General features: G+C 57.5%; 47 protein-coding genes, 1 pseudogene and 2 CRISPR repeat arrays (1 of these 50 only partly in view). Of the genes and pseudogenes, 33 read left to right on the top strand and 15 right to left on the bottom strand.

The genetic code is table 11. From position 1 onward, the window contains the following. Positions 1–57: 57 nt before the first annotated feature. Positions 58–385: a CRISPR direct-repeat array (repeat unit 28 nt; unit sequence TTTCTAAGCTGCCTACTCGGCAGTGAAC). A gap of 431 nt (positions 386–816) precedes the next feature. The 6 genes from cas1f (at position 817) to cas6f (ending at position 9,354) form a co-directional block, all read left to right on the top strand. After that, complete coding sequence (gene cas1f / locus DDA898_RS17625; protein WP_038911900.1) at positions 817–1,818, top strand: type I-F CRISPR-associated endonuclease Cas1f; 1,002 nt, start codon at positions 817–819, stop codon at positions 1,816–1,818. Further along, positions 1,815–5,090 (top strand): type I-F CRISPR-associated helicase Cas3f, encoded by a 3,276-nt coding sequence (gene cas3f / locus DDA898_RS17620; protein ID WP_038911899.1) that lies wholly within the window; start codon positions 1,815–1,817, stop codon positions 5,088–5,090. The genes cas1f and cas3f overlap by 4 nt, the downstream gene beginning before the upstream one ends. Positions 5,091–5,496: 406 nt before the next feature. Next, positions 5,497–6,834: a type I-F CRISPR-associated protein Csy1 gene (gene csy1, locus DDA898_RS17615; RefSeq protein WP_038911898.1), complete on the top strand. Its 1,338-nt coding sequence runs from the start codon at positions 5,497–5,499 to the stop codon at positions 6,832–6,834. Next, entirely contained in the window at positions 6,831–7,769 is a 939-nt protein-coding gene (gene csy2, locus DDA898_RS17610) for a type I-F CRISPR-associated protein Csy2 (RefSeq protein WP_038911896.1), read from the top strand. The genes csy1 and csy2 overlap by 4 nt, the downstream gene beginning before the upstream one ends. Positions 7,770–7,785: 16 nt before the next feature. Beyond that, entirely contained in the window at positions 7,786–8,793 is a 1,008-nt protein-coding gene (csy3, locus tag DDA898_RS17605) for a type I-F CRISPR-associated protein Csy3 (protein WP_038911895.1), read from the top strand. Positions 8,794–8,799: 6 nt separating this feature from the next. Next, positions 8,800–9,354 carry a type I-F CRISPR-associated endoribonuclease Cas6/Csy4 gene (gene cas6f / locus DDA898_RS17600; protein ID WP_038911894.1) on the top strand — a complete coding sequence of 185 codons (555 nt, stop codon included), beginning with the start codon at positions 8,800–8,802 and terminating at the stop codon, positions 9,352–9,354. A 130-nt stretch (positions 9,355–9,484) separates the two neighbouring features. Beyond that, a CRISPR array of direct repeats spans positions 9,485–9,871; the repeat unit is 28 nt; unit sequence GTTCACTGCCGCGTAGGCAGCTTAGAAA. A gap of 549 nt (positions 9,872–10,420) precedes the next feature. On the opposite strand, the gene DDA898_RS17595 is transcribed toward cas6f, so the two are convergent. The 3 genes from DDA898_RS17595 to DDA898_RS17585 all read right to left on the bottom strand — a co-directional run bounded on the left by DDA898_RS17595 (position 10,421) and on the right by DDA898_RS17585 (position 13,004). After that, positions 10,421–11,614 carry an amino acid aminotransferase gene (locus DDA898_RS17595; RefSeq protein WP_038911893.1) on the bottom strand — a complete coding sequence of 398 codons (1,194 nt, stop codon included), beginning with the start codon at positions 11,612–11,614 and terminating at the stop codon, positions 10,421–10,423. 48 nt (positions 11,615–11,662) lie between these two features. Then, positions 11,663–12,277: a YitT family protein gene (locus tag DDA898_RS17590; RefSeq protein WP_013319361.1), complete on the bottom strand. Its 615-nt coding sequence runs from the start codon at positions 12,275–12,277 to the stop codon at positions 11,663–11,665. Positions 12,278–12,527: 250 nt separating this feature from the next. Beyond that, complete coding sequence (locus tag DDA898_RS17585; protein WP_038902012.1) at positions 12,528–13,004, bottom strand: Lrp/AsnC family transcriptional regulator; 477 nt, start codon at positions 13,002–13,004, stop codon at positions 12,528–12,530. A gap of 370 nt (positions 13,005–13,374) precedes the next feature. Here DDA898_RS17585 and DDA898_RS17580 point away from each other — a divergent pair, with 370 nt between their 5' ends. From DDA898_RS17580 to bhsA, 3 genes are all read left to right on the top strand, one after another. Beyond that, positions 13,375–14,748, top strand: a complete 1,374-nt coding sequence (locus DDA898_RS17580; RefSeq protein WP_038911892.1) for an amino acid permease — start codon at positions 13,375–13,377, stop codon at positions 14,746–14,748. A gap of 872 nt (positions 14,749–15,620) precedes the next feature. Then, entirely contained in the window at positions 15,621–16,388 is a 768-nt protein-coding gene (locus DDA898_RS17575; RefSeq protein ID WP_038911891.1) for a transporter substrate-binding domain-containing protein, read from the top strand. Positions 16,389–16,631: 243 nt separating this feature from the next. Next, positions 16,632–16,880, top strand: coding sequence for a multiple stress resistance protein BhsA (gene bhsA, locus DDA898_RS17570; protein WP_038902009.1), 249 nt, complete (start codon positions 16,632–16,634; stop codon positions 16,878–16,880). A gap of 163 nt (positions 16,881–17,043) precedes the next feature. Here bhsA and alr read toward each other — a convergent pair whose 3' ends face one another. Then, positions 17,044–18,120, bottom strand: a complete 1,077-nt coding sequence (gene alr / locus DDA898_RS17565) for an alanine racemase (RefSeq protein WP_013319355.1) — start codon at positions 18,118–18,120, stop codon at positions 17,044–17,046. A 35-nt stretch (positions 18,121–18,155) separates the two neighbouring features. Continuing rightward, on the bottom strand, positions 18,156–19,559 hold the full coding sequence (dnaB, locus tag DDA898_RS17560) for a replicative DNA helicase (RefSeq protein WP_013319354.1): 1,404 nt from the start codon (positions 19,557–19,559) through the stop codon (positions 18,156–18,158). 122 nt (positions 19,560–19,681) lie between these two features. On the opposite strand from dnaB, the gene DDA898_RS17555 reads away from it, so the two are divergent. Beyond that, positions 19,682–20,671 carry a quinone oxidoreductase gene (locus DDA898_RS17555; protein ID WP_013319353.1) on the top strand — a complete coding sequence of 330 codons (990 nt, stop codon included), beginning with the start codon at positions 19,682–19,684 and terminating at the stop codon, positions 20,669–20,671. A 90-nt stretch (positions 20,672–20,761) separates the two neighbouring features. Here the strand turns inward: DDA898_RS17555 and DDA898_RS23270 are convergent, their stop codons facing one another. Continuing rightward, positions 20,762–20,941, bottom strand: a complete 180-nt coding sequence (locus DDA898_RS23270; protein WP_152490693.1) for a hypothetical protein — start codon at positions 20,939–20,941, stop codon at positions 20,762–20,764. Between the two features lie 85 nt (positions 20,942–21,026). Between DDA898_RS23270 and DDA898_RS17550 the strand changes: the two genes are divergently transcribed. Further along, positions 21,027–22,433, top strand: coding sequence for a cytochrome P450 (locus DDA898_RS17550; protein ID WP_038902007.1), 1,407 nt, complete (start codon positions 21,027–21,029; stop codon positions 22,431–22,433). Positions 22,434–22,842: 409 nt separating this feature from the next. Here the strand turns inward: DDA898_RS17550 and pspG are convergent, their stop codons facing one another. The 3 genes from pspG to DDA898_RS21810 all read right to left on the bottom strand — a co-directional run bounded on the left by pspG (position 22,843) and on the right by DDA898_RS21810 (position 26,481). Then, positions 22,843–23,118 (bottom strand): envelope stress response protein PspG, encoded by a 276-nt coding sequence (pspG, locus tag DDA898_RS17545; RefSeq protein WP_038911890.1) that lies wholly within the window; start codon positions 23,116–23,118, stop codon positions 22,843–22,845. A gap of 190 nt (positions 23,119–23,308) precedes the next feature. Next, positions 23,309–24,313, bottom strand: a complete 1,005-nt coding sequence (gene dusA / locus DDA898_RS17540; RefSeq protein ID WP_038911889.1) for a tRNA dihydrouridine(20/20a) synthase DusA — start codon at positions 24,311–24,313, stop codon at positions 23,309–23,311. A gap of 239 nt (positions 24,314–24,552) precedes the next feature. After that, a complete protein-coding gene (locus DDA898_RS21810) occupies positions 24,553–26,481 on the bottom strand; it encodes a tetratricopeptide repeat protein (protein WP_050570282.1) in 1,929 nt (642 codons plus the stop codon). 359 nt (positions 26,482–26,840) lie between these two features. On the opposite strand from DDA898_RS21810, the gene DDA898_RS17530 reads away from it, so the two are divergent. Together DDA898_RS17530 and DDA898_RS17525 are read left to right on the top strand one after the other, a co-directional pair. After that, a complete protein-coding gene (locus DDA898_RS17530; RefSeq protein WP_013319346.1) occupies positions 26,841–27,293 on the top strand; it encodes an Xre family toxin-antitoxin system antitoxin in 453 nt (150 codons plus the stop codon). Beyond that, positions 27,293–27,751, top strand: coding sequence for an RES family NAD+ phosphorylase (locus DDA898_RS17525; RefSeq protein ID WP_033112053.1), 459 nt, complete (start codon positions 27,293–27,295; stop codon positions 27,749–27,751). The genes DDA898_RS17530 and DDA898_RS17525 overlap by 1 nt, the downstream gene beginning before the upstream one ends. A 63-nt stretch (positions 27,752–27,814) precedes the next feature. Here the strand turns inward: DDA898_RS17525 and DDA898_RS17520 are convergent, their stop codons facing one another. Further along, a complete protein-coding gene (locus tag DDA898_RS17520) occupies positions 27,815–28,522 on the bottom strand; it encodes a UTRA domain-containing protein (protein WP_013319344.1) in 708 nt (235 codons plus the stop codon). A 267-nt stretch (positions 28,523–28,789) separates the two neighbouring features. Here DDA898_RS17520 and DDA898_RS17515 point away from each other — a divergent pair, with 267 nt between their 5' ends. From DDA898_RS17515 to DDA898_RS17495, 5 genes are read left to right on the top strand one after another with little or no spacing between them, the layout of a single operon-like run. After that, positions 28,790–29,842, top strand: a complete 1,053-nt coding sequence (locus DDA898_RS17515; RefSeq protein ID WP_038911888.1) for an ABC transporter substrate-binding protein — start codon at positions 28,790–28,792, stop codon at positions 29,840–29,842. A gap of 21 nt (positions 29,843–29,863) precedes the next feature. Then, positions 29,864–30,688, top strand: coding sequence for an alkaline phosphatase family protein (locus DDA898_RS17510; RefSeq protein WP_038911886.1), 825 nt, complete (start codon positions 29,864–29,866; stop codon positions 30,686–30,688). Next, the gene (locus DDA898_RS17505) at positions 30,685–31,527 is read left to right on the top strand and encodes an ABC transporter permease (protein ID WP_038911885.1); all 843 of its coding nucleotides are present in this window, start codon (positions 30,685–30,687) and stop codon (positions 31,525–31,527) included. The genes DDA898_RS17510 and DDA898_RS17505 overlap by 4 nt, the downstream gene beginning before the upstream one ends. A gap of 20 nt (positions 31,528–31,547) precedes the next feature. Continuing rightward, positions 31,548–32,330 carry an ABC transporter permease gene (locus DDA898_RS17500; protein WP_022634768.1) on the top strand — a complete coding sequence of 261 codons (783 nt, stop codon included), beginning with the start codon at positions 31,548–31,550 and terminating at the stop codon, positions 32,328–32,330. A gap of 33 nt (positions 32,331–32,363) precedes the next feature. Continuing rightward, a complete protein-coding gene (locus DDA898_RS17495) occupies positions 32,364–33,356 on the top strand; it encodes an ABC transporter ATP-binding protein (protein WP_038911884.1) in 993 nt (330 codons plus the stop codon). A gap of 8 nt (positions 33,357–33,364) precedes the next feature. Here the strand turns inward: DDA898_RS17495 and DDA898_RS17490 are convergent, their stop codons facing one another. Further along, entirely contained in the window at positions 33,365–34,300 is a 936-nt protein-coding gene (locus DDA898_RS17490; RefSeq protein WP_038911882.1) for a LysR family transcriptional regulator, read from the bottom strand. Between the two features lie 124 nt (positions 34,301–34,424). Here DDA898_RS17490 and lysA point away from each other — a divergent pair, with 124 nt between their 5' ends. Then, positions 34,425–35,687, top strand: coding sequence for a diaminopimelate decarboxylase (gene lysA, locus DDA898_RS17485; RefSeq protein WP_038911881.1), 1,263 nt, complete (start codon positions 34,425–34,427; stop codon positions 35,685–35,687). Positions 35,688–35,702: 15 nt separating this feature from the next. Here the strand turns inward: lysA and DDA898_RS17480 are convergent, their stop codons facing one another. Together DDA898_RS17480 and DDA898_RS17475 are read right to left on the bottom strand one after the other, a co-directional pair. Next, entirely contained in the window at positions 35,703–36,713 is a 1,011-nt protein-coding gene (locus tag DDA898_RS17480; RefSeq protein ID WP_038911880.1) for a LacI family DNA-binding transcriptional regulator, read from the bottom strand. 127 nt (positions 36,714–36,840) lie between these two features. Continuing rightward, complete coding sequence (locus tag DDA898_RS17475) at positions 36,841–37,167, bottom strand: PTS lactose/cellobiose transporter subunit IIA (RefSeq protein WP_013319335.1); 327 nt, start codon at positions 37,165–37,167, stop codon at positions 36,841–36,843. Positions 37,168–37,402: 235 nt separating this feature from the next. Here DDA898_RS17475 and DDA898_RS17470 point away from each other — a divergent pair, with 235 nt between their 5' ends. From DDA898_RS17470 to DDA898_RS17450, 5 genes are all read left to right on the top strand, one after another. After that, complete coding sequence (locus DDA898_RS17470) at positions 37,403–38,743, top strand: PTS sugar transporter subunit IIC (protein WP_038911879.1); 1,341 nt, start codon at positions 37,403–37,405, stop codon at positions 38,741–38,743. A gap of 80 nt (positions 38,744–38,823) precedes the next feature. Next, a complete protein-coding gene (locus DDA898_RS17465) occupies positions 38,824–40,260 on the top strand; it encodes a glycoside hydrolase family 1 protein (protein ID WP_038911878.1) in 1,437 nt (478 codons plus the stop codon). A gap of 8 nt (positions 40,261–40,268) precedes the next feature. Continuing rightward, the gene (locus tag DDA898_RS17460; RefSeq protein WP_013319332.1) at positions 40,269–40,586 is read left to right on the top strand and encodes a PTS sugar transporter subunit IIB; all 318 of its coding nucleotides are present in this window, start codon (positions 40,269–40,271) and stop codon (positions 40,584–40,586) included. 185 nt (positions 40,587–40,771) lie between these two features. Further along, complete coding sequence (locus DDA898_RS17455; RefSeq protein WP_022634759.1) at positions 40,772–41,539, top strand: FCD domain-containing protein; 768 nt, start codon at positions 40,772–40,774, stop codon at positions 41,537–41,539. A gap of 2 nt (positions 41,540–41,541) precedes the next feature. Next, complete coding sequence (locus DDA898_RS17450) at positions 41,542–42,045, top strand: GNAT family N-acetyltransferase (protein WP_038911877.1); 504 nt, start codon at positions 41,542–41,544, stop codon at positions 42,043–42,045. A gap of 188 nt (positions 42,046–42,233) precedes the next feature. On the opposite strand, the pseudogene DDA898_RS23735 reads toward DDA898_RS17450, so the two are convergent. Beyond that, positions 42,234–42,360: pseudogene (locus DDA898_RS23735) on the bottom strand (IS5 family transposase); the annotation flags it as partial. 329 nt (positions 42,361–42,689) lie between these two features. On the opposite strand from DDA898_RS23735, the gene DDA898_RS17440 reads away from it, so the two are divergent. Together DDA898_RS17440 and DDA898_RS17435 are read left to right on the top strand one after the other, a co-directional pair. Next, positions 42,690–43,358, top strand: coding sequence for a hypothetical protein (locus tag DDA898_RS17440; RefSeq protein ID WP_033112408.1), 669 nt, complete (start codon positions 42,690–42,692; stop codon positions 43,356–43,358). Continuing rightward, positions 43,351–44,067: a Fic/DOC family protein gene (locus DDA898_RS17435; RefSeq protein ID WP_038911875.1), complete on the top strand. Its 717-nt coding sequence runs from the start codon at positions 43,351–43,353 to the stop codon at positions 44,065–44,067. Before DDA898_RS17440 ends, DDA898_RS17435 begins: the two co-directional genes overlap by 8 nt. 254 nt (positions 44,068–44,321) lie before the next feature. On the opposite strand, the gene galR is transcribed toward DDA898_RS17435, so the two are convergent. Beyond that, the gene (gene galR / locus DDA898_RS17430) at positions 44,322–45,332 is read right to left on the bottom strand and encodes an HTH-type transcriptional regulator GalR (RefSeq protein WP_038911873.1); all 1,011 of its coding nucleotides are present in this window, start codon (positions 45,330–45,332) and stop codon (positions 44,322–44,324) included. Between the two features lie 460 nt (positions 45,333–45,792). On the opposite strand from galR, the gene lpxO reads away from it, so the two are divergent. The 7 genes from lpxO to lplT all read left to right on the top strand — a co-directional run. After that, positions 45,793–46,695, top strand: coding sequence for a lipid A hydroxylase LpxO (gene lpxO / locus DDA898_RS17425; protein ID WP_038911872.1), 903 nt, complete (start codon positions 45,793–45,795; stop codon positions 46,693–46,695). 525 nt (positions 46,696–47,220) lie between these two features. After that, on the top strand, positions 47,221–48,099 hold the full coding sequence (gene licT, locus DDA898_RS17420; RefSeq protein ID WP_038911871.1) for a BglG family transcription antiterminator LicT: 879 nt from the start codon (positions 47,221–47,223) through the stop codon (positions 48,097–48,099). Between the two features lie 199 nt (positions 48,100–48,298). Further along, positions 48,299–50,197 (top strand): beta-glucoside-specific PTS transporter subunit IIABC, encoded by a 1,899-nt coding sequence (locus DDA898_RS17415; protein ID WP_038911870.1) that lies wholly within the window; start codon positions 48,299–48,301, stop codon positions 50,195–50,197. 15 nt (positions 50,198–50,212) lie between these two features. Then, positions 50,213–51,703, top strand: coding sequence for a glycoside hydrolase family 1 protein (locus DDA898_RS17410; RefSeq protein WP_038911869.1), 1,491 nt, complete (start codon positions 50,213–50,215; stop codon positions 51,701–51,703). A gap of 54 nt (positions 51,704–51,757) precedes the next feature. Beyond that, the gene (locus DDA898_RS17405; protein WP_038911868.1) at positions 51,758–53,155 is read left to right on the top strand and encodes a glycoside hydrolase family 1 protein; all 1,398 of its coding nucleotides are present in this window, start codon (positions 51,758–51,760) and stop codon (positions 53,153–53,155) included. A gap of 301 nt (positions 53,156–53,456) precedes the next feature. Continuing rightward, the gene (gene aas / locus DDA898_RS17400; RefSeq protein WP_038911867.1) at positions 53,457–55,655 is read left to right on the top strand and encodes a bifunctional acyl-ACP--phospholipid O-acyltransferase/long-chain-fatty-acid--ACP ligase; all 2,199 of its coding nucleotides are present in this window, start codon (positions 53,457–53,459) and stop codon (positions 55,653–55,655) included. Then, a protein-coding gene (gene lplT, locus DDA898_RS17395) for a lysophospholipid transporter LplT (RefSeq protein WP_013319320.1) crosses the window boundary here: on the top strand, positions 55,652–56,668 show its 5' portion. It continues 231 nt past the right edge of the window; 1,017 of the gene's 1,248 nt are visible here — the first part of the coding sequence; it begins with the start codon at positions 55,652–55,654; its stop codon lies off the right edge, out of view. The genes aas and lplT overlap by 4 nt, the downstream gene beginning before the upstream one ends.

Below are 56,668 nucleotides of genomic sequence, written 5' to 3'. Positions count from 1 at the left end.
CTAAGCTGCCTACTCGGCAGTGAACCATCTGAGAGGATGTTAACTGTTTGCCCCTCCTTTCTAAGCTGCCTACTCGGCAGTGAACCAGCACTGAATCACGGCACGCTTCATAATGCATTTCTAAGCTGCCTACTCGGCAGTGAACCACATGCCAATGCCACAGTAGGCACCGCCGCGTTTCTAAGCTGCCTACTCGGCAGTGAACATCTCAACAACCAACTGGCAGATGGCCCGCCATTTCTAAGCTGCCTACTCGGCAGTGAACGTTGTATTACCTAAAGACCCCGGTGGTGGTGCTTTCTAAGCTGCCTACTCGGCAGTGAACCACCCGGCGCTGATCCGCTGCTGCATTGCCACTTTCTAAGCTGCCTACTCGGCAGTGAACCGTAACGAATTGACTCTAACCCTTTGTATTCTGACCCGCAATTGGCGATTTTCACCGTTAGACCCTTTTTTCTCGGCTACCTGTAACTTATTGATTTTTAAATGCCGAAAAAGACGGTTGAAAAAAAGGGTATGGCGGCGGGAAAAGTATTTCGGGCGTCATTCACTTTCCTGTTTGGGCTGTGATAGGCTGATTTTCGTTACTTTCCAGTTGATTATACCCGTCATACTTCAAGTTCTTCAAGTTGCAGGTGCGTTGGCTTTCCTCGCTCACCCCGGTCACTTACTTGAGTAAGCTCCCGAGGATTCGCTGCGTCGCCGCCTTGCTGCAACTCGAATTATTTAGGGTATCCGTATTTTTCAATTAATTATTAGCCTGCGTTTTATTGCGCGGGTGGTGTTTGTCTATCGCTACGGCAGGGAGTCTGTTTTATGGATAACGTATTCAGCCCGTCGGATTTAAAAACCATTCTGCATTCCAAACGCGCCAATATTTATTACCTCCAGCATTGCCGTATTTTGGTGAATGGCGGACGGGTGGAATATGTCACCGAAGAAGGGAATCAGTCGCTGTACTGGAATATCCCGATTGCTAATACCAGCGTGGTGATGCTCGGCACCGGCACCTCGGTAACGCAGGCGGCGATGCGGGAATTTGCCCGCGCCGGGGTGATGGTCGGGTTTTGCGGCGGTGGCGGTACGCCATTGTTCGCCGCTAATGAGGCCGAAGTGGCGGTGTCGTGGCTGTCGCCGCAGAGCGAATACCGCCCCACCGAATATTTGCAGGATTGGGTCAGCTTCTGGTTTGACGAAGAACAGCGGCTGGCGGCGGCGATTGCCTTTCAGCAGGTGCGCATCGGGCAGATTCGTCAGCACTGGCTGGAAGGGCGGCTGGCGCGCGAATCGCGTTTCGCCATCAAACCGGAACAGGTGGAAGCGTTGCTTAACCGCTATCAGCAAGGGCTGAGCGGTTGCCGCACCAGCAACGATGTGCTGGTGCAGGAAGCGATGATGACCAAAGCGCTATACCGGCTGGCGGCCAACGCGGTGAGTTACGGCGAGTTTACCCGCGCCAAACGCGGCGGCGGCACCGATCTGGCGAACCGTTTTCTCGATCACGGCAACTATCTGGCCTACGGGGTGGCGGCGGTGGCGCTGTGGGTGTTGGGGCTGCCGCATGGGCTGGCGGTGCTGCACGGCAAAACCCGGCGCGGCGGGTTGGTGTTCGATGTGGCCGACCTGATTAAAGACGCGCTGATTCTGCCACAGGCGTTTATCGCCGCGATGGAAGGCGAAGAGGAGCAGGATTTCCGTCAGCGCTGCCTGACGGCGTTTCGTCAGGCTGAGGCGCTGGATGTGATGATCGACAGCCTGCAACAGGTGGCGCAGCAGCGCAGCCAGGTGGCGAAAACCGGCAGCCAGGTGGCGCGATGAACATCCTGCTGATTTCCGAATGCAACAAGCGGGCGCTGGTAGAAACCCGCCGGGTGCTGGATCAGTTCGCCGAACGCAAGGGGGAACGCACCTGGCAGACCGCCATCACCGAAGAAGGGCTGAAAACGCTACGCCAGTTGCTGCGTAAAACCGCGCGACGCAACACCGCCGTCGCCTGTCACTGGATTCGCAGCGCCAACCACACCGAACTGCTGTGGATTGTCGGCAATCTGCGGCGTTTCAACCGGCAGGGCAGCGTCCCGACCAATCGTACCGAACGCGATATTCTGCGCAGCAACGATGAAAACCCGTGGCATAGCGCCGAAGCTTTCAGCCTGCTGGCGGCGATTGCCGGCCTGTTTCATGACATCGGCAAGGCCAATGGATTATTTCAGGCCGGTTTGCAGGGCGACGGGCCGCGCAGTCAGCCTTATCGCCATGAGTGGGTGTCGCTGCGGCTGTTTCAGGAGTTTGTCGGCGAGCGAGATGACACCAGCTGGCTGACGGCGCTCGGCGGCATCAGCCCGGATGACGACACCGCGCTGCTGGCGCGGTTGCAGCAGGATGATCCGGAGTCCTGGGCGTCGCCGTTTCGCGATTTGCCGCCGCTGGCGCAGGTGGTGGGCTGGCTGATTGTGTCGCATCACCGTTTGCCGCTGTTTCAGACGTGGGAAAAGCCAGATGGCGACAGCGTTTCGCCCGATCTGGCGTGCGCCGAACGCTGGCTTACCGGGCAGCTTTCACCGCGCTGGAATGCCGTCAACCACCTGAATTTTGATGGCGACGACACGCAGTGGGAACAGGTGTGGCAGTTCCCGCACGGTACGCCGCTGCAAAGCCGCGTCTGGTGCGAAAAGGCGCGCAAGTTCGCTGCCCGTGCGCTGAAATTGCCGTCGCTGCCGACCTTCGGTCACTTGGATCAACGCCTGACGGCGCATCTGGCGCGGCTGGTGCTGATGCTGGCGGACCACCACTATTCATCCTCCCCGGCGACCAGCGGCTGGCAAGACCCGCGTTATCCGGTATGGGCCAATACCGACCGTCAGACCGGCACGCTCAAGCAGCAACTGGACGAACACTGCGTCGGCGTCGGGCAGAATGCATTGCTGCTGGGGCGCAGCTTGCCGCACCTGCGCGATACGCTGCCCGCCATCACCCGGCACAAAGGCTTTCGTCAACGCAGCGCCGATGCGCGTTTCCGCTGGCAGGACAAGGCGTTTGATCAGGTGTGCGCCATTCGTGAGCAGACGGCTCGCCACGGCTTCTTTGGCGTCAACATGGCGTCCACCGGGCGCGGCAAGACGCTGGCCAACGCCCGTATCATGTACGGGCTGGCGGATGAATCACGCGGGTGCCGCTTCTCCGTGGCGCTCGGCCTGCGCACCCTGACGCTGCAAACCGGTGACGCGCTGCGTCAGCGCCTGACGCTGGATGAGGACGATCTGGCGGTGTTGATCGGCTCGCAGGCGGTGCAGGAACTGCATGAACGACGCCAGCAGGCGGAACGCGCCGCGCAGACCGGCAGCGAATCCGCCGAGGCGCTGTTTGCCGAACATCAGTACGTCAGCTACCAGGGCTCGCTGGATGACGGTCGGCTGAAAACCTGGCTGGAGAAATCGCCGACGCTGCATCAACTGCTGAGCGCGCCGGTGCTGGTCACCACCATTGATCACCTGATGCCGGCCACCGAAAGCCTGCGCGGCGGCCACCAGATTGCGCCGATGCTGCGGCTGCTGACCGCTGATCTGGTGCTGGACGAGCCGGACGATTTCGGGCTGGAAGACCTGCCCGCGCTGTGTCGGCTGGTGAACTGGGCGGGGATGCTCGGCTCGCGGGTGCTGCTGTCATCCGCCACGCTGCCGCCGGCGCTGATCCGCGCCTTGTTCGACGCTTACCTGGATGGCCGCGCCGCCTGGCAGCAGGCGTACGGCGAGCCGGATACGCCGCTGAATGTTTGCTGCGGCTGGTTTGATGAATTCGACAGCCAGTGTCAGCCATTCGCCGATGCACAAGCGTTTTCCGAACGTCATCAGGCGTTTGTCGCCGGGCGTATCGACAAGCTGCAACAGCAGGAACTGACGTTACGCTGGGCGGAGATTGAGCCGGTGGTAAGCCCGGCGCCGGATGCCGACGCGGTGTGCCGCGCGGTGGCGCAGACGCTGCATCAACGGCTGTTTAGCCTGCATGAGCAGCATCACCAGACTCACCCATCGGGAAAAACCGTGTCGCTGGGGCTGATTCGCATGGCGAACATCAACCCGCTGGCGGCGGTGGCGCGTGCGCTGATGGCGATGCCGTCGCCGCCGGATTGCTGCGTGCACTACTGCGTCTATCACAGCCAGCACCCGCTGGTGATGCGTTCCCATATCGAAGCGCGGCTGGATACGGCGCTGATGCGCAAACACCCGGACGCGCTGTGGCAGGTGACGGAAATCCGCGAGGCCATCGAGCAGCAACCGCAACGGCATCATCTGTTTGTGGTGCTGGCGACGTCGGTGGCTGAGGTCGGCAGGGACCATGACTATGACTGGGCCATCGCCGAACCCAGCTCGATGCGTTCATTAATCCAACTGGCCGGGCGCATTTTGCGCCACCGTCAGCGTGACGAGTTTGTGCCGACGTCGCCCAATTTTTATCTGCTGAGCCATAACGTGCGGGCGCTTAAAGGGGAACCGGTGGCGTTTTGCCGTCCCGGTTTTGAATCCAACGATCGGCTGTTGACCAGCCACGATCTGCACCAACTGCTTAAACCGGAAGACTACCGCGCGATCAGCGCCGCGCCGCGTATTCAGCCGCCGGTATTCAAAAAACCGTTAACGCTGGTAACGCTGGAACATGCGGCGCTGGCAGGGAAACTGTTTGGGCCGAAAGGCACGTCGCCTTCGCAGGCGACGGCGGTGCTGTGGTGGCGCAAACCGCTGCACTGGAACGGCGAACTGCAACGGCGCACGCCGTTTCGCCAGTCGGAGCCACAGCAACGTTACTGTCTGTGGCTGGACGACGAAAGCGATGCGCCGCGTTTTATGGTGCCGGACGACGGCCCAAGCGGCTGGAAAGCCAGCGAGGCGATCCGGCCTGTGACGTTGACGCTGGCCGAGGGCGTCAGCGGTTGGGTGGAGATGGACTGTACCGCACGCTATTCGCAACTGGCGGAGGAAAAACAGTGGGAGCTGGCGTGGGTCAGTGACCGCTTCGGTGAAATCAGCCTGAGTAAAAGAGATAACGAATGGTTCTGGCACCCGCTGTTGGGGGTGTTTGGCGCACTCAAATGAGTGCGTCGCTGCCTATGCGGCAGTTAACAACAGAAAGGCTATGGCTGATACATATATTTCTAAGCTGCCAGTCGGCAGTACGAAAAATTGTATCGGGTTATTGGATTAAAGGCAAAAGGTGATAAATATAGGTGATATATATAGGTGTTGATCAACGAGTGTTCAATGTTCTATGATGGCCTTCGTTCGGATAATGATGAGAGATTCTAATGAAACGAGGCCAGCTAACTTAAGGTTATTCTGTATCGCTGTACTTTGTATGGCTGCTGGATTGCTGATGAAGCCAGTATCTCTGACTGTTAACAATCCACCCGATTCGTCAGTAACAACGCAGTGGTTCACAATTTTCTTCCTTAACATTAACCGTAATTAATCAGTAACTGATAACACGCTCAAGGAATCGACAATGAGTAGTGAAGGTTTGCAAGCGTTCATCCTCTCGTATATCAGTAACCGGCTTCAGACCAAGCTCGACGCCTTCGATAAAGCCGCCGATAAGCAGCGGGCGGCGTTAAGCGGTGAGGCGCTGGCCGAAGCGGAATTGACGCTGGCGCAAGCGCGGCGTGAGATAGAACAAGCCTACGAGGTGCGCAACTGGCTGACCGACGCCGCCAGCCGGGCCGGGCAGATTAGCCTGGTGACCCACGCGCTGAAATTCACCCACAGCGACGCTAAAGGCAGCAGCGTGTTCAGCACTAAACCCGCTGCTGACAGTGCGGTGTTGTCTACCGCGACGCTGGCGCAACCGGCGATTGATGCCGTCGGCAACGCGGCGGCGTTGGACGTGGCCAAACTGCTGCAAACCGAACATCACGGCGATTCACTGCTGGCGGCGCTGCAACGGGGCGACCACCGCGCGCTGGAAGCGTTGGCGGAAAGCCCGCAGCAGCTCACCCAGTGGCTGGCCGGGTTCGGGCTGGTGCTGACCGATAAACAGCCCAGTTCCCATAAACTCGCCAAGCAGATCTACTTTCCGCTGGGGGACGGGGAATACCACTTACTCAGCCCGCTTTATTCGTCCTCACTGTCGCAGGCGCTGGACCAACGCCTGACGGCGGTGCGCTTCGGCGAGCAGGCCAAAGCCATCCGTGAGGCCCGGCGGGAAAAACGCTGGCACGGTGAGGTGCTGGTCAGCTACCCCGGTGTCGCGGTGCAAAACATGGGCGGCACCAAGCCGCAAAATATCTCTGCGCTGAACAGCGCCCGCAGCGGCCGTTCTTATCTGCTGAGTAGTGCGCCGCCGCAGTGGCGCAGCCACATCAAACCGCCCGTCGAGCATGACACCATCTTTCGTGAACGGGGCGAGGTGGACGCACTGACCTATGCCGACCGTCGGGAGATGCGGCAATTCCTGCTCAGCGTAAAAGAGGTGGAAAACAACCGCGAGATTCGTAACCAGCGCCGGCGTTACCTCGACCAGTTAATCGACACCTTATTTGGCTATGTCGCTACGGTACAAAACCTGCGTCCGGCGGGCTGGAGCGTGGATTCCCGTCTGAAACGCCATCTGCAATTGTGGCTTGATCCGTGGCGCGGCTTGCAGGACAAGGATTTTCTGCGTGAACGCGACGCCGGTGACTGGAAGGAGCAGGTAGCCCATGAATTTGGCCGCTGGCTGAATGCGCGGTTACAGCATGAGAAACTGATTTTCGGCGAGGTGGAACGCCGCGAATGGTCAACCGCCGCGCTGTTCAAACAGCGCCTGCGTGAAACCGAGCGTGCATTGAAGGGAGAATTGGCATGAGCAGCCTGATTATTCTGCGGCGTATTCAGGTGGAAAACGCCAACGCCATCGCCGGGCACACCTACGGCTTTCCGGCCATCAGCCATTTTCTCGGCTTTACTCACGCGCTGTCGCGTCAGTTGCAGGCATCGCATGGCCTGACGCTGGAAGGCTGCGGCGTGGTGTGCCATCAGCACCAGTTGCATGCTTACGGCAGCGGCTGGAACCGCAGCTTCGCCCTCACGCGCAACCCGCTGACCAAAGAGGAAAAAACCGCCGCCTTTAACGAGGAAGGGCGGATGCATCTCACCGTGTCGCTGCTTATCGAGTGTCACGGTATGTTGCCCGGTGAAGACGGCCTCGACACGCTGAAACAGCAGTTGCGACAGCTGTCGCTGCGCCAGCGGCTGGCGGGCGGGCTGATTGTAGACATCGAACGGGTAAGCATCGATGACATGCCCGCCGACGACGGCAGCACGCGCGGCCTGATGCGCCGTTTGCTGCCGGGGTTTGTGCTGCTGGATCGCACCCCGCTGTTGCAGTCGCATTTTCAGGACTTGCAGCAGGCCAATCCGCAGGCGGAGATGCTGGATGCCTGGCTGGATTTCGCCGCCCTTAAACATCAGGCGGTGCGCTCACCTGACGATGAGGTGAACTGGCAGGCGTTGCCCAAACCTGAAGGCGGCTATCTGGTGCCGCTGATGACCGGCTACCGCGCCATTTCGCCGTTGTATACCCCCGGCGAGGTGGAGAAAACCCGCGACTTGTCCACCCCGTTCTGTTTCGCCGAGGCCATTTACGGCGTCGGCGAGTGGCGCGGCGCGCACCGGATTAATGATATCAACCGCATCCTCTGGCGTTACCACTATCAACACGGCACCTACCGCTGCCTGCAAACCGCAGACGATCTGAACCGCGCGGCGGATGACTACGACGAACTCGAATTCAATTACTGAGACAAGGATTAAGAACATGGCAAAAGCAGCAACCACGTTGAAAACCGCATCGGTACTGGCGTTTGAGCGCAAGCTGGCGAATTCCGATGCGCTGATGTTCGCGGGCAACTGGCAGCAGGATCAGTGGGCGCCGGTGATAATTCAGGAAAAATCGGTACGCGGCACCATCTCCAACCGGTTAAAAAACGCCATCAGCAGCGACCCGGCCAAACTGGATGCCGAAATTCAGAAAGCCAACCTGCAAACGGTGGATGTGGCGGCGCTGCCGTTTGACGCCGATACGCTGAAAGTGGCCTTCACGCTGCGGGTACTGGGCAATCTGGCGCAGCCGTCGGTGTGCAACGATCAGGATTATCAGCAGGCGCTGACCGAGGTGATTAACGGTTACGCCCGCGATCAGGGCTTTGGCGTGCTGGCGGCGCGTTACGCCGAGAATATCGCCAGCGGCCGCTTCCTGTGGCGTAACCGTATCGGCGCGGAAGCGGTGCTGGTAGTGGTGACGCATAACGATAAGCGCTGGGAATTCAACGGCGAAGACCATTCGCTGCGCCAGTTTAGCCAGCCCAACGGCGCGCTGGCCGAGCTGACGCACGCCATTGAGCTGGCGCTGGCGGGCAACGACTCTGCGTTTTTCCGCGTGGACGCGCAGGTGAAGTTGGGCAACGGCCAGGAGGTGTTTCCGTCGCAGGAACTGGTGCTGGATGAGCGGGCGCGCAGCGGCAAGAGCAAAATCCTGTATCAGGTCAACGACGTGGCGGCGATCCATTCACAGAAAATCGGCAACGCGCTGCGCACCGTGGACGACTGGCACCCGGAAGCGGCGGAAACCGGGCCGATCGCGGTCGAACCCTACGGTTCGGTGACCAGCCGTGGCCGAGCCTACCGTCAGCCGAAAGACAAGATGGATTTTTACACCCTGCTGGATAACTGGGTGATCAAGGGCAGTGCGCCGGCGGTGGAGCAGCAGCACTACGTTATCGCCACGCTGATTCGCGGCGGGGTGTTCGGCGAAAAAGGCGAGTAACGCGCTATGGACCACTATATCGAGATTCGGGTGCTGCCCGACCCGGAATTCAGCGGGGTGCAGTTGCTGAGCGCGCTGTTCGCCAAGCTGCACCGGGCGCTGGGGCAACGGGCGACGGGCGCCATCGGGGTGAGCTTTCCTGATGCGGGCAAAACGCTGGGGGAGCGCCTGCGGCTGCACGGCAGCGTGCAGGAGCTGGCGGCGCTGGAGCAGACCGGCTGGCTGAAAGGACTGCGCGATTATACCGTCATCACCGAAGCGCTGCCGGTGCCGGCGGGCGTGAAGTACCGCACGGTACGTCGGGTGCAGGTGAAAAGCAGCGCCGAGCGGCTGCGCCGTCGCGCGGTGAACAAAGGCCGGATGACCGTAGATGAGGCAGACGCGCGCATTCCCTATACGGTGGAAAAACGCACCTCGCTGCCGTATCTGCCGCTGCGAAGCCTTTCCAACGGACAAACGTTTCTGCTGTTCGTCGAACACTGTCCGTTGCAGGATAAACCGGTCGCCGGGGCGTTCTCCAGCTACGGGTTAAGCGCGGTCGCCACCATCCCCTGGTTTTAACCCTTTTTTTGCGGCCAGCGTTAACGTATTGATTTTTAATACCGCAATCTGGCCGCCAGAAAAAAGGGTTTTTTTCGTCAAAATGACGATTTTTCTTTATTAATCAGGTGATAAGCGAATGTTCGCTACGGTTCACTGCCGCGTAGGCAGCTTAGAAACACATGGGATGATCAGGGGCGTTTGACGTGGTGTTCACTGCCGCGTAGGCAGCTTAGAAAATAACTCTTATTCCAATCATTGGCTCTGTTCGTTCACTGCCGCGTAGGCAGCTTAGAAATACTGTCCCCGGTTTTATTTTAGGCATATCTCGTTCACTGCCGCGTAGGCAGCTTAGAAAATTGGCGGGTTGGTCGCCTTGTCAATGAGCTGGTTCACTGCCACGTAGGCAGCTTAGAAAAGTATTGCGGGGTGAACTTCGCCCCGGCACGGGTTCACTGCCGCGTAGGCAGCTTAGAAAAAACTCAAAACGCTGTCTTTTGAATACTGAATGTTCACTGCCGTGTAGGCAGTTTAGAAAAGTCTCCGGCCATGTGACTTACTCCACCCACTGTTCACTGCCGCACAGGCAGCGGTTGACCGGTGTGCTGGCGTTAAAAACTACGCTGAGGTGGGGACTTCGCCGGATGCACGGCATGGATGCCGTGCAAGCCCATTCCGTGTCTGACAAAAACGCTGGGAGCGTTTTTGAACAGCGTTTACGCTGGCCCGAAGGGCGAGCCCCAGGGATGGGGCGAGTAAACGCGTAATGGGCGGTCCGAACAGCGAAGGCGAACGCCGAAGGCACCGCGTCAGCGGCGTAGTTTAGCCACCAGCCAGTGGTCAAGGAGAGGTGGCACGTGAACCTCTCCTTGTCGTGCGTGCGATGAAGTGGCAAGGAAGCACCATAGCTTATCCCGCACGAAATCATTCACCGCTCCGGCATAAATCCGCCAATAACTAAAACCCCCCGCTGTTTGTCAACAGCCTCAGCCCCGCGGCGGGCTTCGCCGTTTCCTGCGCAGGAATAAAAAAATCCCCCTACCGTTACCGGTAGGGGGAAAAGGCGTAAAAAAGTGAAAGGAATAACTTACTGTACGGCGGCGAAGGCGGCGGCCACGCGCTGTACGTTGTGATGGTTTAAACCGGCGACGCAGATGCGGCCGCTGGCGATCAGGTAGACGCCGAACTCTTCCCGCAGGCGGTCCACCTGTGCGGCGCTAAAGCCGGTGTAGCTGAACATGCCGCGCTGGGTCAGCAGGTAGTCGAAGTTGCGATTCGGCAGCGCTTTTTTCAGTTCGTCCGCCAGCGTCTGGCGCATTTCCAGAATTCGCAGGCGCATGGCTTCCACTTCCGCATGCCAGCTGGCGTTGAGCGCGCTATCGTTCAGCACGCGCGATACCACCTGTGCGCCGAAGTTCGGCGGGCTGGAGTAGTTGCGGCGCACGGTGGCTTTCAACTGGCCGAGCACGCGGTTCGCCGCTTCCTGATCTTCGCACACGACCGACAACCCGCCCACGCGCTCGCCATACAGCGAGAAGATTTTGGAAAACGAATTGCTGACCAGCGCAGGCAGGCCGGTACCGGCGATAGCACGGATGGCATAGGCGTCGTCGTCCATGCCGCCGCCAAAACCCTGATAGGCGATATCAAGGAACGGCACCAGTTCGCCTTTGATCAGTACTTCGATCACGCGGTCCCACTCGGCGTGGGTCAGGTCTGAGCCGGTCGGGTTGTGGCAGCACGGGTGCAGCAGCACGATGCTGCGCGGCGGCAGTTGTTTCAGGGCGCTGATCATTCCATCGACGTTGACGCCCAGCGTGTCGGCGTCGAAGTACGGGTAGGTGTGCACCTGAAAACCCGCACCGGAGAAAATGGCGATGTGGTTTTCCCAGGTTGGGTCGCTGACCCAGACTTCGGAATCCGGGAAATAGCGTTTGAGGAAATCCGCGCCCACTTTCAGCGCACCGGAACCGCCCAGCGTCTGGATGGTGGCGATGCGCTGTGAGGTTAATGCCGGGTGACGTTCGCCAAACAGCAGCGTCTGCACCGCGCTGCGGTAAGAGGAGAGGCCTTCCATCGGCAGGTAGACCGATGCCTGCTGCGGCGCAGCCTGCATCTGTGTTTCCGCGGCGTTGACCGCCTGCAATTGAGGAATAACGCCCTGTCCGTCGTAATACAACCCGATGCTGAGATTCACTTTATCAGTACGGGGATCCTGCTTGAATTGCTCCATCAGGGACAGGATAGGGTCGCCAGCGTAGGCGTCAACATTCTGGAACACGGTCGGTAACTCTCCTGAGTATAAAGGGTCAAGCTGTTTGCGCAGGGCTTAGGCTGTATAACGGCCAGGTCGATGATTCATGGCGATAATCAGATTCAGCGCCGCCGCGCCCAGCACGGACGCGATCAGCATCGGTATGCTTACCACGAACAGGGAAGTCAGCACAATGGTTACATCCACCGCCATCTGGAATTTTCCGGCGCGGATTCCACTTTTGTCCTGTAAATAGAGCGCCAGAATATTTACCCCGCCCAGACTGGCGCGGTGGCGGAATAGCACAATGAACCCCAGCCCCATAATCAGGTTGCCAAACAGCGTGGCGTAAATCGGCTGTAGGTGATCAAAGTGGATGAACAACGGGTGCAGGTCGGAAAACAGCGACACCATCGCCACCGCGCAGAAGGTTTTGATGGTGAATGGCCAGCCCATACGTCGGATGGCGAGGTAATAAAACGGCAGATTGATCAGGAAGAACGCGGTGCCGAACGAGATGTGGGTGGCGTAATGCAGCAAAAATGCCATCCCGGCGGTGCCGCCGGTCAGCGCGCCAGCCTGACGCAGCAGAATAACGCCAAATGACACCATCAGGGTGCCGATGAGCAGCGCCAGAATATCTTCCAGCAGCGTGTGGGAAACCGGTTGTGGCGTAATGACGTTATCCATGAAAAAGCGCCTGATTAAAGAAGGAATACCTGTCTTTTCAAGCAAAAAGCACACCAGTCGTTATGATGGTAAGTGTTGTGTGAAGATTTTTTGTACGCAGGGAGTGTTAAGGCATTGAATGCACAGGATGAATTTTTTATGCGTATCTTATGCGTTTATTGTGTATTTATTGGTTGTATCGTGCGTTTTTTTGGTTATGGCGCAAGGAATAGGTAATCTTGCACCGTGTGGAAGCAGCGTTCGCACCAATTTAGGGCGACACGGTCGCCGGCGCCATCAGCCCGTTCTCTTTCAGTCGGTTGAGCACCACCGAGGTTTTCAGGTGCGCCACGCTTTTGTTGCGCGCCAGAATCTGGCTGATCAGCGCGCTCAGGCCGTGCAGGTCCGCCACCGCCACTTTTAGCATGTAATCCGCGTCGCCGGTGGTTTTGTAGGCGTCGATAATCGCGTCGACTTCGCCCAGCATCTGGTGAAAGCTGTCTACACACTCCTGAGTGTGATTGATCAGCCGTACTTCAATCAGACCCATCACTTCCAGCCCGACCGCATCCGGCGCCAGCCGGGCGTGATACCCAAGAATCAGTTGCGCCTGTTCAAGGGCAATACGACGACGAGAACACTGTGAGGCAGACAGCCCAACCAGATCGCTGAGTTCCTGATTGGTAAGGCGTCCATTTGCCTGCAGCAGTGTGAGGATCTTCAGATCGAAATCATCAATGTTGTACATAGCCCTGCCTTGCCAGAAGTACAAAAGTTACAGACTATCAGCTTTTTTTGCTTCCGGAAGTTTGTTGTTTGCCATCTTATGCCGCCAGCGCGTTTTTCCATCTGACCGGCTGCACCATCCTGGTTCATTTTAGTGTATGTCGGGCGGACTGTTTGTCGGTTGCATGCAGATTTTGAATGATTCTTACACTAAATCGACATGATGGCGGCTTTGTTGCAAGAAATGTGAATGTGAAACTTTTTTCAAATCGATTCAGATTGTTAAGTCTCTTAAACACGCGGTGGCGATCGGCGATGACCGCGGTTGGCCTGATAATTGCTCTGTGTGTGATTACTTAAAATGAATTAAACCATTTTTCTGGGGGAAGGGGATGGACACACAGCAAAACAGCCAATTAAAACGGGGGCTGAAGAACCGGCATATCCAGCTCATTGCGCTGGGCGGGGCGGTGGGCACCGGGTTGTTTCTCGGCATCGCACAGACGATTCGCATGGCCGGGCCATCGGTCCTGCTCGGTTACGCCATTGCCGGCGTGATTGCTTTTTTCATTATGCGTCAGTTGGGCGAAATGGTGGTGGAGGAGCCGGTGGCCGGTTCGTTCAGCCACTTCGCCAATCAATACTGGGGTAATTTTGCCGGGTTCATGTCCGGCTGGAATTATTGGGTGCTGTATGTGCTGGTGAGCATGGCGGAACTGAGCGCGGTGGGCATCTACATCCAGTATTGGTGGCCGGCGGTGCCGACCTGGGTATCGGCGGCGGTATTTTTTGTCGCCATTAATGCCATCAACCTGAGTAACGTCAAGGTCTACGGCGAACTGGAATTCTGGTTCTCCATTATCAAGGTAGCGGCGATTATCGGCATGATCGTGTTTGGCGGTTATCTGTTGTTGAGCGGTACCGGCGGGCCGGACGCCAGCGTCGCCAACCTGTGGCAGCACGGCGGTTTCTTCCCGAACGGCGTCAGCGGCATGGTGATGGCGATGGCGGTGATCATGTTTTCCTTTGGCGGGCTGGAGCTGGTGGGGATTACGGCGGCCGAAGCCTATGACCCGCAAAAGAGTATTCCGCGCGCCACCAATCAGGTGATTTATCGCATTCTACTGTTTTATGTGGGGGCGCTGGCGGTGCTGCTGTCGTTGTATCCGTGGCAGAAGGTGGTGGAAGGCGGCAGCCCGTTCGTGCTGATTTTCCATGCGCTGGATAGCAATCTGGTGGCGAACGTGCTGAATCTGGTGGTGTTGTCCGCCGCGCTGTCGGTCTATAACAGTTGCGTGTACTGCAACAGCCGGATGCTGTTCGGGCTGGCGCAGCAGGGCAACGCGCCGCGCGCGCTGCTGACGGTCAACCGTCGCGGCATTCCGCTGGTGTCGCTTGGCGTCTCGGCGTTGGCGACGGCGCTGTGCGTGCTGCTCAACTACCTGATGCCGGGCAAAGCGTTTGAACTGCTGATGGCGTTGGTGGTGTCTGCACTGGTGATTAACTGGGCGATGATCAGCATCACCCATCTGAAATTCCGTCAGGCCAAACAGCGCGCACAGCAGGAAACCCGCTTCAAAAGTCTGGGTTATCCGCTCACCAACATACTGTGCCTGCTGTTTCTGGCCGGGATTCTGGTGATCATGGCGATGACGCCGGGCATTCAGATTTCCGTGTGGCTGATTCCGTTCTGGCTGCTGGCGCTGGCCGCCGGCTATGCCATCAAAAAGCGAAAAGGGACGGTGTCGGCTCTGACGGCGGAATAAGGGTTAATCGCTGCTGCGAGGGGCTGTTGATAAACAGCAGGGTTGTTTTGTTATTGATTAACGAATAGATGTCAGTGCAGTGAAATATTTCGTGCGTGATGACCACGATATTCTCTTTGCAACTTCGTCGCACGCACGACAAGGAGAGGTTCAGGTGCCACCTCTCCTTGACCACTGGCTGGAGGCTAAACTACGCCGCTACGCGGTGCCTTCGGCGTTCGGACCGCCCATTACGCGTTTACTCGCCCCATCCCTGGGGCTCGCCCTTCGGGCCAGCGTAAACGCTGTTCAAAAACGCTCCCAGCGTTTTTGTCAGACGCGGAATGGGCTTGCACGGCATTCATGCCGTGCATCCGGCGAAGTCGCCCACCTCAGCGTAGTTTTTAACGCCAAAAAACCGGTCAACCGCTGCCTGTGCGGCAGTGAACATCGTCGGCAGAGTAAGTCACATGTGCAGCAGAATTTTCTAAACTGCCTACACGGCAGTGAACAGCAGTGCCAATCACGATAACAGCTACAACTACTTTCTAAGCTGCCTAAACGGCAGTGAACACGACCTCCACGCCCAAGTATCCTGTCGCATATTTCTAAGCTGCCTATACGGCAGTGAACTTCCTCGCAATCCTCGCACGGATGTGCTGGCCTTTCTAAGCTGCCTATACGGCAGTGAACCGTAGCAATTTATCGCCTATTACCTGATTTTGAAAGGGAAGTCGGGATTTTTCCTGGAAAACCCTTTTTTAACGTCGATCATTGTCGTCATTAAAAATCAATGAGTTATAACAAGGCGAAAAAAAAGGGTCAAAACCGGCAGCCGTAGAAACGGCATGATACAGTGGCGCTTTTGCCTGACAGGCTTGCAAGGAACTCTCATGAAAAAACGGTTTTCACTCATTCTGTTGTTGGGGCTGGCCGGCGGCGCTAGCGCCGCGTCTCATCTTGATCAGGTGCAGGAACAAGGGGTGCTGAAGGTTTGCACCACCGGCGACTATAAGCCGTACACATCGCTGCGCGCCGATGGTGATTATGAAGGGATCGATATCGCTATGGCGCAATCGCTGGCTAAAAGCCTGGGCGTGAAAGTGGAGTGGGTAAAAACCAGCTGGAAAACCCTGATGCCGGATTTTCAGTCCGGCAAGTGCGATATCGCCATGGGCGGGATTTCCGTGACGCTGGAACGTCAGAAAAAGGCGTTTTTCTCCAGCATGCTGGATGTGGATGGCAAGATCCCGCTGGTGCGCTGCGACGACAAAGATAAGTACCAGACGATAGCGCAGATCAATCAGCCGTCGGTGCGGGTGATCGAACCGGCGGGTGGTACCAACGAGGCGTTTGTTCACGCCCACTTGTCTAACGCCCGTCTGGCGTTGCATGACAACGTGACCATCTTCCAGCAACTGGTGGACAAGCAGGCAGACGTGATGATTACGGATGCGTCGGAGGCGCTGTTCCAGCAGCAACGCTATCCGCAACTGTGCGCGGTCAATCCGTCCTCGCCGATGCAGTATGGCGAGAAAGCCTATATGCTGCCGCGTGACGATATGAGCTGGAAGCTGTATGTGGATCAATGGCTGCATCTGGCTAAATCAACCGGGGAATACCGGAAGATAATTTCTGAATGGTTGGGTAAAGCAGAATAAAAGTTGGCTATTTTTATGTAAACTAACGTAAGTCAATATCATTATAGGTATAGGCTGGGACAATATCCCGACATTGCGCACCACGAGATAGTTTTTGCTTATCTTTTGGTGCTTTTTTTATTCAACTTTTTTGAGCGTTGTCGGCAAATTAACTAGATTTTAACAGCCCGCTAACAGCGCTATCCTGCTTCACATCGAAGGCAGTTACGCCTTCCCGACCTGATTAACGTGAAGAGGCTTACTATGAAATCGATCAAAACTGTTGTTGCTGCCGTCGCTCTGGCCACTATCTCTTTCGGCACGCTGGCTGCCACTGAAGTGCAATCGGTACAGAGCCGTGACCTGGGCACCGTTTCCGCTACTGGCCGTAGCCTGGACGATTTGCAGGCTCAGCTGTCTGCCAAAGCCGATGCCGCTGGCGCCAAATCTTTCCGCATCATCTCCGCTATCGGTGATGACCAGATTCGCGGTGTTGCTGAACTGTACAACTAATCGCTAATCGCTAATCGCTAATCGCTAATCGCTGATTGCTTAATCGCTGATTTTTAACTGCTGATATCTTCAGCGGTGAGCGAGAAAGCCCGAATCCCGGATGATCCGAGGTTCGGGCTTTTTGCGTATGGGGAGGTGCTGTGTTGAATAATGAACGTTGGGGTTAGCCGATGTACTCCAGCCGGGTGCGGCTGGTCAGTCGGGTAATCAGTTCATAGGCGCTGATGCCGCTGTGGGCGGCGACTTTTTCCACCGGCAGCGGGCCGCCCCACAAAATCACCTCATCGCCGACCTTGTCCTGCGCGTTTGGCCCCAGATCGACGGTAATCATATCCATTGATACCCGGCCGGACAGCGGCACTTCGCGGCCGTTGATCCACACCGGCGTGCCGCTTTTAGCGTCGCGCGGATAGCCGTCGCCGTAGCCAATCGCGATCACTCCCATCCGGGTTGCGCGCGGGCTGGTCCAGGTGCCGCCGTAACCTACCGGCTCGTCGGCGTGGTGCTCGCGTACCGCAATCAGGTGCGAGGTCAGGGTCATTGCCGGTTTGAGCTGCCATTGGCTGGCGTCGCCCTGTGCCAGCGGCGAGACGCCGTACTGGATAATACCGGGGCGGATCTGATCGCGATGGGTCTGCGGCCACAGCAAAATCCCGCCGGAGGCGGCGATGGACTGGCGGCCCGGTTTGTCTTGCACAAAGGCGTCGAAGCAGTCGAGCTGATGTTGCGTGGTGCCCGCTTGTGGTTCATCGGCGCGGCAAAAGTGACTCATGATGTTCACCGGCTGCACCACGTTGGCACAGGCGCTTAACCGGGCATAAAAGGCCTCAGCCTTTTCCGGCAGCACGCCGAGGCGGTGCATGCCGGTGTCGAGTTTCATCCACACCGTTAGCGGGTGCGGCAGGCGCGCCTGCTCCAGCGCCGCCAACTGTTCTTCGCAGTGTACGGCGGTTTCCAACTGGTGTTCGGCCAGCAGCGGCAACTCGTCAGCGGCAAAGAAGCCTTCCAGCAGCAGGATAGGTTTGGTGATGCCGGCGGCGCGTAGCGCCAGCGCTTCGCTGAGGCGGGAGACGCCGTAACCGTCGGCGTCGGAAAAGGCGCGGGCGGCTTCCACGGCGCCGTGCCCGTAGGCATTGGCTTTGACTATGGCAATCAGTCGGCTTTGTGGCGCCATCTGCCGGATACGTTGCAGATTGTGGCGCAAAGCCTGACGGTCAATGACGGCGGTTGCCGTTTTCATTCTGCGTCCTTAGTGCGTTTATTCATCATCATGACTTATTCATCATCATATTGTGGCCCGGCGTAATTGTCGAAACGCGACCACTGCCCGTTAAAGGTCAGGCGCACGGTGCCGATCGGCCCGTTACGCTGCTTCCCTAGAATGATTTCAGCGATGCCTTTCAGATCGCTGTTTTCGTGATATACCTCGTCACGGTAGATAAACATGATCAGGTCGGCGTCCTGCTCGATGGAGCCGGATTCACGCAGGTCGGAGTTAACCGGACGTTTATCGGCACGCTGTTCCAGACTGCGGTTGAGCTGCGACAGCGCGATGACCGGCACTTGCAATTCCTTTGCCAACGCTTTGAGCGAGCGTGAAATTTCGGCGATTTCCAGCGTTCGGTTATCGGACAGCGACGGCACCCGCATCAACTGCAGGTAGTCGATCATGATCAGGCTCAGGCCGTCGTGCTCGCGGAATACCCGGCGGGCGCGGGAGCGCACTTCGGTCGGCGTCAGGCCGGAGGAGTCGTCGATGTACATGTTGCGCTTTTCCAGCAGCAGCCCCATGGTGCTGGAGATGCGCGCCCAGTCCTCGTCGTCGAGCTGACCGGTACGGATGCGGGTCTGGTCCACGCGCGACAGCGACGCCAGCATACGCATCATGATCTGCTCGCCGGGCATTTCCAGACTGAAAATCAGCACCGGTTTTTCCTGCGTCATGGCGGCGTTTTCGCACAGGTTCATGGCGAAGGTGGTTTTCCCCATGGAGGGACGCGCCGCAACGATAATCAGATCCGATTTCTGCAAACCGGCGGTTTTCTTGTCCAGATCCTGATATCCGCTGGATACCCCGGTCACACCGTCGTGCGGGCGCTGATAAAGCTGTTCGATGCGCGAGACGGTGTCTTCCAGAATGCGGTCGATGCTTTTGGGGCCTTCATCCTTGCTGGCGCGGTTTTCCGCTATCTGAAACACGCGCGATTCGGCCAGATCCAGCAGGTCTTCGCTGCTGCGGCCCTGCGGGTCGTAACCGGCGTCGGCGATTTCGTTGGCGACGGCGATCATTTCACGCACTACCGCGCGTTCGCGCACGATGTCGGCATACGCGCCGATATTGGCCGCGCTGGGGGTGTTTTTCGCCAGTTCCGCCAGGTAGGCGAACCCTCCGGCGGACTCCAGCTCGCCTTTTTGCTCCAGCGACTCCGACAGGGTGATCAGGTCAATGGGTTTGCTCATTTCCAGCAGGCGCTGCATCTCGTTAAAGATCAGTCGGTGGGCGCGGTTGAAAAAGTCGTTGGCACAGACGCGCTCGGCGACGTTGTCCCAACGCTCGTTGTCGAGCATCAACCCCCCTAGCACCGACTGTTCCGCTTCGATGGAGTGGGGCGGAAGTTTTAGCCCTTCTACCTGACGGTCGCGGGATTCTGCCGGTTTAGTTGGTTTTTTTTCTGCCATGAAACGCGTTCTTTACTGGTTGATTTACCTTTAGGGGTGGGAGCATTGTATATCCTAAACTCAGGAATGACATATTGTCCGATGACATCACCGGGCATACACGATAGAGCGAGGAGATCATCATGGCAAAACGTATTCAGTTCAGCGACCACGGCGGGCCGGGGGTGCTGGAGTATGTGGATTACACGCCGCGCGAGCCGGGTCTTAACGACGTTCAGGTGGAAAACCGCGCCATCGGCATCAACTTTATCGATACCTATTTCCGTTCCGGGCTGTATTCGCCGCCGTCGTTTCCCTCCGGCCTGGGCACCGAAGCGGCCGGCGTGGTGGTGAAAGCCGGGGCTAACGTAAAACATCTCAAGGTGGGCGACCGCGTGGTGTATGCCCAGTCGGCGCTGGGCGCTTACAGCGAACGGCATAACGTGCCGGCGGACAAGGTCGCGCTGCTGCCGGACGACATCAGCTTTGAGCAGGCGGCGGCCTCGTTCCTGAAAGGGTTGACGGTGTATTACCTGCTGCGCCAAACCTATGAAGTGAAACCGGGCGAGGTGTTTTTGTTCCATGCGGCCGCCGGCGGCGTGGGGCTGATTGCCTGCCAGTGGGCGAAGGCGCTGGGGGCGAAACTGATCGGCACCGTCGGTTCCGACCACAAAGCGGAACTGGCAAAACAGGCGGGCGCCTGGGCCACCATTAACTACCGCAAGGAAGACATCGTCCATCGGGTACTGGAGCTGACCCACGAAGAGAAAGTCTCGGTGGTGTATGACTCGGTGGGGAAAGATACCTGGGAAGCCTCGCTCGACTGCCTGAAACGGCGTGGGCTGATGGTCAGCTTCGGCAACGCGTCCGGCCCGGTCACCGGGGTGAATCTCGGCATTCTCAATCAGAAAGGGTCGCTGTACGTTACCCGGCCGTCGCTGTTCAGCTACATTACCACCCGTCAGGAACTGGAACTGGCCAGCCGCGAACTGTTCGCGCTGATCGCCAGCGGCGCCATCAAGGTGGACGTGCCGGACAGCCAGAAGTTTGCGCTGGAAGACGCCCGCTCCGCCCACCGTGCGCTGGAAAGCCGCAGTACACAAGGGTCATGCCTGCTGATCCCTCATGGCTAAGTAACCCGTGCTCTGTCAGAACAGGCGCCTTCCCCCGTGCGGCAAGACGGGGAAAGGCGCGCCTGCCACACCTTCTCCTTCCCCGATGTATTACTTGTTAACAAAAAAGCCACAACGCAATGTATATTTTTTAATCTTCCGCTCGGTAGGATGTGACGCAGATTCAGAATCAGGTCTTGTACCCTGTTTTTGTTTATAACATCGTAAATGATGCCCCGGTAAACCGGGAGTACGCGCCTTGCCGTCGTTTTTAGCGGTGTCGTTTGCCATTCCTTCTCTCTTTATCTCTTCGGGATCTCTCAATGGTTGCTTTTTCGCGGGTCACTTATCACCTGAGCAAGGAAGGATATCGCGTATGAGATCGATCAATCGGTTGCCAATGCCTCCGACCAGAGGCCTCCTCGGACATGTGCACTATTTAAAACGGCATGACGTCCACTTACAGTTGTTGCAATGGAAGGAACGCTATGGCCCTTTTTACCGGTTAAGGCTGGGGCTCACGTCGGCGATGGTGATCGCCGATTCGGAATGGATTCGCACCATTATGAAAGCCCGCCCCGATGAGTTCCGGCGCAGAAGCAGTATTGAATCCGTGTTCCAGGAAGCCGGGCTGAACGGCGTTTTCTCATCAGAAGGGGCACGATGGGGACATCAGCGGAAACTGACGGAACCGATGTTTCAGCCCGCACATCTGAAGTATTTCTACCCCAGCCTCAGAACGATCACCGCACGCTTATCCGCACGTTTCGCAAGGCTGGCTGAAACCGGGGAGGTGGTTTCTCTGGTGGAAGAATTTAAGCGCTATACGGTAGATATCACATCGTTGCTAGCCTTTGGCGAGGACATCAATACCCTTGAGCAAGGTGAGAATCCGCTATCGCAAAGTCTACGCCGCATGTTTCCTGTGATTAATGAACGCTGCGGCTCTCCCATTCCTTTATGGCGTTACATCAAGAGAGCGCGGGATAAGCAATTTGACGCCAGCCTGAGCCTGATTGACGACCATCTTAACGCCTTTATTGATCATCAGCGGGAGCGAATCCGGCAGAACCCTCAGCTACTGGATGCCCCTGAGAATATGCTGCAAATCATGCTTGCCGAGCAGCAAAAGGACGGGACGCTGACGGATGCAGACATTCTGGCTAATGCGTTTACGCTACTGCTGGCGGGGGAAGATACAACCGCGAATACGCTGACCTGGATGAGTTTCCTGCTTTGCTCCGCACCCTTGATGGAAGAGAACGTCGTTGATGAGTGTAGGCAGGCTTCTGGGGGCGAAGGAGGCTTTCTGCCGTGGCCCTTGCCCCGCATGCCGTTGCTCACCGCCGTGATGTATGAGTCCATGCGGCTTAAACCGGTGGCTCCGCTGCTTTACCTTGAGCCGGTTAAGGACACCGTCATTGCCGATTTCCTTATCAGGAAGGGTACGCCTCTGTTGCTGACTCTGCACGCGAACGGATTTGAAGAGACTTTATTTCACCACCCGCACGATTTCATGCCTGATCGATGGCTGGAGCGCGGGCAGGCGTCATTTTCCGACCTTCAGCCCTTCGGCGGCGGTCCGCGCATGTGTCCCGGACGATCGCTGGCATTAATGGAAATCAAGCTGGGGTTTCATGCGTTGTGCAGCGGATTTCGCGTTGAAGCGCAGCAGCCCGCGTCGGACGTGATGGAAAGCTTTGCCTTTACCGTGACCCCGACCGGTTTTTACGTCAGGCTACATAAACGGCACCAATCCGATATCGCCCGGCATGAGGCTTGAGCACCGTAGGTTGCGTTTTTGACGTACGGCGCCGCCCTGGCGGAGGGAGGGAAACATCGTGATGACGGGGATTTTTCTGCGGTGCGATAGGGCCGGGTAATAATACCGACTCTCAGCGAGTCGGTATTATTCCACAGGACGGCTTTTGCCATTACGCTAATTTCATCCACTGTATGTAGGGTACAGTGTGGTGCTCGTCACGAAGGCGCCGCTGGGCGGCTATTATTTTCCTGACGATGATGAAACCGTGTCATTTGCCGGCGCTCTCATGAAAGGGGGGAAGCCAGACAGTGAGCGACATCCTAGCAGCCACGATAAGGAAAAAATATCTGCTGGCGCACAATTTTGCATCAGGTACGGCGCGGCCTGTCATTTCCGTATCTCATTCAGATTTTGTCATTTTTCAGGCTTACCACTCCCCGCCCCGACGGTGACGAAAGGTATATTTTTTACGGTACGCGTAGCGATGCATACGGGAGAGCGGTCGGCCCTGAAACCGGCGCCACAGCCACACCACCACGACCGCCAACAGTAGCCACGGCAGCACCTTGATCGCCACGGCAAACAGTCCGCCAATCAGCATAACCACCGACGCGACAACCAGCGCCACCATCACTCCCAGCAGTGAAACGCCGGTGACCAGCAGCATGATAAAAAAGCCAATAACGAAGAAAATTTCCAACATGGTGTGCTCCTTAGCCGTTAAACCGCGTCTTGCGCAGGGGAATAGCGTATTCCGTGTGCCGCATGATGCTTACAGGAGGTTTATTACAAGAACCGTGCCAGAATGCGTCGCTGATAACTGATTGATTTATCAGCGACGGTCAGGAAGGCGGAGAGAATGTGTTGGTCAAAAAGACCAATAGTTGGTTTTTTTAGGCCAACTTAACCAACGCCAGCGCGCGCTCCACCACGGCGGCATCCGCACCGGGTTTATGGGCATTTTCGCTCAGGTAACGCCGCCACTGACGCGCGCCGGGCAGACCCTGAAACAGGCCGAGCATATGGCGGGTAATGTGGCCTAACGATGCGCCGGCGGAGAGTTCGCGTTCGATATACGGATACATCGCCCGTACCACGTCGGCCTGATCCGGCGCAACCGAGTCCGCGCCAAACAGTTCGCGATCGACTTGCGCCAGCATACCGGGATTTTGATAGGCTTCACGGCCCACCATCACGCCATCCACGTGTTGCAGATGCTGCCGCGCCTCGGCCAGCGTTTTGACGCCGCCGTTAATAGCCAGCGTCAGCGACGGGAAATCACGCTTGAGCTGGTAGACGCGCGGGTAGTCCAGCGGCGGGATCTCGCGGTTTTCTTTCGGGCTAAGGCCGGACAGCCAGGCCTTGCGGGCGTGTACGATAAAGGTATCGCAGCCGCCCTGTTCGGAGACGGTGCGGATGAAATCGCACAGAAACGTGTAGCTGTCCTGATCGTCGATGCCGATGCGGGTTTTGACCGTCACCGGAATGTCGACGCGTTCGCGCATCGCTGTTACGCAGTCCGCCACCAGTTGTGCTTCCGCCATCAGGCAGGCGCCGAAACGGCCGTTTTGCACCCGGTCGGACGGGCAGCCGACGTTGAGGTTGATTTCGTCATAGCCGCGCTGTTCCGCCAGCACGGCGCACTGCGCCAGCGCCGCCGGGTCGCTGCCGCCGAGCTGCAACGCCAGCGGATGCTCCTCGTCGCTGTAGGCCAGATAGTCGCCTTTGCCGTGCAAAATCGCCCCGGTGGTCACCATCTCGGTGTACAACAGCGCGTTGTGACTCAGCAGCCGGTGAAAGTAGCGGCAGTGGCGGTCCGTCCAGTCCAGCATGGGGGCAACGCTAAAGCGGCCGTGCCAATTGCTACGTAGCGTTTCTGTACTTTCTTTCTCTTTCATCAAGGGGAAGGATGTTCTGGGAGTTAACCTTAACACTTACAGGGATAAAGATTGATAAAGCGCTTAGGCGAGATTCGACCTGTAAGAACCACAACACGGTGAGGGTGGTTGGCACCGTCACCGTCATTTTCGTATTTGAAAGGAAGAAGTATACCTTGGATAGACGGCGCGTGGGAGATGTAGCCGGCAATCTGTATGTTACAGATTGCGCTGTCGCTATCGGCTCTCGATTGGGGGCGCTATTCTTTAGATGTTGTCAGCGTTTTATGCTCTTTCCTCGCTTTGGCGACAATGGCTTGTATTGCGGGATCATCACTGCTCTGGAATGTGGTTATCAGTCGATCGTAGGTTTGCACCGCCTGGTCCGTCTGGCCCTGCTTTCCAAGCGCGAATCCTTTATAAAACATAGCGCTGACAACACGTTCCTGTATTGTCGGCACCTCACTGTCCTGGAACGTCGCGATCAGTTGGTCATAGATCTTGATGGCCTCTTCTGGCTGACCATGCTGCCGCAGGCTGATGCCTTTATTGACCATGGCCATGGCGACCTGATTTAGCAGCACTGGCTCGTCGCTGTCTTTGTGCCGGGCTATTAGCTGGTCGTAGATTTTGATCTCTTCTTCTTGTTTTCCCTGCTTCCCAAGCCTAACGCCTTTATTCAGCATAGCCTTGATCACCAGTTCCTGGAATACGAGTTCACTGTGGTCATTGAACTGGGCAATCAACTGGTCATAAATTTGAATGGCCTCATCCTGTGCGTTTTGTTGCCCAAATTTGACGCCTTTATTCAGCATGGCTTTGGCAACCTGCTCCTGGAGTTCAAGTTCATCGCGGTCTTTGAACCGGGCAATCAGCAGATCATAGTTCTGGATAGCGCTGTCAGCATGGCCTTGTTGCCCCAGTCTGACGCCTTTATTGAGCATAGCCATAGCGACCTGTTTCAGTACGGCGGGGCTATCACTGCCTTCAAACATGTCTATCAGTTGGTCATAGTTGTGGATGGCTTCGTCCGATTTATCCTGTTGCCCAAGTCTGACGCCTTTGTTGACCATGGCTTTGGCTACCAATTCCTGTATTGCCGGCGTTGTGCTGTCTTTGAATTTATCGATCAACTGGTCGTAGGCCTGGATTTCTTCATCCGATTGGCCTTGTTGCCCAATATTGATGGCTTTATTCAGCATCGCGGTGGCAATCCATTGCAGAATGACAGGGCTATCACTGTTTTTGAAACGGGTTATCAACCGATCGTAGGTCTGGATTGCGTCGCTCAGTTCGCCTTTTTTCCCAAGCCTGAAGCCTTTGTTGCCCATGGCTTTGGCAACCAGCTCCTGTAATATCGGATCATCGCTGTCCTGGAATTCAGTGATTAACTGGTTATAAATTTGTATTGCCTGGTCCGATTTACCCTGCTGCCCAAGACTGACGCCTTGATTGAATAAGCCTCTGGCTTTTTTTACCGAAGGGGCATGAGGCCCTTTGTCTTCCTGATGAACTGAGCCTGCGGCTTTATCTGCTTCCTGGGGAATAAACTGTTTTTCTTCAATCGTGGCGCCTTTATTTTCCTGAACTTTTCTCAGGAAACCTGCCAGCTTTTCGCCATCTTTTTGTGCATTTTGCACCGTATCTCTTAGCTCCTGAAGCAAGCTATCGGTATGATCTCGTAATAACGCTTCTTGTGCTCTTGTGTGCTCATCAATGGTGGATAATACCGCGTTTTCATTCTTCTTAATCCATTCTTTCATCGCGGTTTCAGCGGCTGATTTTGCATCAGTCTTGGCTCTTTGATAACCAATGAAACCAAATCCAAAGATCATCAATGTAATAATAATGCTTCCTACACCATATAATTTATTAATGTAATCGCTGCTTTTTTCGATATTGGCAATCCGTATTTCCACTGTTTTTTCAGTGAATGAAATTTCTCTGGAAAGGGTCGCGATCTCATTTTTTAATACATCTTTATTTTTATCGGCGAGGGCCTGAATATCATTGGTGTTGGATTTGACCTGCTCTTCCAGTTTTGCTTGCTCTCGGTGTAACTGAATGAGTTGCCCAATTAATGATGTAATTTGCTGATTTTGTTCTGTGAAATTTACATGGGATGGTTCTGCCGATAAAACCGATGATGAAAACAGTAGAACGCCCAAAAATAAGAGGAAAGTGCGCATAGTCCCTATGACTCAATAAAAAAGGCGAAAGTATACTAATCTCAATTAAATCAATGCGTCAATATGTATCTTATAATCGCGAGAGCTACAGAAACGCACATCTCAGATGCGCCATATGAAACTCAATGGCGTAATAAAAACTTTAAGTCATATAACAACTATGCGTTGTATCAGCGTAATTCTTCGCTTTGTCGTGGAATGGGCAATGTGCGGTCAGGATATGTTATTCGAGGCATCAAGTATTTTCAGGGACTTTCGCTATGTTTTGCCCACATGCCATCACCGAAATAGGTATTTTTGCGTTTTTTGTGCGACTGCAATAAACTGATGTTGCAACCGCAACGAATCAGGAGGGGATCATGACATCGCTGTTTACGCCGACCGTCCGTGTACAGGAGCACGAGGGGATTTTAGCCGCTCTGTCTCTGTCTTCTTCACTGGTGCGGGCACATGAACAGATCAGCGAAGGTTTGCCGGTCAGCATCATCCGCGAGGCCGCCAATAAGGCGCAGCTGGATGAAGGCTATTTGTTGCGGCTGGTCGGCGTCGATCGCAGTACCTACCACCGCCGGCTCAAGCATCCGGAGAAGACCTGGTCGGTGGAGCAGGGCGCCAGAATTTATGCCAGCGTTCGGGTGCTGGACGCCGCCGCGCGGTTGTTCGATCGCGATTACGTCAAAGCGGTCGACTGGCTGAATCAGCCGGCGAAGGCGCTGGGCGGGCAACCGCCGGCCGCGATGCTGAAAACCCCGGCCGGCACCGAAGCGGTGCTGGATCTGATTGGCCGCATCGGCCACGGCGTCATCAGCTGATGGCGACGTTTTACCGACTGGTGAAGCAGACATTTGTGTCACAGGCGTTTGATGGCGCGGGCGCAAAACTGTACGGCGGGCGCTGGAACAGCAAGGGCGTTCCCTGTGTCTATCTGGGCGGCACCATTGCGCTGTGCCTGCTGGAGACGCTGGTACACCTGCGGGAAGTGGCTATGCTGCCGGCGTTTTCGCTACTATCGGTAGAGGTGCCCGATACGCTGGTGATGGAGTTAAGCCGGGACGCGTTGCCCGCCGACTGGCAACAGGATCCGCCGCCGGACGCCACCCGGCAGATCGGTGATGAGTGGCTGGCGTCGCGCGTCAGTCTGGTGCTGAAGGTGCCGAGCACGCTGACCGGCGAATGGAACGCGCTGTTCAACCCTGAACACCCGGAGGCGCAACAGGTGTTATCCACGCTGCAGGTGGTGCCGTTCTATTTCGATTCCCGCCTGCTGTAGTTCTTCATCCACAGTAGTTTTCCGTCTGATGAGTTCTCCGCCTGCTGTAACTCTGGCAGGCCGTCACGCTTCCACATCAATATACAGCGCGTCGTAGCGCCAGTACTCGCAGTCGCAGTCGATGATGCGGTCGTGCTGATCGCGGTTAATGCGGGTGATGAACAGCGCCGGACTGCCGGGCGCGAGCTTTAGCGCCGGGGCGGCGACCGGCGGCAGCGGCGTCGGCAGCATGGTAAAACGCACCCGGCCGTAACGAATGTCGTATTGCGACTGGTAAAGCTGGGTGAGCGAACGCGTCAGGTCGCTGCGCAGTAAATCCGGAAACCAGGCCGGGTTCAAATAGTGTTCCACGTACAGCACCGCGCGCCCGTCGAGGCGCCGCAAACGGCGGATACGGTAGATATCCGCGCCTTCCTCCAGTTCCAGATGACGGGCGATCGCCGCATTCGCCGCGACGACGCCGGCGTCCAGCACCTCGGTGGCGGCTTTACGCCCCTGTTTTTCCGCCATTTCATGAAAGTGACTTCTGTGCAGCGGATTATAGCTAAGCCGCGGCGGTGAGATGAACCAACCGCGCCGTAGTTCCCGATAAATGATGCCCTGCGATTCCAGCAAGGTGAGCGCTTCGCGCAGGGTAATGCGGGTGGTGGAAAATTGCTCGCTGAGCGCCCGCTCGGACGGCAGCCGCCCGCTGGCGAACTCGCCCTGGTGAATCCGTTCGATCAGCGCATCGGCAATCTGGGCGATGGCGGTCGGTTGTATTTTCATCATTGTTAGAGCCTTGATGTTGTGCAGCCTGCACCATAGCAGGGATTTTTGACTATTAGGTTGCCGGTCTGTCGGGATGATGCAAATCGCCAGCCGACCGGCGTCAGACGCCGCCCGCAGGCGTTGGCAGACCGGCGCTGAAACCTTTTCGTCATGCTGCCGACATGAAAACTTCATCGCCGTGTGCTGAATTGGCGTACTTATTGCTGGACTAGACCAGCAGAGTATCAGACCAACAGCGTATCACTCCCCCTCTTATGGAGCATAATGATGAAAAAATTGTTGTCTTCTGTGTTAATCAGCAGCGCGTTGTTTTCGACCGCTGCCATGGCGCAGGATCTGGCGGCGCTGGAAAAAGCCGCCCGCGCCGAAGGCGAAGTTAACAGCGTCGGCATGCCGGACAGCTGGGCCAACTGGAAAGATACCTGGGACGATTTGAGCGCCAAATATGGCCTGAAACACAGCGATACCGACATGTCTTCCGCGCAGGAGATCGCCAAGTTCGCCGCCGAGAAAGAGAACGCCAGCGCGGATATCGGCGACGTGGGCGTCGCTTTCGGCCCGGTGGCGGTACAAAAAGGGGTGAGCCAGCCGTACAAGCCGACCACCTGGGAACAGGTGCCGGACTGGGCGAAAGACAAGGACGGCCACTGGGCGATGGCCTACACCGGCACCATTGCGTTTATCGTCGATAAACAGCAGGTAAAAGAGATTCCGCATAGTTGGGCGGATCTGCAAAAAGGCAACTACGTGGTGACCATCGGCGACGTCGGCACCGCGTCTCAGGCGTCCAGCGGCGTGCTGGCGGCCAGCTTCGCGCTGGGCGGCAACGAGAAGAACCTGAAACCGGCGCTGGATTTCTTCGCCAAACTGGCGAAAGAAGGTCGTCTCGGCCTGACCAACCCGGCTATCGCCAATATCGAGAAAGGCGAAGTGCAGGTGGGCGTGGTGTGGGATTTCAACGGCCTGAACTACCGCGACAAGATCAACAAAGATCGTTTCGACGTATTGATCCCCTCTGACGGTTCGGTGATCTCCGGCTACACCACCATCATCAACAAATACGCCAAACACCCGAACGCCGCCAAACTGGCACGCGAGTACATCTTCTCCGACGCCGGTCAGATCAATCTGGCGCGCGGTTATGCCCGCCCGATCCGCGCCCAGCACATTACCCTGCCGGATGACGTGAAGGCCAAACTGCTGCCGCAGGAACAGTACAAAAACGCGCATCCGATCGCCGACGCCGAAGCCTGGGACAAGACGGTGAAAGCGCTGCCGCGTCTGTGGCAGGAAAACGTCATCATCAACATGAAGCAGTAACGACGCAGGCGGGAGTGTGGGATGAAAACGATTCTGGTGATACTGGACGGGCTGAGCTTTCAGGTCGGGCGTGAGGCGATGGGCTACCTGCAGGCGGAGTGCGCCGCCGGGCGCGGTTGCCTCTACCAGTTGGAGTGCGAGCTGCCGTCGCTGTCGCGCCCGTTGTATGAGTGCATTCTCACCGGTATAACGCCGGTGCAGAGCGGCATCATCCACAACGGCGTCGACCGGCTGAGCCGCGAGCGCAGCATTTTCCATTACGCCCGCGACGCCGGATTAACCACGGCTGCCGCGGCGTATCACTGGGTCAGCGAGTTGTACAACCGCACGCCGTTTGACGCGGCGCGCGATCGTCATACCGTCGAGCCGTCGCTGCCGATCCAGTACGGCCACTTCTACCATGACGACGGCTATCCCGACTCCCATCTGTTTGAAGACGCGGAAAGCCTGCGCCGGCGCTATCAGCCGGACTTTCTGCTGATCCACCCGATGAACATTGACGACGCCGGGCACCGGCACGGCCTGTCCACCCCGCAGTACCGCAACAAGGCGCGCATGGCGGACGGCTACCTGTCGCACTGGATGCCGCGCTGGCTGGCGGAGGGGTATCAGGTGCTGGTGACGGCGGATCACGGCATGAACGATGACCGCAGTCACGGCGGCATTTTGCCGGAAGAACGTCAGGTGCCGCTGTACGTATTCGGCGATGGTTTCTCGCTGCAACCGGATGCCGCGCCGCAGCAAACCGAGCTGTGCGGTACGGTGTGCCAGTTGCTTGGCGTGACGCACGACAAGCCCGTGAGCCGCGATCTGTTGGTGAAAGGCATCACGGAGGGGCGGGCGTGAGGAATCGATGGCTGGCGGCGCTGGTTCTGCTGCCGTTTTTGGTGGTGTTTATCGCGTTTCAGGTAGCCCCGCTGGTGTGGATGGCGATCAACAGTTTTTACAGCGACATGGACAGCGCCTGGGGGCTGGCGAACTACCGTGACCTGTTGACGTCGCCGTTTTATTTGCAGGCGATGCGCTTTTCGTTGGATATCTCGTTCTGGTCAAGCCTGTATGGCCTTGTCATCGCGCTGGTCGGCGGCTATTCGCTGCAACAGCTGGGGGAAGGGCGGCTGCGGCGTTTTGTGATGTCGTTCGCCAACATGACCAGTAATTTCGCCGGTGTGCCGCTGGCGTTTGCCTTCGTGATCATGCTGGGGCTGAACGGTTTTATCACCCTGTTGCTCAGGCAGAATGGGCTGATCGACGGCTTTAATCTCTACTCCCGTGACGGGTTGATCCTGATTTATACCTATTTCCAGATTCCGCTCGGCATCCTGCTGCTCTACCCGGCCTTCGACGGGCTGCGCAGCGAATGGCAGGAGTCGGCGGCGCTGCTGGGCGCCAGCCGCTGGCGTTACTGGCTGCACATCGGCATTCCGGTGCTGACGCCGGCGTTGCTCGGCACCTTCGTCATTCTGCTGGCGAATGCGCTGGGCGCCTACGCTACCATTTACGCGCTCACTACCGGTAACTTCAACGTGGTGCCGATCCGCATCGCGGCGCTGGTGTCCGGCGATATCTCGCTGGATCCGAACCTGGGCAGCGCGCTGTCCATGTTGCTGGTATTGCTGATGGCGCTGATTACCGTGGTTCACCAATGGCTGCTAAGCCGGAGTTATCTCCATGCTGCCCGCTAATCCTGTTGCCGGAGGCCGCCATGTCTCGTGCTGAACGCCGTTACCACCTGCTGGTGGTGTGGCTGGTGTTACTGATTCTGATGTTGCCGCTGCTGGCGACGCTGGGTTACGCGCTCGCCACCGAGTGGGGCGCGACCATTCTGCCGCAGGGGCTGACCCTGAAATGGTTTACGCAACTGTGGAGCGACAGCCGTTTTCTGGTGGCGCTGGGCCACTCGCTGCTGATCTGTTTCGGCGCATTACTGTTTTCGCTGTTGCTGGTGTTGCCGGCGATGTTCGTGATCGCCTGGGCGTTTCCGAAGCTGGACGGGCTGATGAACGTGCTGATTCTGCTGCCGTTTGCGGTGCCGCCGGTGGTGTCGTCGGTGGGGCTGCTACAGCTTTACTCCGCCGAACCGCTGGCGCTGACCGGCACCCCCTGGATTCTGGTCGGCTGCTATTTCACCATCGCGCTGCCGTTTATTTACCGCGCCATCGCCAACAACATGCAGGCAATCAACTTGCAGGAGTTGCTGGACGCGGCGCATCTGCTCGGCGCCAGTACCTGGCAGGCGGCGCTGTGGGTGGTGCTGCCCAACCTGCGTAAAGGGGTGATGATTGCCGTGCTGCTGTCATTTTCATTCCTGATCGGCGAGTTCGTGTTCGCCAATCTACTGGCGGGCACCAACTACGAAACCCTGCAGGTGTACCTGTACAACAAACGCAACGACAGCGGGCATTTTACCAGCGCGCTGGTGATCTCCTATTTTCTGGTGGTGCTGCTGGTGACCTGGCTGGCGAACGCGCTTAACCGCAATCAATGAATCACGCAATGAGTAAAAAGGGACACGCTGAACATGGCCTATCTTGACGTCATCAATCTGAATAAACACTACGGGCCGACCAGAGTGTTTCAGGATATCCAATTTTCGGCCGATGAAGGCGAGTTCGTCACGCTGCTGGGGCCGAGCGGCTGCGGCAAGTCGACGCTGTTGCGCTGTCTGGCCGGGCTGACGTCGGTGGACAGCGGTCAGATTCTGCTACAAGGCCGCGACATCGTACCGCTGTCGCCGCAACAGCGTGATATCGGCATGGTGTTCCAGAATTACGCGCTGTTTCCCAATATGACCGTCGAAGGCAATGTGGCGTTCGGCCTGAAGATGCAGAAACTGCCCGCTGGCGAGATTCGCGCGCGGGTGGCGGAGGTGCTGGCGTTGGTGGAACTGGGCGAGTATGCCCGCCGCTACCCGCACCAGTTGTCCGGCGGCCAGTGTCAGCGCGTGGCGCTGGCGCGCTCGCTGGTGACCCGCCCACGCCTGCTGCTGTTGGACGAGCCGCTGTCGGCGCTGGACGCCCGCATTCGCCGTCACCTGCGTGAGCAGATCCGGCGCATCCAGCAGGAGCTGAAGCTGACCGCCATCTTCGTTACCCACGATCAGGAGGAAGCGCTGACGTTATCCGACCGCATCGTACTGATGAACAAGGGAGAAATCGTGCAGAACGGCGACGCCGAGTCGCTCTACACCCAGCCCGCCAGCCTGTTTGCCGCCGGGTTCATCGGCAGTTACAACCTGCTGAGCGCCGAACAGGCGATGAGCCTGACCGGTGGGCGGTTTTCCGGCCAGGTGGCGCTGCGTCCGGAGTCGGTGCTGTTGTGCGCGCCGGAGCAGGGGCTGGCCGGAGAAATCATCGGTCACAGCCTGCTGGGCAACGTTATCCGCTACCGGGTACGCATCAGCGAGGTGGAGCTGTCGGTAGACGTGCTCAACCGTGCGGTGACCGATTTGCACCCCACCGGCAGCCGGGTCGGGGTGCAGATCGATCTCAGCGCGCTGCGTGAGGTGGCGTAAAGCTCACTTTAGGCTGTGTTGTGCGCCAGCCAGCGTTGCAACCGCGCGGGAAAGTTTTCGGCGAAGGCGAGTAACTGTTCGGTGAATTGCTCCACCAAGGCCGAGGCCGGGCGGTGCAGCGGGCGAATCAGGCTGACGGTAAACGGCACCTCGATGCTGAAACGGCGTACCGCCACCGCGCCGCTGCTGGCGTAATCCACCGCGGTGAGCGGGTTGACGATCGACAACCCCACTCCGGCGCGCACCATCGCGCATACCGAGGCGGCGCTGTGGGTGTCCAGCACCAGCCGCCGCGCGACGTTCGCCTGTTCAAATTGCTGGTCCAGCAACTGCCGGTAACTGTCGGTACTGGACAGGCTGACGAACGGCTGGTCGCGGAAATCCTCCGGCGTCAGCACCGTTTTGCGCGCCAGCGGGTGGCCGATGGGCAGTACGCAGACTTCATTGAGTTCCATCAGCGTTTGCCGTTCGGTGCCGGCGGGGGTGACCTGATTTTCCGTCAGCCCCAGATCGTGGCGCTGCGCCGACAGCCACTCTTCCAGCAACGGCGATTCCTGCGGGATGACGTGCAGATTGAGCGCCGGGTAACGCGCCAGCAGCGGCTGGCATACCTCGGGCAGCAACGACTGGGAGAACACCGGCAGACAGGCGACCGACAGCGGCGCCTGCCGAAACTGCCGGATATCGCGCGCGGCATTGATGATGCGCTCCAGCCCGTAATAGGAGTGCTGCACTTCGTCGAACAATTGCAACGCCTGCGCGGTGGGGTGTAGCCGCCCGCGCAGGCGTTCGAACAGCGGCATCTGCACCAGATGCTCGAAACGCGCCAGTTCGCGGCTCACCGTCGGCTGCGAGGTATTGAGCAGCGCGGCGGCTTCCGTCAGGTTGCCGGTGGTCATTACCGCGTGAAAGATCTCAATGTGGCGCAGGGAAATCTCAGCCATTCGTTCCTCTTTTGTTCAGCTAAGCCATATCAGAAATGAATAGAGTCTGCGAAAAAGGATATTTGTATTATAGGATGCAGGCCAGCACAATTTCGGCATCTGATAACGCCACGGTACGATATCCATGCCACACGATCTGAATGACCTTTCCCATGCGCTGAACGTCCAGAGCCTGCGCGCGCTGCCGGAACGCTTTGGCTGCCCGCTGTGGGCCTACGATGCCGAGACTATCATTGAGCGCATCGGTCAGTTGCGCCAGTTCGACACCATCCGTTTTGCGCAGAAAGCCTGTTCCAACCTGCATATTCTGAAACTGATGCGCCAGCAGGGCGTGAAGGTGGATTCGGTATCGCTGGGCGAAATTGAACGCGCGCTGGCGGCCGGGTTTGAGCCGGGTACCGAGGCGCACGAGATCGTGTTTACCGCCGATGTGCTGGATGACGCCACGCTGCAACGGGTGCACGAGCTGAACATTCCGGTGAATGCCGGTTCCATCGACATGCTGCATCAACTGGGCGAGCGTTCGCCGGGTCACCCGGTGTGGCTGCGTATTAATCCGGGATTCGGCCACGGCCACAGTCAGAAGACCAACACCGGCGGCGAAAACAGCAAACACGGTATCTGGTATGCCGATTTGCCGCAGGCGCTGGAGGCGCTGAGCCGTTATCGCCTGAAGCTGGTGGGCATCCACATGCATATCGGCTCCGGTGTTGATTACGGGCACCTGGAGCAGGTGTGCGACGCGATGGTGCAGCAGGTGCTGGCGGTGGGGCAGGATCTGGAGGCGATTTCCGCCGGCGGCGGGTTGTCGATTCCCTATCGTCACGGCGGCGAGCGCATTGATACTCAACACTATTATGGACTGTGGAACCGGGCGCGGGAGCAGATCGCCGCGCATCTGGAGCACCCGGTGGCGCTGGAAATCGAACCGGGGCGTTTTCTGGTGGCGGAGTCCGGCGTGCTGGTGGCGCAGGTGCGCGCGGTAAAAGACATGGGCAGCCGTCATTTTGTGCTGGTGGACGCCGGATTCAGCGACCTGATGCGCCCGGCGATGTACGGCAGTTACCATCACATCACTCTGTTGCCGGGCGACGGGCGCGATCTGAGCCAGTCCGCGCTGCGCGACACCGTGGTGGCCGGCCCGCTGTGCGAATCCGGCGATGTGTTCACCCAGCAGGCGGGCGGTGGAGTGGAAACGCTGCCGCTGCCGTCGGCGCAGGTGGGCGATTATCTGGTGTTCCATGACACCGGCGCTTACGGCGCGTCGATGTCCTCCAACTACAATAGCCGCCCGCTGATCGCCGAAGTGCTGTTTGAACAAGGGCAGCCGCGGCTGATTCGCCGCCGTCAGACGCTGGACGAACTGCTGGCGCTGGAGCGGGTGTAACCGCTCGGTGCCGATTCAGCGCGTGTGCGGCCCTTGCGTCACCGAGGCGCGCCGTTTCAATTCACCGATAAACGGGGCGATCGGTTTGACCGATGCGCCTTCGGACAGTTTCAGCGCCTGCGAGATGGCGGCGCTGATCATCTCTTCAATCGGCAAATACACCGTGGACAGCGCCGGGTTCAGATAAGGCGCGCTGGGAATATCGTCAAAGCCGAACAGCGACACGTCTTGCGGCAGCCGCTTGCCGGCTTCGAGCAGCGCTTTCATCGCGCCGATGCACATATCGTCGTTGCTGGCGAAGATCGCGGAAAAACCGGCGTCATGCGCCAGCAGCTCGCGTACCGCCTGATAGCCGCCGGGCACCAGATTATCGCCGTTGACCACCCGCAGCGGATCATAAGGGATACGATGATGATCCAGCGCCTGCCGGTAACCCGCCAGACGTGCGCGCGCGGTCGGGGTGTTGATCGGCCCGGTGATGCAGGCGATTTCGCGGTGCCCTTGCTGCACCAGATAATCGATCAACTGAAATACCGCCTGCTGTTGTTCGAACCAGACGCAGCGGTCAGGCGCCATCGGCAGGTGACGGTTGATGACCACGATCGGCACCGTAGACTGCTCCAGCAGCCCCATCAGCGCCGCGTCGGACATGTGGCGGGTATAGAGCACGATGGCGTCGCAGCGGCGATCGGTCAGCAGTTGCACCGCCTGTTGTTCGTCTTCCGGCGTATCGTGACCGTCGGTCACGATCAGGTGCTTGCCGCTGGTTTCGGTGCGTTCCGCCGCCCGGCGCAGCAAGCGGCCGAAATAGGGGCCGTCGAAATTGGATACCACCAGGCCGAGGCTGTTTGAGCTGCGTTGCGCCAGCGATCGCGCCAGAAAGTTGGGGCGATAGCCCAGTTCTTCCATCGCTTTGAACACGGCATCGCGCGTGCTTTGCTTCACCTGACCCGTACCGTTCAACACCCGTGATACTGTGGCTTTGGATACGCCGGCATGCCTTGCCACATCAAGCATGGTCATCATGGTTTGCACCTTCCCTGTTTTTACCGAAGTCTGTCACAGAGTTGTTATCAATCTTTGTCACATACTAGCACACTGGCACAGCGTCAGTGGGGCAGGTGCAGAATATCTCTCTGCCGGCGCGGCGTCGTCAGGCTGATGAGCGTTCAAACAGCTCTTTGCGCAGCAGTACCAGCTCTTCGGCCAGATCGTGGCATAGCATGGCGGTCATCAGATGATCCTGCGCGTGTACCATAATCAGATTGACCGGCACCTTGCCTTCGCCTTCATCCAGCCCGATCAGCCGGGTCTGGATAAGATGGGCCGCTTTCGCCGCCTCCTTTGAGGCCAGCAGCTGCGCGTCGGCCTGCGCCCAGTCCTGACCGCGGGCGGCCTGAATCGCCATCATGGCGCTGGATCGGGCTTCACCGGCGTTGATCAGTAGCTCCATCACGGTCTGTTCCATATCGAATTCCATCGCGTCGTCCTCTTGGTATGCCAAATTTGATGTTTGCCATGTTATTGGAATTCCAATATTGGCTTGTGAGAACAATGTCACAGAAAAATTATTCATTTGTTTTATTTTTTGGCATGCCAAACGCGAAAGCGCTGAACCTGCCGTCCATTCTTCCGCGCGTAACGGCCACTACGGGGGCGATAGCCTCTGATAACAACAACCCCTGAAAATGCAGGTAAATCAAAGAGGTGGAGTTATGTCATTCAAGGATCAGGCCATCGATTCATTAGGATCGTTTGCCAACCAGTTCAACAGCCTGAGATACATCATGGCGATCAAAGCCTCGTTCATCACGCTGATGCCGGTGATCATCGTGGGCGCGTTTTCTGTGCTGATCTCCAATATGGTGCTCGACCCCAGGAACGGGCTGGCGAGTTTCGCCATGTTCTCCTTTCTGGCGCCGCTCAAACCGATTATGAGCGGCATTAACTACGCCACACTGAACTTTCTCACCATCGGCGCGGTGTTCCTGATCGGTATCGAGCTGGGGAAAATCAACGGCTCCCGCGGGCTGTTCCCCGGTTTGCTGGCGGTGATCTGTTTCATTTCGATTACCCCCACCACCATCGATATGGTGATCAACGGCCAGACGCTGCCGGTGAAAGACGTGCTGGCGCGCCAGTTTTCCGACACCAAGAGCCTGTTCCTCGGCATGTTCATCGCCATTCTGTCGGTGGAGATTTACTCCAAGCTGGAATCGGTGGACCGGCTGCGCATCAAGATGCCGGACAGCGTGCCGCCGAATGTGTCCGCGTCGTTTTCGGCGTTGATCCCGGCGATCATCACCGTGACGCTGGTGGCGACCTTTGGGTTTACCTTCCAGAAAGTGACCGGCATGTACCTGTACGACGCCATCTACATGGTGGTGCAGCAGCCGCTGGAATCGGTGGTGCAGAGCCTGCCGGGGCTGTTGATCCTGATGTTTGTGGCGCAACTGTTCTGGGTGATCGGCATCCACGGCAACCAGATGATCAAGCCGATCCGCGAACCGCTGTTGCTGGGGGCGATCGCGGTGAACATGACCGCGTTTGAACAGGGTCACGAGGTGCCGAATATCATCACCATGCCGTTCTGGGACGTGTATATGAGCATCGGCGGCTCCGGGCTGACCATCGGGCTGCTGCTGGCGGTGATGATCGCTTCCCGCCGCCGCGAAATGAAAGAGATCGCCAAGATCTCCTTCGGCCCGTGCGTGTTCAACATCAATGAGCCGGTGATTTTCGGTATGCCGATCATGCTCAACCCGATTCTGGCGATTCCGTTCATCATCACGCCGCTGGTCACCGGCACCATCGGTTACTTCGCCACCAGCATGGGCTTTGCCGGCAAAGCGGTGGTGATGGTGCCTTGGACCACGCCGCCGATCATCAACGCCTGGCTGTCCACCGCCGGTTCCATGGGCGCGGTGGCGACGCAGATTGTTTGCATCATCGTCGCCACCCTGATTTACCTGCCGTTCGTCAAAGTGGCGTCTCGTCGTGCCGAGCAGGCGCAGCGGGAAGCGGAAGCCGAGCAGGCCAGTGTAGCGAAAAGCTAAGCGTATTAAACACGTAAGCAGATCGAACACGTAAGCGAATCGAACAACGAAGCGAATCGAAAAACGAAAGGGAGAAAGGCATGAGCAAGGTATCAATGACCCTTCCCGAGGGCTTCATTCTGGGGGCGGCGTCGTCCGCCTGGCAGACCGAAGGATGGTCAGGCAAGAAGAGCGGGCAGGATTCCTATCTGGACCTGTGGTACAAGCGCGACCGGCAGGTATGGCACAACGGCTACGGTCCGGCGGTGGCTACCGACTTCTACAACCGCTACCGCGAAGACGTGGCGCTGATGAAGCAGACCGGGCTGACCCATTTCCGCACCTCCATCAACTGGTCGCGCTTCATGCTGGACTATGAAAACGGCGTGGTGGATGAGGAATACGCTGCTTACATCGACAACCTGATCGACGAACTGCACCGGCAGGGCATCGAACCGATGCTGTGTCTGGAGCATTACGAGCTGCCGGCGGTGCTGTTCGAGAAGTATCAGGGCTGGTCGTCGAAGCGGGTGGTGGAGTGGTTCGTGCAGTACGCCGACGCGGTGTTCGCCCGCTATGCCGGCAAGGTTAAGCGCTGGTTCACCTTTAACGAGCCGATTGTGGTGCAAACCCGCGTCTATCTGGACGCGGCGCGCTACCCCTACCAGCAGGACACCGGCGTCTGGATGCAGTGGAACCACCACAAGAATCTGGCGACCGCCAAAGTGGTGCAACTGTTCCGCGACAAAGGTTACCACCGCCACGGCGGCAGCATCGGGGTGATCCTCAATCCGGAGGTGACCTATCCGCGTTCCAGCGCCGCGCACGATGTGGAAGCGGCGCGGCTGTATGACCTGTTCTACAACCGGGTATTTCTGGACCCGGCGCTGAAGGGCGAATACCCGGCGGAGCTGCTGGCGCTGCTGGAAACGCATCAGGTGCATTGGGATTACACCGAGGAAGAGCTGGCTATCATCCGCGCCAATACCGTGGACGAGGTGGGGATCAATCTCTATTACCCGCACCGGGTCAAAGCGCCCAGCCGGGCGTGGAACAGCAACACGCCGTTCCACCCGGCCTACTACTACGAGCATTTCGAACTGCCCGGCCGGCGGATGAACAAGTCCCGTGGCTGGGAGATTAATCCCCGCATCATTTACGACATGGCGATGCGCCTGAAAGACGAATACGGCAACCTGCCCTGGTTCGTGTCGGAAAACGGCATGGGGATTGAAAACGAAGGCCAGTTCAAAGACGGCCGCGGCGTGGTGCAGGATGATTACCGTATCGCGTTCATCGCCGAACACCTTTACTGGACGTTAAAGGCGCGCGAAGACGGGGCCAACTGTCTGGGTTACATGCTGTGGGCCTTTACCGACAACGTCTCGCCGATGAACGCGTTCAAGAACCGTTACGGCCTGATTGAAATCGATCTGGAGCACGACCGGCAGCGGCGGCCGAAGAAATCGGCAAGCTGGTTCCGTCAGGTGCGGGACAGCGGCGTGCTGGCGTTCGAACTGGACGATGAAGATAAATAGGGGGAAAGATGAAACGGATCGTACTGGCCTGCTCGGCAGGCATGTCCACGTCGCTGGTGGTGACCAAAATGGAAAAAGAAGCGACGGCGCGCGGCATGGAATACCAGATTTACGCCATTCCCGAACAGAACCTGCGGGATGAACTGCAAACCTACGGCGACGATATCATCGCGGTGCTGCTGGGGCCGCAGGTGCGGTTCAAGCTGACGGAAAACAAGAAACTGACCGACGAGTACCAGATCCCGATCGCGGTGATCGATTCGGTGGCTTACGGCACCCTGAACGGCGCAAAGGTACTCGATCAGGCGCTGAGTTTGGTAAACTGAGCCCCTGATTGCTGTAAGTAACGCGCGGACCGGTGGTGCAGACCCCGGTCCGCGTTTAGGCTGTGGACCCTGACGAACGCGCGCGTTGTGCCGGCGCGGCGATGATTCAGGGGCGCGCAGCCTGGTATCCGGCCCCGCGTCGGGGCGGCAGCGGTGTTCAATTCTCGGCCGTTCAGGGTGGCATTGTGGCGAAGGTTGTGGTTCTACAAGAAAGAAAGCAATACCAGGAGATAGGGTGTGACCTGCGGGAGAAAATCCAGCAGGGGGAGTACCCGGTCGGGGCGCGTCTTCCGCCGGAGCGGAATATTGCCGAAACCTACGGCGTCAGCCGCACCATCGTGCGTGAAGCGTTGCTGATGCTGGAGCTGGAAGGCACGGTGGATATCCGCCAGGGGTCGGGCGTGTACGTGTTGCGCGTGCCGTCAGCGGAGGAGCCGTCCCCCAATGCGCAAAACCGCATCGGCGCGTTTGAAATGCTGCAGGCGCGCCAGTTGCTGGAAAGCAATATCGCCGCGTTTGCCGCCCGCATGGCGACCCGCAATGACATTGATATCTTGCGGCATACGCTGGAGCAGGAGCAGGCGGCCATCGCCGCCAATGATTACCGCAGCGATTTCGACAAAATCTTTCATCTGCAGGTGGCGGGTGCCACCCAAAACCAGATGCTGCTGGAAACGGTCAGCAATATCTGGTCTTGCCGGGACGAAAGCCCCATCTGGCAGCAGCTTTACAGCCATGTCGGCAACCACGGCTACCGGTTGAAATGGCTGGCGGACCACCAGACGATACTGGCGGCGCTGCGTCGTCGGGATGTCAGCGGCTCTTATCAGGCGATGTGGCAACATCTGGAAAACGTCAAAACCACCCTGATGGAGATTTCCGACGCCGAAGCGCCGGAATTTGACGGCTATCTGTTCGATTCGGTACCGATCTTTCAGGGAAAACTGGTCTGAGCATGACGACGATGGAATCTAAGGCAACGATAGGATCTCAGGTCTCGATTGGTTATCTGGCGGATTACCCGCACTTTGAGGCGCAGGTCGTCGACTGGCTGTGGCAGGCGTTTGGCGAAGGGCTGAGCCGGGACTTTTTTGCCAGCGTGGTGCATCACAGCATGGACAAACAAGCGTTGCCGCTGACGTTTGTGGCGCTGGCAGGCGAGCAACTGGTCGGCACCGTCGGGCTATGGCGCTGCGATCTGATCAGCCGACAGGATTTGACCCCCTGGCTGGCGGCGCTTTATGTGGACGAGCACTACCGCGATCGCGGTCTGGGCGCCGAGCTACAGCGTTTTGTGATTGAGTTCAGCCGTGAGCGCGGCTTCCACGATCTCTATCTCTACGCCGGTTTCAGTGGTTACTACGAGCGCCACGGCTGGCGGTACATTGGCGATGCGCCTGAGTACCCCGATAAAACGGTGCGGTTGTATCACCGCGCGTTAAGGTCAATCACACCGTAAAACCATCACCTTTAGCTAACGGGGCTCACTAGTACCTGCTGCGTCTTAACGCCTTACTCATTTAGCGCCCATTATTCAAACTGGCGACCGAATGCCGGCGGATTAGCGTTGGGCAGCGGCGTGTCGTTGGCCAACGCCATCTGCGTCGCCATCGCGTCCCGGTAGCCAGTCAGGCACCGTAGCGGTTATCCTGCACTATCTGTTGCCAGATGGATGTTGGTGCCAAAGCCGCCGCGAGAGCGACCCAACTCATGATCCTCAAGTTCATCGGGATATTTTTTCCGCTCCAGTGGCCGCTTTCAGGACGTGAATGTTATGCCATCCATCTCGATAACATCTCCTTGCATTTCAATTTTTTAGATAGGGCCTCTGAATTTTACGATATCTTGCTTAATTGAATCTTACTCATTCGATCGAAGCACAAAAACAAGTCGCTATGGTGTTTGGCTTTGGAAGCAATATTCTATCTAGGGTAACAACCAAAACAGCCACTTATATATGGTCGATGATTGCAATTATATTTAACAATAGATGTCGGTTAGTAAGTGCTTGAATGCAATCTAATTGATTGTAAATAAATGAGAAAATTGAAAGAAATAGATTTTCTTGTTAGGATGATAAGGAGCTTTATTGGGGAGGCTTTTATGAAACTCGAAACTCGTATACGCCAGTCGATTCAACATCGTCGTGGAGTTGTATTATCTCGTTCTGATCTCGCTCAATTGGGAAGCAAGACCCAAGTTACACATGTATTGAATGTGTTAGTGGAGAATGGTGTACTTCTTCGCCTTTCTCTAGGGATTTACGCTAAAGCCAAAAGGGAGGGGAATGATGTAAAAGCACAGGGTAGTCTCGATGTTATCATTCGTGAAGTAGCCGACAAGTTAGGCTTCCCGCTTCACCGAAAAGACTTATCCTTTGCTAAGGAAAATACCTCTCAAGGTGAGATCATTGTTGAAGTTGATGCGCCAAGAGTTAAGCGCAAGCTTGTCATCAATGGTAATACTATTTGTTTTCGTAGTTATAGCCGTAGGTCTTGTATTAAAAATACAGCATTCAAATTGGCAAAGACACCTCCGACTAAAGGTGTTGCTCGTTACGTATCAGAGCTTGCTCGTTATTACAATGTGTCTTATTGCTACAATGCGATGGATCAATGGGCTGATGCTGTGACTCGTTTAGCTGGTGATGAAGTGGTACATGATGCCGTCGAAGATCTACTTGTCGCCTTAAAACGTGCGGGAAAAATCACTAAGCAAGAAGTCGCGATATTGTCAGTTAATTACTTACGAGAACAAAAACAAAGTGTTTGATCCGTTTAATGATTTTGAGCAAGCCGGTTATTTACGTAACCATTATGGTGAAAAAGACCCGGCAATTGTTCGTCAACTTGAACACACAATGTTTCGTGCTGGTTTAGATGAAGCTTTAGCTTACTTAGCGGGAAGAGACGTCCTCTGTTATGAAGATTTCTTGGAAGTTCATCGGATATTATTCGAAGCATTCTATCCGTGGGCTGGTCAAGACCGTGCGATGACTGCTCCTAATTGTGCGGTATCTAAAGCTGATACGATGTTCTGCCATCCTCATGATGCGCGATTAGCTATTGAGCAGGGCTTGCGTCTTGGACAGAATGCAGAATCGATGCGTCAGCGCCCCGGTGAAGTTATGGGTTTTTTTGCTTATGGGCATCCATTTCTTGATGGGAATGGACGTACTATGCTGATTATTCACAATGAGCTTTGTCATCGAGCAGGCTTCTCGATTGATTGGTCTATAACCAATAAAGTGGATTATTTAAGAGCCTTAAGCGCTGAAATTGAATCCCCATCAAAAGGGCTTTTGGATAACTACTTATGTCAGTTTATAGATGGCATTCGGGATAGAAAGCTTTGGGGTGAATCTATAAATGGTATTCGAGGTTTAGATGGTCAGAGTATAGAAAACTGCGTTGATGGTGAATACACAGATATAGCCGTTGCTCAAAAGTATCGATCATTTAAAATGAATAGAGAGCTGTGACGAAAATTTAGGTCTCATACATTAAAAACATATTCATCATAAACCTTGGGCTGGTTCTGTTTGTACAATTTGAACTTCTGTTTGTTGATCTATTTCCTTTATTCAGTTCCGGCGTAAAGTAGCGTTTCCGACCTTCGGTAATCGTCAGCATAGTGGTCACGCTCATCGAAACAGCTAATAACAGGATGGATCGTTGTCAGCAGCATCCCCCTGCAAGATAACACTGCTGTTTGTTAACCGCTCTTGATGCATCACTAACGCCCATTATTCAAACCGGCGACCGAATGCCGGCGAATGAGCGTCGGGTGGAACAGGTTGATGGCGTTGGGCAACGGCGTGTCGTTGGCCAGCGCCAGCGCGATCTGCGCCGCCTGCGTCGCCATGGCGGTAATCGGGTAGCGGATGGTGGTCAGACGCGGGCGCAGGTAGCGCGACAGCAGCACGTCATCGAAGCCGATCAGCGACATATCCCGCGGCACCTCGATACCGTTATCGCTCAGCACCGCCAGCGCGCCGGCGGCCATCGGGTCGTTGTAGCAGGTCAGCGCGGTCAGCGGGCGGCCGCGTTCCAGCAGCGTGATCATCGCGGCCTCGCCGCCGCTTTCGTCCGGTTCGCCGTAGGCGATCAACTGCTCATCCAGCGGAATCGCGTGTTCGGCCAGCGCGTTGCGGTAACCGGCCAGACGGTCATCGGCGTCGGAGATGGCGTGGTTGGAGCACAGGATGCCGATCTGGCGGTGCCCTTGCAGGATCAGGTGTCGGGTCGCCAGCCAGGCGCCGTAGCGGTTATCCAGCGCCACACAGCGTGTTTCATAACCCGGCAGGATGCGGTTGATCAGCACCATGCCCGGAATCTGTTCCATCAGTTGGGTGAGCTCTTCATCCGGCAGCATCTTGGCGTGGACCACCAGCGCCGCGCAGCGGTGGCGAATCAGCTGTTCGATCGCCTGACGCTCCTTGTGCGCCACATGGTAACCATTGCCAATCAACAGAAAGTTGCCGGTGCGATAGGCTTCCTGCTCCACCGCTTTGACCATGGTGCCGAAAAACGGGTCGGACACGTCGGATACCACCAGTCCCAGCGTTTCGGTGGACTGCTGGGCCAGCGCGCGGGCGTTGGCGTTCGGGTGGTATTGCAACTGCTGCATGGCCTGTAGTACCGCGTTGCGTGCCTGTGCACTGGCTTTCGGCGAATCGTTGATGACGCGTGACACGGTTGCGACCGACACGCCTGCCAGCCTGGCGACGTCCTTAATGGTGGCCATGGAGGTTTCCTGTTGTTCTTAGAGCCTATCCCATTAGGGCTATTTCACTTGCCATTTTGGCCCTGGGCAGTGCTCGAAATCCTCACGTACTATTTGTACGCTCCGGTTTCTCCGCTCTGTCCGAGTCCAAACTGGCTGCGCCAATAACGCCTACTGGGATAGGCTCTTAATGTGAAAATGGTGCGCTGAATCAAGCGACTGCCAAAGTGTCACGGAATTAGGCCGCAGCCGCAAGAGGCGGGGATCGCAACTTTCACCGCCGGCGTGTCGTGATATGCCATCAGGCAGCAATATTGGTGAAGCGTAAATAGATTGTTTGCCATAGGTTATGCGAGTGTTTCTTCAACGAGCCGTCATCCTGCACCGGGTGCGATGCCCGATATCGGGAATAATGCCGGACAGCAGGCCGGTTTCTTATATACGGGCAGGATGGGCTCATTGCTCTCAGGGAAGTCACTGCATGAAATATGTCATTCTGATGGTGTTTATTCTGGCGGTCGCCTATGTCCACTTTCGTGGTCGCGTACGCTATAAATTCTGGCGCCAACTGTCGGACCACTCGACCTTTACCGCGCCGCTCAACGGTTTTATGTACTTGTTTTCCCGCGTTCCGGTGACGCCGTATCTCAAGCCCGGCCATTTCCCTGAACTGGCGGTGTTGCAGGAGAACTGGCAGATGATCCGGGAAGAGGGGGAAATGCTGCTGACGATGCAGGAAATCAAAGCGTCGGATCGCTATAACGACGCCGGTTTCAACTCGTTCTTCAAGACCGGCTGGAAGCGCTTCTACCTGAAATGGTATGAGGATGCTCATCCCTCCGCGGGTGTGATGTGCCCCAATACCACGGCGTTGCTGCGTTCGCTGCCGTCGGTAAAAGCGGCGATGTTCGCCACCCTGCCGGATGGCAGCCGTTTGCCGCGCCACCGCGACCCGTACGCCGGTTCGCTGCGTTACCATCTGGGGCTGAAGACGCCCAACGACGATCGCTGCTTTATCGAGGTCGACGGCGAACGCTACAGCTGGCGGGATGGCGAAGGTGTGCTGTTTGACGAAACCTATATCCACTATGCGGAAAACACCAGCGGCCAGAACCGGCTGATCCTGTTTTGCGATATCGAACGGCCGATGCGCTATCGCTGGGCGCAGGCGGTGAATCACTGGGTGGGGCGCAATCTGATGAGCGCGGCGGCGGCACCGAATACCGAGGCGGATCGCACCGGCGGAATCAACCGGATCTTCCGCTATGTCTATGCGATCAGAAAAGTGGGCAAGCGGCTAAAAAGCTGGAATAAGCCGGTTTACTATCTGGCGAAGTGGTCGTTGTTCGGCGGTATCGCCGCGCTGATCTGGCTGGCGTTATAGTCGGCTCGAACGGCAGTTTTCGCCGGTTGAATTTCGGTCGGCATCGGTCGGGAAAAACCGGCCGAATTACCCGATAACCACGGTTTTTCACGGCTTTATTACAGCTCACCCGAGAATTTTACAGTTGGTTGCACTTCGAACGTTTATCTTTCGATTCTGCGCTAGTGATTCGGGATGACTCTCTTTAGAGTAACAAGTCCCAGAGGTATTGATGGGTGACAAATCGATGTGTTCTCCACATTGAACCATTCAAATTGCACCAACCTACGCGGATGCGTAGGTTTTTTTTTGCCTGCGTTTCGGCAGGCGGGAAAATAATACCCTTGTCACAAATAAAGAAGAAATTCCTCCACCTGTCAGAGGCGCGATTGACGCTCAAAATAGCGGGTGATAGTTTCTGATTATTGCATAAGGCTTGTTACCGTTCGGCGGGCAAAACATAAGTGCAGCAACAGTATGAAGTCGGTTGACTTCGCCGTTTGCTGTATTTAGGTTTTGCCCGTTTTTGTTTTCAGGAGAGATGCGATGAAGATAACTCAAGTCCTGAATAATAATGTGGTCAGCGTGATCGACAATCAGGGGCAGGAGCTTATCTTGACCGGCTGCGGATTGGGTTTTCATTCCCGAACCGGGCAGGATGTGGAAATGCCGCGAGTGGAGAAAATATTCCGTTTGCAGGATAACGCCATTTTCGCCCGTTTTAAGGACCTGGCGCAGGAAGTCCCGTTGGAAATATTGCAACTGACCAGCGATATTGTCGAAACGGTGAAAAAGCAATTACAGCAGAAACTGAGCGAAGGCATTTATGTCACGCTGGCCGATCACCTCGCGTTTGCCCTACAGTGTCAGCGTAACGGCACCCTGATTCAGAACCCGCTGCACTGGGAAGTGCGCCACTTCTACAAGCAAGAGTATGCCGTGGCGGAGCAGGCGCTCGCATTGATACGGCAAACGCTGGGCATCAACCTGCCGGAAGATGAGGCATGCAGTATTGCGCTGCATATCGTCAATGCCGAGCTTGGCGATAATATCGGTAATATGAAGCAGATTACGCAGCTGATTTATCAGGTGCAGAATATCGTCAAATATTATTTTCAGGTGCCGCTGGATGAAAGCAACGGCAATTATCACCGCTTCATTACCCACCTGAAGTTTTTTTCTCAGCGGGTGGTGGAGGGCACCTCGCTGGATAATGACGACGGCGATTTATTTACCATGGTTCAGCAACGCTATCAAAAAACGCTGGGCTGTGTGGAAGCCATCAATACCTTTATCAAAAAAAATTACCAACACACCATGACCAATTCGGAGAAACTCTATCTGACCATTCATATCGATAATATGATTCATCGTCTTACCCAAAATAATTCGAGTTGCGGGACAAATCAGCATGAGCCGATTTGAACGCAGCCAACACGACTGCAACTTGAAGCATTAAGGGTATAAATCATTCCGAATAGGCTTGTTACTGGCAGCGGCGATTAGCCGGAGACGAGGCAATGTCCGCTGACGCAGGCAAACCCCAGAGGAACAAGGCGCTACGGTAAATACCGGGCGGTTGTTGCGGAAATCGTAAGATTTCTTTCTGGAAAGAGGAATTGCCATGTCAGTTAATTATCAGGAGACTGCAAAGAAAATTGTGGCGCTTGTCGGCGGAGATGGAAATATCCGACAGGTTTTTCATTGTATTACCCGCCTGCGTTTTTATTTGCATGAAGCGCAACGTATCGATCGCGCCCAGTTGGAAGCATTAGACGGGGTAATTGGTATTAATGTCGCCGGCGAACAGTTTCAGGTGATCATCGGCAACGAAGTGGCGGATGTCTACCGGGCGTTGATACGGCAGTATCCGCGGTTGGCGAGCCAGACCGCCGACGCCCCGGAAACCGGGCGGCCGCGCCACCCTGTCTCGGCGCTGCTGGAGGCGTTTTCCAGTATCTTCTCGCCGGTGATCCCGGCCATCGCCGGCGCCGGTATCCTCAAAGGGATCCTGTCGTTACTGGTGGCGTTGCAGTGGGTATCCAACACCAACCAGACCTACCTGATCCTGTCCGCCATCAGCGACGGCATTTTTTACTTCATGCCGCTGGTGCTGGCGTTCAGCGCCGCCCACAAGTTTGGCTGTAATCCGTATGTGGCGGTGGCGCTGGCGGCCACGCTGCTGCATCCCACCCTGATGAAGCTGTTTCAAGGCGGCGGCGAGATTACCTTTCTCGGGCTGCCGGTGTCGCCGGTGTCCTACGCCTCGTCGGTGATCCCGATTCTGCTGGCGGTGTGGCTGATGTCCTGGGTGGAGCGCCGTATCGACCGCATCATGCCCGGCGCGCTGAAAACCATGTTCGTGCCGCTGCTGACGCTGTTGATCGTCGCGCCAGTCATGTTGATCGCCATCGGTCCGCTCGGCATCCTCGTCGGCAACCACCTCTCTACCGGCATCGTCTGGCTGGTGGATAACATGGGCATTCTCGCCGGGCTGATTCTGGGCGGCACGCTGTCGATGATCATCATCACTGGTATGCACTATGTGCTGATTCCGATCATGATCAACAACATCAGCAAGATGGGGTTCGATCCGTTCAAGATCATCTTCTACATCGCCAACATGGGGCAGGCGGGGGCGGCGTTCGGCGTGTTCCTGCGCGCCCGTGACAAGAAAACCAAATCGCTGGCGTTGTCCACCAGCCTGACCGCCACGATGGGCATCACCGAACCGGCGATGTACGGCGTCAATATCCGTTTCAAACGTCCGTTCGCCGCCGCGTTGATTGGCGGCGCCTGCGGCGGCGCGTTCGCCATGTTCTTCGGCGTGAAAACCTACGCTTTTGCCCTGAGCGGGCTGCCGGGGCTGCCCGCTCTGGTAGGGCCGACCTTTCTGTACGCGCTGGCCAGCATGGCGATTTCCTTCACCACGGCAACGGTGATGACCTGCGTGCTCGGGTTTGAGGAGCACCCGGAAAAAGCCGCCATTCCCCGCGACGGGCAGACGGTGATGCCGGCCGCGCCGGTGGCGCTGAGCGGCCATAACGAAAAGCTGTTCCATAACGAAAAGCTGTTCGCGCCGGTAGCTGGGCGGGTGGTGTCGCTGGAGAGCCTCAGCGACCCGGTGTTCGCTGGGGAAGTGTTCGGCAAGGGGATCGCCATCTACCCGGAAAGCGGCGAACTGCTGTCGCCGGTTAATGGACGCATCGAGTCGATATTCGACACTCATCACGCGCTGACGCTCAAAAGCGACACCGGCGCCGAGGTGCTGATCCACATCGGCATCGACACCGTCAAGCTCGGCGGCCGCCACTTTATCCGTCGCGCCCAGCCTGGGCAGATGGTGGAAGTCGGCGAACCGCTGGTGAGTTTCGACCTGCCGGCGCTGCTGGCGGAAGGCATCGACCCCAGCGTGATCGTCATTGTCACCAATACCGAATGTTATGGCGAGGTGCGCCCGTTGCTGAACGGCGACGTCCACTCGCGCGACGCCTTGATGAAACTGACCGCTGCGGCGGCCTGAGGGAGAGAAGAAAACATGAGCGTATCAAAAACGTGTCCGCCTGATGTCAACGCATTTCCGCCGGACTTTCTGTGGGGCGGCGCCACCGCCGCCAACCAACTGGAGGGCGCCTGGAACGTGGGCGGCAAGGGGCTATCGGTGTCGGACGTGTATACTTTTGACAGCCGCACGCCCAAAGAGCGCTGGTTGGATCAGTGGCTGTTTATGACTCACCAGCAGGTGGCGGACGCGCAGGACCCGCAAAGTAAAAAGTACTATCCCAAGCGCAAAGGCAACGGCTTTTATTACCACTACAAGGAAGATATCGCGCTGTTCGCCGAGATGGGGTTCACCTGTTTTCGTATGTCGATCGCCTGGACGCGCATTTTCCCGCGCGGCGACGAAACCGAACCGAATGAAGACGGGCTGGCGTTTTACGACCGGGTGCTTGATACCCTGCTGGCGCATCACATTCAGCCGATTGTGTCGTTGTCTCACTACGAGATGCCGCTGTGTCTGGTCACCGAGTACGGCGGCTGGCCCAACCGCAAGCTGGTCGATTTCTACGTGCGGTTCGCCACCACGGTGTTCGAGCGCTATCGGCATAAGGTCAAATACTGGATGACCTTCAACGAGATCAACTGCGTCAAGCACCATCCTTACGTCAGCGTCGGGGTGATCGAAGAGGACAACCCGCATCTGGAGCAGGATAAATATCAGGGCGTGCACCACCAGTTCATCGCCAGCGCGTTGGCGACCAAGGCTTGTCACCAGATCATTCCTGGCTCGCAGGTCGGTTGTATGATCAGCTACCAGATCCTCTATCCGCACACCTGCCACCCGGACGATCTGCAAGCTTGTGAGGAGGCGCAGCGGGTGTCGCTGTTTTTCAGCGACGTGCAGGCGCGCGGTTACTATCCGGCCTATACCGACCGTATGCTGGCGGAAAAAGGTGTGGTGCTGAAAAAGCAGCAGGGGGACGACGAGATCCTGCGTCAGTACCCGGTGGACTACGTTTCCTTCAGCTACTACATGTCCAGCACCATCAGCGCCCATCCGGAACAGCTGGAAGGTGCGACCGGCAACCTGATCACCGGCGGCATCCGCAACCCCTATCTGCCCACCAGCGAGTGGGGCTGGCAAATCGACCCGAAAGGGCTGCGGCTGGCGCTCAACCAGCTGTATGACCGCTATCAGAAACCGCTATTCATCGCCGAAAACGGGCTGGGCGCGGTGGATAGCGTCAACCCGGACGGTTCAGTCGACGACGATTACCGCATCGACTACCTGCGCCAGCATGTGGAGCAAATGAAGGAAGCGCTGGCGGACGGGGTAAAACTGTTCGGCTACACCTGGTGGGGGCCGATCGACGTGGTCAGCGCCGGCACCTCGCAAATCTCCAAGCGCTACGGCTTTATTTACGTCGATCAGGACGACGACGGTCACGGCACCCAGCAGCGTTCCCGCAAGAAGAGCTTCTACTGGTATCGCAAGCTGATCGCCTCCAACGGCGCAGACCTCGACTGACCCAAACGCCGGCGGCGCGGGTCGCCGGCTTTACCGGATAGGCAAGGAGTGATCATGGCTCGTTTCCCGCAAGGGTTTTTATGGGGCGGCGCGATTGCCGCCAATCAGGCGGAAGGCGCCTGGAATGAGGACGGCAAAGGACCGTCGATTGCCGATGTGGTACGCGGCGGCATCGTGGCGGGCAAGCCGGATGCGGCGATTGACCCGGCGCGCTACTACCCCAGCCACGAGGCGATCGATTTTTATCACCGCTATCAGGACGACATCGCCCTGTTCGCCGAAATGGGGTTCAAATGCTTTCGCACTTCGATCGCCTGGTCGCGCATTTTCCCACAGGGGGATGAGGCGCAGCCCAACGAGGCGGGGCTGCGTTTTTACGACAGTCTGTTTGACGAACTGCTGAAGTACGGCATCCAGCCGGTGATTACCCTGTCGCACTATGAAACGCCGCTGGCGCTGTACCAGCGCTACGGCGGCTGGCACAACCGTAAACTGGTGGAGTATTTCGTCCGCTATTGCGACACGGTGTTTCGCCGTTACCGGCACAAGGTGAAATACTGGATGACGTTCAACGAACTGAACAACATGAACCGCATCCCGTTTGCTACCGGCGCCATTCAGCCAGAGCCGGAAGCGCGGTTGCAGGCAATTTATCAGGCCGGCCATCACATGTTCGTCGCCAACGCGCTGGCTAACCAGTTGTGCCACCAGATAATCCCGGACGCACGCATCGGCTGCATGTTGTCGCTGAGCACCGTCTATCCGCACAGTTGCCATCCGGATGACGTGTTCGAAACCATGCAGATGCGGCGTCGCTCGCTGTTTTACGCCGATGTGATGATGCGTGGTCACTATCCGGCTTACAGCCGGCGCATGTGGCGCGATCACGGCATTGAACTGGCGATGGAGGAGGGCGATCTGGCATTGCTGGCGGCGCATCCGTCCGACTATCTCGGTTTCAGCTATTACCGCAGCGCCACTTATCAGGCCGGTATGCCGGTGTTGGCGGATACCGGCGGGGTGATCGGCAAGGAAAATCCGTATCTGCAAAGCACCGACTGGGGTTGGCCGATTGACGCCAAAGGGTTGCGGCTGGTGTGTAACGAACTGGCGGATCGCTATGAAAAGCCGCTGTTTATTGTCGAAAATGGTTTTGGCGGCGTGGACGTACCGGATGCGGACGGTTTCATCAACGATGACGATCGTATCCGCTATGGGCAACAGCATCTGCGCGAGGTGGCGGAAGCCCTGGCCGACGGCTGCGACATCATGGGATACACCTGGTGGGGGCCGATTGATATCGTCAGCGCCGGCACCGGCGAGATGAAAAAGCGCTACGGTTTTATCTACGTGGATAAAGACAATGACGGCCACGGCACGCTGGCGCGTCGCAGGAAAAAGAGCTTTGACTGGTATCGGCAGGTGATCGCCAGTAACGGCGAACAGCTGTAATCTCCTCCCCGGGCGGGGCCATTACCCGCCCTGCCTTTCTGCACCACAGAACAATGATTTCCGGATGTTTTTTTACTCCCCGTCACCGCTTGTTACGGCGGTGTTTTCATCGCTAATGTTGGTGTGGTTTATGGTATGGTGAACCCGTTGACGGGGAGCCGCGCCGCGGTGCGCGCGCTATCCCGGGGCGCAGTTATGGCGGCGGCGAGAGTGAATGCCTGAGAGAACGTTCGGGCATGAACCATCGGCGGCGAGCGGGTCCACACCGGACAGGGTCACTGTTTACACATAGGGAGGTGGGATGATTTATACCTTTTTACGCTGGGCGCTGAAGCAACTGTATCGTATTCAGATCACGGGTGATGAAAGCGGTTTCCGGCAGTCAAAGATATTGATTACCCCAAACCACGTTTCATTCCTTGATGGCGTGTTGATGGCGCTGTTTCTGCCGGTGCAAAGCAAGCCGGTGTTCGCCGTTTATTCCAGCATCACCGATCGTTGGTTCATGCGCTGGCTGAAACCGTACATCGATTTTTTGCCGCTGGACCCGAGCAAGCCGCTGGCTATCAAGCAGTTGATCCGGCTGGTAGAGCAGGGGCGTCCGGTGGTGGTGTTCCCGGAAGGGCGTATTACCGTCACCGGCTCGCTGATGAAAATCTACGGCGGCGCGGCGTTCGTGGCCGCTCGTTCAGGCGCCACCGTGGTGCCGGTACGCATCGAAGGACCGGAGTTCACCCATTTCGGCCGTCTGGGCGGGGTGTTGCGCCGTCGCCTGTTTCCGCAGATCTCCCTGCACTTTTTGCCGCCGGCCAAATTACCGATGCCGGTGGCGCCTTCGGCGCGTGAGCGCCGCGAACTGGCGGGGGAAGCGCTGCACCGCATCATGATGGACGCGCGCATGGCGGTGCGCCCGCGTCACACCTTGTATCAGGCGTTTCTGGCCGCCTGCGGCCGTTATGGCTACCACTCGCCCTGCATTGAAGACATCAACCTGAAGGAAGACAGCTACCACGGCCTGCTGAAAAAATCGCTGGGGGTGTCGCGTATTCTTCAGCGCTTTACCGGCGAGCGCGAACATGTCGGGTTGCTGCTGCCCAACGCCACCGTCACCGCCGCCGCGATTCTCGGCGCGTCGCTCGGCAGCCGGGTGCCGGCGATGCTGAACTACACCGCCGGGGCGAAAGGGATTCAGAGCGCGATGAGCGCGGCGCGGATCAAAACCATCGTCACCTCACGGCAGTTTCTGGAGAAAGGCAAGCTAACCCACTTGCCGCAGCAGGTGAAAGAGGCTAACTGGGTCTATCTGGAAGATTTGAAGGACACCGTCACGCTGTCGGACAAACTGTGGATCCTGTTCCACCTGCTGTTCCCGCTGCGCGCTATGCGCCCGCAACAGTCGGACGACGCGGCGATCGTCCTGTTTACCTCCGGCTCGGAAGGCAACCCGAAAGGGGTAGTGCATACCCACAATAGCCTGACGGCCAACGTGGAGCAGATTCGCACCGTGGCCGATTTCACGCCGCGCGACCGTTTCATGTCGGCGCTGCCGCTGTTCCACGCTTTCGGGCTGACGGTGGGGCTGCTGACGCCGTTGATGACCGGCGCGCGGGTGTTCCTCTACCCGAGCCCGCTGCATTACCGCATCGTGCCGGAGCTGGTGTATGACCGCAACTGCACGGTGCTGTTCGGCACCTCCACCTTCCTCGGGCACTATGCGCGCTTCGCCCACCCGTACGATTTCGCCCGCCTGCGCTACGTGGTAGCCGGGGCGGAAAAATTGTCCGAACGGGTGCGAACCGTGTGGCAGGACAAATTCGGTATCCGCATTCTGGAAGGCTACGGCGTGACCGAGTGCGCGCCGGTGGTGGCGATCAACGTGCCGATGGCCTGCAAACTGCACTCCGTCGGCCGGCTATTGCCGGGCATCGAGTCGCGGTTGATCCCGGTGCCGGGCATCCATCACGGCGGCCGTCTGCAACTGCGCGGGCCGAACGTGATGAAAGGCTACCTGCGGGTGGAAAACCCCGGCGAGCTGGAATTGCCGGCGGCGGAAAACGAGCTGGGGCAGCGTGAAGCGAACTGGTACGACACCGGCGATATCGTCGACCTGGACGCGCAGGGCTTTTGTACCATCGTCGGCCGCGTTAAGCGCTTCGCCAAGCTGGCCGGGGAAATGGTGTCGCTGGAGAGCGTGGAGCAACTGGCGAATCAGGTATCGCCGCAGACGCAGCACGCCGCCAGCGCCCGCAGCGACAGCAGCAAAGGCGAGGCGCTGGTGTTGTTTACCACCGATGCCGGTCTTACCCGCGACAGCCTGCTGACGCAGGCGCGCCAGAGTGGCATGCCGGAACTGGCGGTGCCGCGTGATATCCGTTACCTGAAAGAGCTGCCGTTGCTGGGCAGCGGCAAACCGGACTTCGTCACGCTGCGCCAACTGGCGGAGCAGCCCGCTGACGGGGCGGACGATGTGTCGGATGCGCAACCGGAGCATGATGCATGAGTAACCAGACTTCTCCCTCGTCGTCGCTGTTTTCCCGTGGTATGAACGCGGTGATGGTGGCGCAGTTTTTCTCCGCTTTCGGCGATAACGCGCTGCTGTTCGCCACGCTGGCGCTGGTGAAATCGCTGGCGTATCCCGACTGGAGCCAGCCCTTCCTGCAGATGGGATTCGTCGCCGCCTATATCGTGCTGGCGCCGTTTGTCGGCCAATTCGCCGACAGTTTCGCCAAAGGGCGGGTGATGATGTTCGCCAACGCCCTGAAGCTGGCCGGCGCGTTGTTGATCTGCCTGGGCGGCAATCCGTTTCTGGGTTACACGCTGGTGGGGCTGGGCGCGGCGGCCTATTCCCCGGCCAAGTACGGCATTCTGGGGGAAATCACCCGCGGCGATCAGCTGGTGAAAGCCAACGGCCTGATGGAAGCCTCCACCATCGCCGCCATTCTCACCGGCTCGGTGGTGGGCGGCGTCTTGGCCGACTGGCATATCTACGGCGCGCTGGCGGCGTGTGCGCTGGCCTACGGCATCGCGCTGGCCGCCAACCTGCTGATTCCGAAACTGGCGCCCGCTCGCCCCGGCGCGTCCTGGCGCCCGGCGCACATGACCCGCTCGTTCTTTGACGCCTGCCGCGTGCTGTGGCGCAACGGCGAAACCCGGTTTTCGCTGGTCGGCACCGGCATGTTCTGGGGCGCGGGCGTGACGCTGCGTTTCCTGCTGGTGCTGTGGGTGCCGCTGGCGCTGGGCATCAACGACAATTCGACGCCGACGCTGCTCAACGCGATGGTGGCGGTGGGGATCGTGGTCGGCGCGGCGGCGGCCGGTAAGCTGGTGACGCTGAAAACCGTGCGGCGCTGCCTGCCCGCCGGGGTGTTGATCGGCGTGATGGTGGTGGTGTTCACCCTGCAACACAGCCTGATTAGTGCGTACGCCTGCCTGCTGGTGCTGGGGGCGCTGGGCGGCTTCTTCATCGTGCCGCTCAATGCGCTGTTGCAGGAGCGCGGCCGGGAAAGCGTCGGG

Origin of the sequence: Dickeya dadantii NCPPB 898 (assembly GCF_000406145.1) — a bacterium.
Taxonomy (GTDB): domain Bacteria; phylum Pseudomonadota; class Gammaproteobacteria; order Enterobacterales; family Enterobacteriaceae; genus Dickeya; species Dickeya dadantii.
Note: the sequence above shows the minus strand (reverse complement) of the source record. Positions and strands in the feature narration are given on the sequence as shown.

Excerpts from the sequence above, each read along its gene's own strand:
- DDA898_RS17460 (WP_013319332.1), top strand. The coding sequence starts at position 40,269 with ATGAAACGGATCGTACTGGCCTGCTCGGCAGGCATGTCCACGTCGCTG.
- bhsA (WP_038902009.1), top strand. The coding sequence starts at position 16,632 with ATGAAATCGATCAAAACTGTTGTTGCTGCCGTCGCTCTGGCCACTATC.
- dusA (WP_038911889.1), bottom strand. The coding sequence starts at position 24,313 with ATGAAAGAGAAAGAAAGTACAGAAACGCTACGTAGCAATTGGCACGGC.
- lysA (WP_038911881.1), top strand. The coding sequence starts at position 34,425 with ATGCCACACGATCTGAATGACCTTTCCCATGCGCTGAACGTCCAGAGC.
- DDA898_RS17440 (WP_033112408.1), top strand. The coding sequence starts at position 42,690 with ATGAAACTCGAAACTCGTATACGCCAGTCGATTCAACATCGTCGTGGA.
- DDA898_RS17405 (WP_038911868.1), top strand. The coding sequence starts at position 51,758 with ATGGCTCGTTTCCCGCAAGGGTTTTTATGGGGCGGCGCGATTGCCGCC.
- DDA898_RS17490 (WP_038911882.1), bottom strand. The coding sequence starts at position 34,300 with ATGGCTGAGATTTCCCTGCGCCACATTGAGATCTTTCACGCGGTAATG.
- dnaB (WP_013319354.1), bottom strand. The coding sequence starts at position 19,559 with ATGGCAGAAAAAAAACCAACTAAACCGGCAGAATCCCGCGACCGTCAG.
- DDA898_RS17555 (WP_013319353.1), top strand. The coding sequence starts at position 19,682 with ATGGCAAAACGTATTCAGTTCAGCGACCACGGCGGGCCGGGGGTGCTG.
- pspG (WP_038911890.1), bottom strand. The coding sequence starts at position 23,118 with ATGTTGGAAATTTTCTTCGTTATTGGCTTTTTTATCATGCTGCTGGTC.
- DDA898_RS17585 (WP_038902012.1), bottom strand. The coding sequence starts at position 13,004 with ATGTACAACATTGATGATTTCGATCTGAAGATCCTCACACTGCTGCAG.
- alr (WP_013319355.1), bottom strand. The coding sequence starts at position 18,120 with ATGAAAACGGCAACCGCCGTCATTGACCGTCAGGCTTTGCGCCACAAT.
- lpxO (WP_038911872.1), top strand. The coding sequence starts at position 45,793 with ATGAAATATGTCATTCTGATGGTGTTTATTCTGGCGGTCGCCTATGTC.
- DDA898_RS21810 (WP_050570282.1), bottom strand. The coding sequence starts at position 26,481 with ATGCGCACTTTCCTCTTATTTTTGGGCGTTCTACTGTTTTCATCATCG.
- licT (WP_038911871.1), top strand. The coding sequence starts at position 47,221 with ATGAAGATAACTCAAGTCCTGAATAATAATGTGGTCAGCGTGATCGAC.
- DDA898_RS17410 (WP_038911869.1), top strand. The coding sequence starts at position 50,213 with ATGAGCGTATCAAAAACGTGTCCGCCTGATGTCAACGCATTTCCGCCG.
- csy3 (WP_038911895.1), top strand. The coding sequence starts at position 7,786 with ATGGCAAAAGCAGCAACCACGTTGAAAACCGCATCGGTACTGGCGTTT.
- DDA898_RS17450 (WP_038911877.1), top strand. The coding sequence starts at position 41,542 with ATGACGACGATGGAATCTAAGGCAACGATAGGATCTCAGGTCTCGATT.
- DDA898_RS17575 (WP_038911891.1), top strand. The coding sequence starts at position 15,621 with ATGAAAAAACGGTTTTCACTCATTCTGTTGTTGGGGCTGGCCGGCGGC.
- DDA898_RS17525 (WP_033112053.1), top strand. The coding sequence starts at position 27,293 with ATGGCGACGTTTTACCGACTGGTGAAGCAGACATTTGTGTCACAGGCG.
- DDA898_RS17465 (WP_038911878.1), top strand. The coding sequence starts at position 38,824 with ATGAGCAAGGTATCAATGACCCTTCCCGAGGGCTTCATTCTGGGGGCG.
- cas1f (WP_038911900.1), top strand. The coding sequence starts at position 817 with ATGGATAACGTATTCAGCCCGTCGGATTTAAAAACCATTCTGCATTCC.
- DDA898_RS17500 (WP_022634768.1), top strand. The coding sequence starts at position 31,548 with ATGTCTCGTGCTGAACGCCGTTACCACCTGCTGGTGGTGTGGCTGGTG.
- DDA898_RS17580 (WP_038911892.1), top strand. The coding sequence starts at position 13,375 with ATGGACACACAGCAAAACAGCCAATTAAAACGGGGGCTGAAGAACCGG.
- csy1 (WP_038911898.1), top strand. The coding sequence starts at position 5,497 with ATGAGTAGTGAAGGTTTGCAAGCGTTCATCCTCTCGTATATCAGTAAC.
- DDA898_RS17510 (WP_038911886.1), top strand. The coding sequence starts at position 29,864 with ATGAAAACGATTCTGGTGATACTGGACGGGCTGAGCTTTCAGGTCGGG.
- DDA898_RS17495 (WP_038911884.1), top strand. The coding sequence starts at position 32,364 with ATGGCCTATCTTGACGTCATCAATCTGAATAAACACTACGGGCCGACC.
- DDA898_RS23270 (WP_152490693.1), bottom strand. The coding sequence starts at position 20,941 with ATGGCAAACGACACCGCTAAAAACGACGGCAAGGCGCGTACTCCCGGT.
- DDA898_RS17520 (WP_013319344.1), bottom strand. The coding sequence starts at position 28,522 with ATGATGAAAATACAACCGACCGCCATCGCCCAGATTGCCGATGCGCTG.
- DDA898_RS17515 (WP_038911888.1), top strand. The coding sequence starts at position 28,790 with ATGAAAAAATTGTTGTCTTCTGTGTTAATCAGCAGCGCGTTGTTTTCG.
- DDA898_RS17415 (WP_038911870.1), top strand. The coding sequence starts at position 48,299 with ATGTCAGTTAATTATCAGGAGACTGCAAAGAAAATTGTGGCGCTTGTC.
- galR (WP_038911873.1), bottom strand. The coding sequence starts at position 45,332 with ATGGCCACCATTAAGGACGTCGCCAGGCTGGCAGGCGTGTCGGTCGCA.
- DDA898_RS17530 (WP_013319346.1), top strand. The coding sequence starts at position 26,841 with ATGACATCGCTGTTTACGCCGACCGTCCGTGTACAGGAGCACGAGGGG.
- DDA898_RS17475 (WP_013319335.1), bottom strand. The coding sequence starts at position 37,167 with ATGGAATTCGATATGGAACAGACCGTGATGGAGCTACTGATCAACGCC.
- DDA898_RS17590 (WP_013319361.1), bottom strand. The coding sequence starts at position 12,277 with ATGGATAACGTCATTACGCCACAACCGGTTTCCCACACGCTGCTGGAA.
- aas (WP_038911867.1), top strand. The coding sequence starts at position 53,457 with ATGATTTATACCTTTTTACGCTGGGCGCTGAAGCAACTGTATCGTATT.
- DDA898_RS17550 (WP_038902007.1), top strand. The coding sequence starts at position 21,027 with ATGAGATCGATCAATCGGTTGCCAATGCCTCCGACCAGAGGCCTCCTC.
- DDA898_RS17470 (WP_038911879.1), top strand. The coding sequence starts at position 37,403 with ATGTCATTCAAGGATCAGGCCATCGATTCATTAGGATCGTTTGCCAAC.
- DDA898_RS17480 (WP_038911880.1), bottom strand. The coding sequence starts at position 36,713 with ATGATGACCATGCTTGATGTGGCAAGGCATGCCGGCGTATCCAAAGCC.
- cas3f (WP_038911899.1), top strand. The coding sequence starts at position 1,815 with ATGAACATCCTGCTGATTTCCGAATGCAACAAGCGGGCGCTGGTAGAA.
- csy2 (WP_038911896.1), top strand. The coding sequence starts at position 6,831 with ATGAGCAGCCTGATTATTCTGCGGCGTATTCAGGTGGAAAACGCCAAC.
- cas6f (WP_038911894.1), top strand. The coding sequence starts at position 8,800 with ATGGACCACTATATCGAGATTCGGGTGCTGCCCGACCCGGAATTCAGC.